At 62.7% G+C, this 56,897-nt stretch carries 53 protein-coding genes (1 of these 53 only partly in view); 25 read left to right on the top strand and 28 right to left on the bottom strand.

Annotation, left to right across the window (positions count from 1 at the left end):
* The 14 genes from HW466_RS23910 to HW466_RS23845 all read left to right on the top strand — a co-directional run.
* Window positions 1-201 (top strand): GDP-mannose 4,6-dehydratase (locus HW466_RS23910; protein WP_176316103.1); only part of this gene is annotated, 201 nt, incomplete at its 5' end.
* An 11-nt stretch (window positions 202-212) separates the two neighbouring features.
* Complete coding sequence (gene rfbA, locus HW466_RS23905) at window positions 213-1,106, top strand: glucose-1-phosphate thymidylyltransferase RfbA (protein WP_059807528.1); 894 nt, start codon at window positions 213-215, stop codon at window positions 1,104-1,106.
* A complete protein-coding gene (gene rfbC / locus HW466_RS23900; protein ID WP_059807525.1) occupies window positions 1,091-1,642 on the top strand; it encodes a dTDP-4-dehydrorhamnose 3,5-epimerase in 552 nt (183 codons plus the stop codon). The genes rfbA and rfbC overlap by 16 nt, the downstream gene beginning before the upstream one ends.
* The gene (rfbD, locus tag HW466_RS23895; protein ID WP_151003351.1) at window positions 1,635-2,534 is read left to right on the top strand and encodes a dTDP-4-dehydrorhamnose reductase; all 900 of its coding nucleotides are present in this window, start codon (window positions 1,635-1,637) and stop codon (window positions 2,532-2,534) included. The genes rfbC and rfbD overlap by 8 nt, the downstream gene beginning before the upstream one ends.
* Window positions 2,535-2,707: 173 nt before the next feature.
* Complete coding sequence (locus HW466_RS23890) at window positions 2,708-3,403, top strand: hypothetical protein (protein ID WP_155675231.1); 696 nt, start codon at window positions 2,708-2,710, stop codon at window positions 3,401-3,403.
* Window positions 3,404-3,489: 86 nt separating this feature from the next.
* Window positions 3,490-6,900: a glycosyltransferase family 4 protein gene (locus HW466_RS23885; RefSeq protein ID WP_059807516.1), complete on the top strand. Its 3,411-nt coding sequence runs from the start codon at window positions 3,490-3,492 to the stop codon at window positions 6,898-6,900.
* A 187-nt stretch (window positions 6,901-7,087) separates the two neighbouring features.
* On the top strand, window positions 7,088-7,900 hold the full coding sequence (locus tag HW466_RS23880) for an ABC transporter permease (RefSeq protein WP_059807514.1): 813 nt from the start codon (window positions 7,088-7,090) through the stop codon (window positions 7,898-7,900).
* 16 nt (window positions 7,901-7,916) lie between these two features.
* Window positions 7,917-9,302 carry an ABC transporter ATP-binding protein gene (locus HW466_RS23875; protein ID WP_059807511.1) on the top strand — a complete coding sequence of 462 codons (1,386 nt, stop codon included), beginning with the start codon at window positions 7,917-7,919 and terminating at the stop codon, window positions 9,300-9,302.
* A 31-nt stretch (window positions 9,303-9,333) separates the two neighbouring features.
* Window positions 9,334-9,939: an acyltransferase gene (locus tag HW466_RS23870; RefSeq protein ID WP_170296616.1), complete on the top strand. Its 606-nt coding sequence runs from the start codon at window positions 9,334-9,336 to the stop codon at window positions 9,937-9,939.
* Between the two features lie 256 nt (window positions 9,940-10,195).
* The gene (locus tag HW466_RS23865; RefSeq protein WP_081333570.1) at window positions 10,196-11,143 is read left to right on the top strand and encodes a class I SAM-dependent methyltransferase; all 948 of its coding nucleotides are present in this window, start codon (window positions 10,196-10,198) and stop codon (window positions 11,141-11,143) included.
* A 161-nt stretch (window positions 11,144-11,304) separates the two neighbouring features.
* Window positions 11,305-13,530 carry a glycosyltransferase gene (locus HW466_RS23860; protein WP_060338561.1) on the top strand — a complete coding sequence of 742 codons (2,226 nt, stop codon included), beginning with the start codon at window positions 11,305-11,307 and terminating at the stop codon, window positions 13,528-13,530.
* Window positions 13,527-14,639: a glycosyltransferase family 4 protein gene (locus HW466_RS23855; protein ID WP_059807497.1), complete on the top strand. Its 1,113-nt coding sequence runs from the start codon at window positions 13,527-13,529 to the stop codon at window positions 14,637-14,639. The genes HW466_RS23860 and HW466_RS23855 overlap by 4 nt, the downstream gene beginning before the upstream one ends.
* Before the next feature lie 70 nt (window positions 14,640-14,709).
* Window positions 14,710-16,773, top strand: a complete 2,064-nt coding sequence (locus tag HW466_RS23850) for an acyltransferase family protein (RefSeq protein WP_151003347.1) — start codon at window positions 14,710-14,712, stop codon at window positions 16,771-16,773.
* A gap of 88 nt (window positions 16,774-16,861) precedes the next feature.
* A complete protein-coding gene (locus HW466_RS23845) occupies window positions 16,862-18,016 on the top strand; it encodes an acyltransferase family protein (protein ID WP_151003344.1) in 1,155 nt (384 codons plus the stop codon).
* Window positions 18,017-18,074: 58 nt separating this feature from the next.
* Here HW466_RS23845 and HW466_RS23840 read toward each other — a convergent pair whose 3' ends face one another.
* From HW466_RS23840 to HW466_RS23830, 3 genes are all read right to left on the bottom strand, one after another.
* Complete coding sequence (locus HW466_RS23840) at window positions 18,075-18,974, bottom strand: Stf0 family sulfotransferase (protein ID WP_059807488.1); 900 nt, start codon at window positions 18,972-18,974, stop codon at window positions 18,075-18,077.
* Between the two features lie 50 nt (window positions 18,975-19,024).
* Complete coding sequence (locus tag HW466_RS23835; protein WP_275405507.1) at window positions 19,025-20,089, bottom strand: glycosyltransferase; 1,065 nt, start codon at window positions 20,087-20,089, stop codon at window positions 19,025-19,027.
* A gap of 121 nt (window positions 20,090-20,210) precedes the next feature.
* On the bottom strand, window positions 20,211-21,659 hold the full coding sequence (locus HW466_RS23830; RefSeq protein WP_151003340.1) for a mannose-1-phosphate guanylyltransferase/mannose-6-phosphate isomerase: 1,449 nt from the start codon (window positions 21,657-21,659) through the stop codon (window positions 20,211-20,213).
* A gap of 565 nt (window positions 21,660-22,224) precedes the next feature.
* Between HW466_RS23830 and HW466_RS23825 the strand changes: the two genes are divergently transcribed.
* From HW466_RS23825 to HW466_RS23810, 4 genes are read left to right on the top strand one after another with little or no spacing between them, the layout of a single operon-like run.
* Window positions 22,225-23,409: a glycosyltransferase family 4 protein gene (locus HW466_RS23825; protein WP_069229380.1), complete on the top strand. Its 1,185-nt coding sequence runs from the start codon at window positions 22,225-22,227 to the stop codon at window positions 23,407-23,409.
* A 51-nt stretch (window positions 23,410-23,460) separates the two neighbouring features.
* Complete coding sequence (locus tag HW466_RS23820) at window positions 23,461-24,423, top strand: NAD-dependent epimerase/dehydratase family protein (RefSeq protein WP_081081068.1); 963 nt, start codon at window positions 23,461-23,463, stop codon at window positions 24,421-24,423.
* Window positions 24,424-24,427: 4 nt separating this feature from the next.
* Window positions 24,428-25,438, top strand: coding sequence for an MraY family glycosyltransferase (locus HW466_RS23815; RefSeq protein ID WP_151003338.1), 1,011 nt, complete (start codon window positions 24,428-24,430; stop codon window positions 25,436-25,438).
* Between the two features lie 19 nt (window positions 25,439-25,457).
* Window positions 25,458-27,341, top strand: a complete 1,884-nt coding sequence (locus tag HW466_RS23810; RefSeq protein ID WP_059807471.1) for a polysaccharide biosynthesis protein — start codon at window positions 25,458-25,460, stop codon at window positions 27,339-27,341.
* A 76-nt stretch (window positions 27,342-27,417) separates the two neighbouring features.
* On the opposite strand, the gene HW466_RS23805 is transcribed toward HW466_RS23810, so the two are convergent.
* Genes HW466_RS23805 through HW466_RS23785 form a run of 5 tightly spaced genes read right to left on the bottom strand, consistent with a single transcriptional unit; the run spans window position 27,418 to window position 32,847 of the window.
* Window positions 27,418-28,524 carry an MraY family glycosyltransferase gene (locus HW466_RS23805; protein ID WP_059807469.1) on the bottom strand — a complete coding sequence of 369 codons (1,107 nt, stop codon included), beginning with the start codon at window positions 28,522-28,524 and terminating at the stop codon, window positions 27,418-27,420.
* Between the two features lie 27 nt (window positions 28,525-28,551).
* Window positions 28,552-29,574 (bottom strand): UDP-glucose 4-epimerase GalE, encoded by a 1,023-nt coding sequence (galE, locus tag HW466_RS23800; protein WP_151003335.1) that lies wholly within the window; start codon window positions 29,572-29,574, stop codon window positions 28,552-28,554.
* Window positions 29,575-29,589: 15 nt separating this feature from the next.
* Window positions 29,590-30,726: a glycosyltransferase family 4 protein gene (locus tag HW466_RS23795; protein ID WP_069229383.1), complete on the bottom strand. Its 1,137-nt coding sequence runs from the start codon at window positions 30,724-30,726 to the stop codon at window positions 29,590-29,592.
* Window positions 30,727-30,769: 43 nt separating this feature from the next.
* Complete coding sequence (locus HW466_RS23790) at window positions 30,770-31,594, bottom strand: glycosyltransferase (RefSeq protein ID WP_059448097.1); 825 nt, start codon at window positions 31,592-31,594, stop codon at window positions 30,770-30,772.
* Window positions 31,591-32,847, bottom strand: coding sequence for a lipopolysaccharide biosynthesis protein (locus tag HW466_RS23785; protein WP_059800395.1), 1,257 nt, complete (start codon window positions 32,845-32,847; stop codon window positions 31,591-31,593). The genes HW466_RS23790 and HW466_RS23785 overlap by 4 nt, the downstream gene beginning before the upstream one ends.
* Before the next feature lie 241 nt (window positions 32,848-33,088).
* Between HW466_RS23785 and HW466_RS23780 the strand changes: the two genes are divergently transcribed.
* The 4 genes from HW466_RS23780 (at window position 33,089) to waaA (ending at window position 38,063) form a co-directional block, all read left to right on the top strand.
* The gene (locus tag HW466_RS23780; protein WP_059448099.1) at window positions 33,089-34,483 is read left to right on the top strand and encodes a phosphomannomutase/phosphoglucomutase; all 1,395 of its coding nucleotides are present in this window, start codon (window positions 33,089-33,091) and stop codon (window positions 34,481-34,483) included.
* Window positions 34,484-34,737: 254 nt separating this feature from the next.
* Window positions 34,738-35,733 carry a lipopolysaccharide heptosyltransferase I gene (waaC, locus tag HW466_RS23775; protein ID WP_059543600.1) on the top strand — a complete coding sequence of 332 codons (996 nt, stop codon included), beginning with the start codon at window positions 34,738-34,740 and terminating at the stop codon, window positions 35,731-35,733.
* A gap of 43 nt (window positions 35,734-35,776) precedes the next feature.
* Window positions 35,777-36,661, top strand: coding sequence for a Kdo hydroxylase KdoO (kdoO, locus tag HW466_RS23770; protein ID WP_059448101.1), 885 nt, complete (start codon window positions 35,777-35,779; stop codon window positions 36,659-36,661).
* 37 nt (window positions 36,662-36,698) lie between these two features.
* Window positions 36,699-38,063 (top strand): lipid IV(A) 3-deoxy-D-manno-octulosonic acid transferase, encoded by a 1,365-nt coding sequence (gene waaA / locus HW466_RS23765; RefSeq protein WP_174905720.1) that lies wholly within the window; start codon window positions 36,699-36,701, stop codon window positions 38,061-38,063.
* A 410-nt stretch (window positions 38,064-38,473) separates the two neighbouring features.
* Here waaA and HW466_RS23760 read toward each other — a convergent pair whose 3' ends face one another.
* The 20 genes from HW466_RS23760 to hemN form a co-directional block, all read right to left on the bottom strand.
* On the bottom strand, window positions 38,474-38,740 hold the full coding sequence (locus tag HW466_RS23760) for a hypothetical protein (protein ID WP_151006612.1): 267 nt from the start codon (window positions 38,738-38,740) through the stop codon (window positions 38,474-38,476).
* A gap of 9 nt (window positions 38,741-38,749) precedes the next feature.
* Window positions 38,750-39,019: a hypothetical protein gene (locus HW466_RS23755; RefSeq protein ID WP_151006613.1), complete on the bottom strand. Its 270-nt coding sequence runs from the start codon at window positions 39,017-39,019 to the stop codon at window positions 38,750-38,752.
* Window positions 39,000-39,518 carry a DUF2778 domain-containing protein gene (locus tag HW466_RS23750; protein WP_081071201.1) on the bottom strand — a complete coding sequence of 173 codons (519 nt, stop codon included), beginning with the start codon at window positions 39,516-39,518 and terminating at the stop codon, window positions 39,000-39,002. Before HW466_RS23750 ends, HW466_RS23755 begins: the two co-directional genes overlap by 20 nt.
* A 13-nt stretch (window positions 39,519-39,531) precedes the next feature.
* Entirely contained in the window at window positions 39,532-40,017 is a 486-nt protein-coding gene (locus HW466_RS23745) for an Hcp family type VI secretion system effector (protein WP_059507070.1), read from the bottom strand.
* Between the two features lie 140 nt (window positions 40,018-40,157).
* Entirely contained in the window at window positions 40,158-40,805 is a 648-nt protein-coding gene (gene ureG / locus HW466_RS23740) for an urease accessory protein UreG (RefSeq protein ID WP_059847699.1), read from the bottom strand.
* A gap of 14 nt (window positions 40,806-40,819) precedes the next feature.
* Entirely contained in the window at window positions 40,820-41,500 is a 681-nt protein-coding gene (locus tag HW466_RS23735; RefSeq protein ID WP_059543603.1) for an urease accessory protein UreF, read from the bottom strand.
* Window positions 41,487-42,083, bottom strand: a complete 597-nt coding sequence (gene ureE / locus HW466_RS23730; protein ID WP_151005731.1) for an urease accessory protein UreE — start codon at window positions 42,081-42,083, stop codon at window positions 41,487-41,489. Before ureE ends, HW466_RS23735 begins: the two co-directional genes overlap by 14 nt.
* An 18-nt stretch (window positions 42,084-42,101) precedes the next feature.
* A complete protein-coding gene (ureC, locus tag HW466_RS23725; protein WP_151005729.1) occupies window positions 42,102-43,808 on the bottom strand; it encodes an urease subunit alpha in 1,707 nt (568 codons plus the stop codon).
* Window positions 43,809-43,836: 28 nt separating this feature from the next.
* Complete coding sequence (locus HW466_RS23720; protein ID WP_059507075.1) at window positions 43,837-44,142, bottom strand: urease subunit beta; 306 nt, start codon at window positions 44,140-44,142, stop codon at window positions 43,837-43,839.
* Window positions 44,143-44,155: 13 nt separating this feature from the next.
* Window positions 44,156-44,458 (bottom strand): urease subunit gamma, encoded by a 303-nt coding sequence (gene ureA / locus HW466_RS23715; protein WP_006048588.1) that lies wholly within the window; start codon window positions 44,456-44,458, stop codon window positions 44,156-44,158.
* A 236-nt stretch (window positions 44,459-44,694) separates the two neighbouring features.
* Window positions 44,695-45,570: an urease accessory protein UreD gene (locus tag HW466_RS23710; RefSeq protein ID WP_059543747.1), complete on the bottom strand. Its 876-nt coding sequence runs from the start codon at window positions 45,568-45,570 to the stop codon at window positions 44,695-44,697.
* A 176-nt stretch (window positions 45,571-45,746) separates the two neighbouring features.
* On the bottom strand, window positions 45,747-46,439 hold the full coding sequence (gene urtE / locus HW466_RS23705) for an urea ABC transporter ATP-binding subunit UrtE (RefSeq protein WP_059800325.1): 693 nt from the start codon (window positions 46,437-46,439) through the stop codon (window positions 45,747-45,749).
* Between the two features lie 4 nt (window positions 46,440-46,443).
* Window positions 46,444-47,301 carry an urea ABC transporter ATP-binding protein UrtD gene (gene urtD, locus HW466_RS23700; RefSeq protein ID WP_059507077.1) on the bottom strand — a complete coding sequence of 286 codons (858 nt, stop codon included), beginning with the start codon at window positions 47,299-47,301 and terminating at the stop codon, window positions 46,444-46,446.
* Window positions 47,298-48,485: an urea ABC transporter permease subunit UrtC gene (gene urtC, locus HW466_RS23695; protein ID WP_060346006.1), complete on the bottom strand. Its 1,188-nt coding sequence runs from the start codon at window positions 48,483-48,485 to the stop codon at window positions 47,298-47,300. The genes urtD and urtC overlap by 4 nt, the downstream gene beginning before the upstream one ends.
* A 1-nt stretch (window position 48,486) precedes the next feature.
* The gene (urtB, locus tag HW466_RS23690; protein ID WP_151005860.1) at window positions 48,487-50,106 is read right to left on the bottom strand and encodes an urea ABC transporter permease subunit UrtB; all 1,620 of its coding nucleotides are present in this window, start codon (window positions 50,104-50,106) and stop codon (window positions 48,487-48,489) included.
* 126 nt (window positions 50,107-50,232) lie between these two features.
* Window positions 50,233-51,540 (bottom strand): urea ABC transporter substrate-binding protein, encoded by a 1,308-nt coding sequence (gene urtA / locus HW466_RS23685; RefSeq protein ID WP_059448240.1) that lies wholly within the window; start codon window positions 51,538-51,540, stop codon window positions 50,233-50,235.
* Window positions 51,541-52,091: 551 nt separating this feature from the next.
* A complete protein-coding gene (locus HW466_RS23680) occupies window positions 52,092-52,415 on the bottom strand; it encodes a rhodanese-like domain-containing protein (RefSeq protein ID WP_006758748.1) in 324 nt (107 codons plus the stop codon).
* Window positions 52,416-52,429: 14 nt separating this feature from the next.
* A complete protein-coding gene (locus HW466_RS23675) occupies window positions 52,430-53,086 on the bottom strand; it encodes a protein-L-isoaspartate O-methyltransferase family protein (RefSeq protein ID WP_059507080.1) in 657 nt (218 codons plus the stop codon).
* A gap of 104 nt (window positions 53,087-53,190) precedes the next feature.
* Window positions 53,191-53,448, bottom strand: a complete 258-nt coding sequence (locus HW466_RS23670; protein ID WP_059448113.1) for a hypothetical protein — start codon at window positions 53,446-53,448, stop codon at window positions 53,191-53,193.
* A gap of 72 nt (window positions 53,449-53,520) precedes the next feature.
* The gene (gene hemN / locus HW466_RS23665) at window positions 53,521-54,912 is read right to left on the bottom strand and encodes an oxygen-independent coproporphyrinogen III oxidase (RefSeq protein WP_151005862.1); all 1,392 of its coding nucleotides are present in this window, start codon (window positions 54,910-54,912) and stop codon (window positions 53,521-53,523) included.
* Window positions 54,913-55,082: 170 nt separating this feature from the next.
* Between hemN and HW466_RS23660 the strand changes: the two genes are divergently transcribed.
* The 3 genes from HW466_RS23660 to HW466_RS23650 all read left to right on the top strand — a co-directional run.
* The gene (locus HW466_RS23660) at window positions 55,083-55,400 is read left to right on the top strand and encodes a YkgJ family cysteine cluster protein (RefSeq protein ID WP_059448115.1); all 318 of its coding nucleotides are present in this window, start codon (window positions 55,083-55,085) and stop codon (window positions 55,398-55,400) included.
* Between the two features lie 141 nt (window positions 55,401-55,541).
* Window positions 55,542-56,123 (top strand): DUF1439 domain-containing protein, encoded by a 582-nt coding sequence (locus HW466_RS23655; protein WP_059448116.1) that lies wholly within the window; start codon window positions 55,542-55,544, stop codon window positions 56,121-56,123.
* Window positions 56,124-56,201: 78 nt separating this feature from the next.
* On the top strand, window positions 56,202-56,897 hold the 5' portion of the coding sequence (locus HW466_RS23650; RefSeq protein WP_059448117.1) for an undecaprenyl-diphosphate phosphatase. Its footprint extends 135 nt past the window's final position; only the first 696 of its 831 coding nucleotides appear in the window; the start codon lies at window positions 56,202-56,204; its stop codon lies off the right edge, out of view.

Raw genomic sequence — 56,897 nt, 5'->3', positions numbered from 1 at the left:
GACCGTCCGGGCCACGATCGCCGTTATGCAATCGATGCACGCAAGCTCGAGCGCGAACTCGGCTGGAAGCCGGCCGAAACGTTCGAAACCGGCCTCGCGAAAACGGTGCGCTGGTATCTCGACAACCAGGTGTGGGTCGATGAGGTAGCCTCGGGCGAATACCTCAAGTGGGTCGAAACCAACTACGCGGAACGCGCTTGAGGAGTCGATCGATGGCACGTAAGGGCATCATTCTCGCTGGCGGCTCCGGCACACGGCTCTATCCGATCACGCACGTCGTATCGAAGCAGCTCCTGCCGGTGTACGACAAGCCGATGATCTACTACCCGCTCTCGACGCTGATGGTCGCGGGCATTCGCGACGTCCTGATCATTTCGACGCCGCAGGACACCCCGCGCTTCGAGTCGATGCTCGGCGACGGCAGCCAGTGGGGGATGAACATCCAGTATGCGGTGCAACCGTCACCCGACGGTCTTGCGCAGGCGTTCATCATCGGTCGCGAATTCGTCGGCAACGATCCGTCGGCGCTCATCCTCGGCGACAACATTTTTTACGGGCACGATCTTGCAAAGCAACTCGAGCGCGCATATGCACTGGAGGACGGTGCGACCGTGTTCGCGTATCACGTGCAGGATCCCGAACGTTATGGCGTCGTTGAATTCGACGCGTCGTTCCGCGCGCTGTCGATCGAGGAGAAGCCTGCGAAGCCGCGTTCGAACTATGCGGTCACGGGGCTGTATTTCTACGACAACCGCGTGTGCGACATCGCGGCCGATATCAAGCCGTCGCCGCGCGGCGAGCTCGAAATCACCGACGTCAATTCCCGCTATCTCGAGGACGGCGCGTTGAACGTCGAGATCATGGGCCGCGGTTATGCATGGCTCGACACGGGCACTCACGATTCGTTGATCGAGGCGGCAAGTTTCATCGCGACATTGCAGAAGCGGCAAGGGCTCGTCGTCGCTTGTCCCGAAGAAATCGCGTATCGGCGGCAGTGGATCGACGCGGAACAGGTGCTGAAACTGGCGCAACCGTTGTCGAAGAACGCGTATGGGCAGTACCTCCGAAACCTTCTCACGCACCAGGTCGCATGGCAATCCAAGTAACGGCAACGGCACTGCCAGAAGTCAAGGTCATCGAACCGAAGGTGTTCGGCGATGCGCGCGGGTATTTCTACGAGAGTTTCAACGCGCGCGAGTTTGCTGCGCAGGTGGCACCGGGAGTCCAGTTCGTGCAGGACAATCACTCACGGTCATCGAAAGGTGTGTTACGCGGGCTGCACTATCAGATTGAGCACGCGCAGGGCAAGCTCGTGCGTGTGGTCGAAGGAGAGGTGTTCGATGTCGCTGTCGACATTCGACGCGCTTCCCCGAACTTCGGAAAGTGGGTCGGGGTAACGCTGTCGCAGGATAATCACCGGCAGCTATGGGTGCCCCCAGGATTTGCACACGGTTTCGTCGTGCTTTCGGAGGCAGCGCAGTTCCTGTACAAGACGACTGACTACTGGTTCCCGGAACATGAGCGCTGCATCGCGTGGAACGATCGCGAAATCGGGATCGAATGGCCGTTCGAGGGCCAACCGGTGCTGGCGGCGAAAGATGCGGCGGGCAAATCCTTGAGCGAGGCCGAAGTCTATGCGTGAGGATCGCCCCGGTCTTGCCCCGACGATTCTCGTGACGGGCGTCAACGGCCAAGTGGGATTCGAACTGTTGCGTACGCTGCAGGGGCTCGGACGCGTAGTAGCGTGTGACCGAACGATGCTCGATTTGTCCGATCTGGATCAAGTGCGGGCAGTGGTGCGTGATTTGAAGCCGGCGATCGTTGTGAATCCTGCGGCTTATACCGCCGTTGACAAGGCGGAATCGGACATCGATACCGCACGGCGCCTGAATACCGATGTGCCGCGCGTGTTTGCCGAGGAGGCATTGCGGCTGAATGCACTGCTCGTTCATTACTCGACAGATTATGTGTTCGATGGCATGAAGGAGGGCGCCTATGTCGAAACGGACGAGGCCAATCCGCAAAATGTGTATGGCCTAACGAAGCTTGAGGGCGAGCGAGCCATTGCAGCGACAGGTTGTGATCACTTGATACTACGTACGAGCTGGGTTTATGGGCGTCGCGGGAAGAACTTCCTGCTCACGATGCTCAAGCTCGCCGCCGAGCGATCCGAGCTACGAATCGTGGCCGATCAACTCGGGGCTCCCACCTGGTCGAATTCGATCGCTGCTGCGACCGCGCATATTTTGGCGCAGTATCTGGCACCGAACATTGGCAACAGGCGGGCGCTGCACTCGGGTGTCTACCATCTCGCGGCGGGCGGGGAAACATCGTGGCATGGTTTCGCGCAGGAGATTTTCCGAGTGACGCTAGGCGACAACGCGCCACGTGTGCTGCCGATCGCCGCGAGCGAATACCCGGTGCCAGCGCGGCGCCCCAAAAACTCGCGCCTGTCCGGGGCAAAACTGGCCAGTACGTTCGGCGTACGGATGCCGGCATGGGATGAAGCGCTGCGATTATGTCTGGATTCCTGAATGGCGATGATCTCATTGCGGTTGGGCCGGGCAACCGCTGCGATAAACTCGTTGGCCCCTGCATGTTGCCTCGCCGATCCGCCGGTAAGTGCGCCGCAGTTGCGTGCGATCGTCCCCGGGGGGCGGAGGCGGCGGCATTGTCGATCGGAGACAATGCCTGACGAATCGATTCAATGGATGGTGCTGTAGCGATGGACTCAACGTCACAAAATTTTGCTCCTGGTGAGCCGGTTCAGTCCGCTGATGCTCTCGCCACGCTGCAGGCCCGCGTAGAGGCGCTCGAGGCCCAACTCGTCGAAGCGCGGGCGCAAGCGCGCGAGGCGACGATGCATGCGCGTCGGAACAGCTATCAGGCCACTGCCGCTCAGGCGCAGGCGGATGCGGCAGAGCGTCAACTGACTGCAATTTTGTCCAGTTCGTCCTGGCGCATTACCGCTCCGGTCCGCGCTGTCGGGCAGGTCGCGAAATCAGCCATCCGGTTCGCGCGTGATCCATCGTGGCCGGTATTGAAGCGACGCAGCATTTCGCTTCTTCGCGAAACTGCTCGCCGAAGCGCAGTGGCGCGCGCGATGGTGTTTTGGGTGCGCGATCGCCATCCGCGAATTTGGGCGCGGCTTGCGCCGCTCGCGGCTCCTCGCTTTGCCGGGGCACAATCCATTTCGGTTACGCGCTGGAAGGAGGGAAGCCTGTCTCGCCGGAACTACGCGGAGCTGGTTGCGGCGCGCACGTCGCAATGTGATCAAGCCACGATCGATGGCTTTCTCGACGCGGATGTGAAAGGCGTCGACTCCGGGAAGCTTGCAGGACGCCTTGTCGAGATCTGTGCTGCTACCATGCCAGGCCGTAACGGCAGGACGGCTGCGCGTTGACAGCGACGGAACCGGATAGCAGTTCTTACATCATGCACAACGGAGTAACACGCGCAGTGGGTTCATCAAACACCGTATCACGAACCATGGCCAACATCGAGGGTAAGTCGCTCCCTGCGCAGTCACGGAGAACGGGTGCGATCCATCAGTTTCACTCCGGAAGCGCGGTTGCGGATGCCGTGACCAACAGTATGTTCATGATCCAGGCGCTGCTGCATGAGCTAGGTTTTGAATCCGAGATCTTTGCCGAACACGTTGCGCCGGAATTGACGGGCAAGATCCGCTATTTCAGGGAATACATCGGGTCCGAAGAAGACGTGATGCTGTTGCATCATTCGATGGGGCATGATCAGGACGAGTGGGTCACGAATCTGCCGTGCACAACCATTCTGATCTATCACAACATTACGCCCGAATCGTTTTTCGACGAACGCTCCCCGTTCAGACACTACTCGGCCAAGGGCCGTGCCCAACTCGGTGCATTTCGTGAGCACTTCGCGGCTGCAATCGCGGTGTCTGATCTCAACGCGCGTGAGCTGAGCGAGCGCGGCTACGAAAGGGTTACGACGATTCCGCTCCTGATCGATGCGGCAAAGATCCGCTCGGCGCAATGGAACGATGTGCTCGTTCAGGAGCAGTCACAGGTGATGACGGTCTTGTTTGTCGGCCGAATCTCGCCGAACAAGGCGCATCGCGATCTCGTGGAAGCGGCGGCTCAACTGAGAGCAATGATGCCCCGGCCGTTCCAGTTCGTGTTTGTCGGCGGGTACGGAGAAGAGGAGCCGTACTATCTCGAACTGCAGCAATTGATCAATGAGCTTGAACTGAGCGAAATCGTTCGCTTTGCGGGGAAAGTTCCTGACGAGGATCTCTACGGCTGGTACCGGGCGGCAAGTGTATTCCTGTGTCTCAGCGATCATGAGGGTTTCGGCGTTCCGCTAATCGAGGCGATGACTTTCGATGTGCCGGTGATCGCGTATGCGAGTAGCAATATCGAGTCGACGCTAGGCGGTGCCGGACTGCTCATTCACGACAAGCACCCGCAAGCCGTAGCGGCGCTGTTGCGCGCCGTATCGGAAGATCGCGCGTTGCGTCGCGCGATAGTTGTCGAACAGCGCAAACGAGTCCGACAATTCGAACGCCCAGCGCTGCTGGAACAGTTACAGCAGTTCCTGCGTCAGCAAGGTATAGAGATTCCCCAGCCGATCGACACGCGCACTCGTATCGATGGGGAGTGTCCGCCGCACTATCAGGTCGAGGGACCATTCGAGACGTCATACAGCCTCGCTCTGACCAATCGCGAATTGGCTTTTGCACTTGACCGTGCAAATCGCGGTGAGGTGAGCTTGTTTGCGACCGAGGGGCCGGGCGACTATGTGCCTGACGATCGAAAAATCAGCTCGATTCGCGGACTCCCCGAGCTCGTGGCGCGCGGCGGAAAGCGTAGCGGTGCCGACGTTGTTGTCCGCGATCTCTATCCGCCGCGCGTTCATGACATGGACGGCCTGTACAATTTCCTTCATTTTGCATGGGAGGAATCGGAGCTGCCCGCTGCCTGGATCGGTGCATTCAACGCGCATCTCGACGGAGTGGCGGCAATCTCGACGTTCGTGGCGAAGGTCATGCGAGACAACGGCTATGCAGGGATGATTGCTCCGGTTGGCAACGGCGTCGATCATGTCGCCCGTGCCGAGCGGATCGAATATCGCGGCTCGCTCGGAAAGGGTTTTCGTTTTCTGCACATATCGTCATGCTTTCCGCGCAAGGGTGTCGACGTGCTGCTCGATGCATTCGCCAAGGCATTCACCGCGCGCGACGATGTCTCACTGGTCATCAAAACGTTTCCCAATCCGCACAACACGGTTTCTGCCCAAATCCAGGCGTTGCGCCGGCGCTATCCCGAGTGTCCGGAGATTGTGCTCATCGAGGAAGATCTGGACGCAGGCGCGATCGTGGACCTTTACCACCGGTGCCACGCATTCGTGGCGCCGTCCCGGGGAGAGGGCTTCGGCTTGCCGATGGGCGAGGCAATGTGGTTCGGGCTGCCCGTGATCACGACGGCGTTCGGTGGGCAGGCCGACTTCTGCACGGACGAGACTGCGTGGCTGGTCGACTTTACGTTCGAACGTGCCAAAACGCACCTCGGGTTGTTCGACTCCGTCTGGGCCGAACCTGATGTCGACAGCCTCGTCACGCAACTGAAGGCGGTTCGCGAAGCGACGGCGGAAGCGCGCGCCGAAAAAGCAGAGCGCGGTCGTGCGTTGCTCGAATCGCGCTTTACGTGGGACCGATGCGCAGAGCGACTGATCGGGCTGGAAGCGTCGGTCCGGCGTTTGGAGCCCGCATCCGCTCGACGGACTCGGCTCGCATGGATTTCGTCGTGGAACACGAAATGCGGCATCGCGACCTATTCTTCATTCCTGGTCGGTAGTCTCGATCCGGCATGGTTCGATGTCAGGATTTTCGCATCACGCGATCCTGCCGTTGTCATCGATGATGGTCCAGAAGTCACGCGGTGCTGGACGGATCAGCGCGGCCGTATCGATGAGTTGCTCGCTGAGCTCGATCGATGCCGGCCTGACGCGATCATGCTGCAGCACAACTTTGGCTTCTTCAGCATGCCTTCAACGGCGCGAATCGTCGAGTATGCGAACGCACACGACATCCCGATCGTGATTACGTTCCACTCGACCAAGGATGTCGATACGCCGGACTATCGAGCCTCGTTGTCGGAGATCGCCGACGCGCTGCGTGGCGCCGACCGCCTGCTTGTGCATAGTGTCGACGACCTGAATCGGCTCCGGATATTGGGCCTCGTCGACAATGCAACGCTATTTCCCCATGGCGTTCATGCGCGCGAGTCGTCCGACCGACTCGCGTCTCGAACGGCGCTGAACATTCCAGTCGAGGCTCCGGTCATTGCTACGTATGGCTTCCTACTTCCGCACAAAGGGTTGGAGGAAGTCATCGAAGCGTTTTCGATGATATCGAAAGAGCTGCCGCAGGCGCGCCTGTTGATGGTCAACGCGCTGTATCCGGTTCGCGATTCGGAGTTGACCGCCGATCGATGCAGAAATCTGATCAAGACGTTCAACCTCGAAGACCGCGTGCAGATGATTACCGACTTCCTGCCTGATCGCGAGAGCTTTGCATATCTGGATGCGGCCGATCTTGTCGTGTTTGCGTATCAGGACACGGCCGAATCGGCGAGCGGTGCCGTGCGGTACGGACTCGCAGCCAATCGACCCGTTGCCTGTACACCGATTCCGATCTTCGACGATCTCGGAGAACTCGTGCATCGGTTTTCCGGTACCGATGCGCGCGCGATTTCTGCTGATCTGGCCACGTTGCTCGGCGATGCCTCGCTGTTGAGCAGCAAGGCCGACGCTCAGGCGGCGTGGATTCAGGCTCGGTCATGGGACGAGATGTCGTCGCGGTTGGGCGGCATTGTCCGTGGGCTCGTCGGAGAGCGGTCATCTGTCAGGCGAGACGGCTGATAAAATGATGGGTTTGCCGAGCGGAAGTAGCGCACGGCGCGTGTGTCACTACCGTCGACTGCCGCCCCGTCGGCGCAGTGCAAGAGAACTGAATGGCGCCTGAGTTCGTCGCGCAGCACATCGACCAGGCGCGTGTCATTCGAGTCCGCCGTCCAAGGGACGCAAATTAATTGGGTAACGAAAACCGATGCAGGACAAAGCACATCACTCCGTCGGGAGTTCACTGAGGTTGGCGTGGATGCTTGCGAAGCGAGACCTGAAGAACCGCTACGCCAGCTCGTACGCAGGTACGGCGTGGAACGTCGGCGTACCGCTTCTCTACTCCCTCATCAACGTGGTCGTGTTCTCGATCCTGATGCGGGGGCGAATGGGGGCGCAGTACGGTGACATTCCGTTTGCGCTTTTCTATTTCGTACCATTCTCGCTGTGGACCGTCTTTACCGAAGTGACAGGGCGCAGCACCGGTATCTTGCGGGAATACAGCTATCTCATCAGCAAGATCGCATTTCCGGTCTGGGTCTTGCCGTTGATTCCGCTCACGTCGGCGCTCATCAGCCAGGGCATCATTTTCGTTTTCGTGATCGGCCTGTTGATCATCAAGGGCGTCGTGCCGGGAACCATGATTTGGATGTTTCCCGTTATCTGGGCGCTTTCGCTTGCGATTTCGATCGGCTTTGCCTATGGCATTTCCGCCATTTCGGTCTATGTCCCCGACATGGTGCCGATCGTGCCGCTGTGTACGAATATCATTTTCTGGCTCACGCCGATTCTCTATCCGGCGACGATGGTAGAGGCGTCGCGCATGATCTGGATGCGTAATATCGTCATGACGCTCAACCCTTTCTACTACATGGTGGAGGCGTCTCGGCAGGCCGTGTTCCCAGGAATTCCATTCAATTGGGAATACATTGGCATCCTGATTGTCGTGGCAGCGGCTACCGTTGCGATCGGTGCATACATTTTTCGCAAGCTGAAGCCCGGCTTCGCAGACGTCCTTTAAGGATCAGAGTTAGTTCATGACGACACAAGATCCCTCCAACGTTATCGAGCTGAGCAATATCAGCAAGATCTACCGTTCGTATTCCTCGCCGCGACATCGCCTGCTCGAGTTGATGTCGGCGGGGAAGAAGCAATATTTTCGCGAAACCCGTGCGCTGGACGACGTTTCCTTCTCACTTGAGAAAGGCGATCGATTCGGCGTGGTGGGGGAAAACGGCAGTGGCAAAAGTACGCTTCTGAAGATCCTGGCAGGCGTACTCAATCCGAGTTCCGGTCTGGTGAACGTCTCCGGGCGCGTATCGGCGTTGCTCGAATTGGGGGCCGGGTTCAATCCGGAGCTGTCCGGTCGAGAAAACATCGTTCAGTTCTGCATGCTGCATGGCATGCTACAGGAGCAGGCCATTGCGGCTCAGCCCGAAATAATCAGGTTCAGCGAACTTGGCGATGCTGTCGATCATCCCGTCAAGACATACAGCAGCGGTATGGCGGTGCGGCTCGGGTTTGCCTGCGCGGTCTACGTGCAGCCGGACATTCTGATCGTTGACGAGGCGCTGAGTGTCGGGGATGCGTACTTTCAGAACAAGTGCCTGCACAAGATTCGCACGATGCTTGATGAAGGAACGACGTTCATTTACGTGACGCACGCTGCGGACTCGGTGCGCGCACTGTGCAATCGGGGCCTCTGGCTCGAGAAAGGGCGCGTTCGACTGCTTGGCAGTTCGAAGCAGGTCGGTGCTGCCTACCAGAGCGAAGTGTTCAGCAGGATGGTGCGAGCCGGCATCGACGTTACCGAGGTCGACGACGAAGATGAAGTTACGACGGAAACGCAAGTCGCGGCCGGCGAAGCAGTGACGACGCATACACGCGTGCGCCCTGACAAGGCCCGGACTCGCGCATTTTCCTCGCGGGTCGAACCGTTGCGTACCGGGACCGGCGAGATCCGGATCGACGATATCAGCGTGATCGATCCTGAGGGCAATGAGTGCGATACGGTCGATATCGAGAAGAAGATTCGCGTTCGCGTTTTCTTTCATGTCGTATCGCCTCCTCCCGAACGCAGTTCGCTTGCGCTCGGCATCACCGATTCATCGGGACGACAAATCCTGCATTTCAGTTCTGCCGTCCGAGACGTGTTCCCGTCGGAGGCCGCGCCGCATATTCAGCATATGCTGGAGTTCACCTTCGCGAACCCCTTGTGTCCCGGTGAATACGGATTGATCGCAGGGGTTGGCGTGACTACGGAGCATCCCGAGAATCGTGGGCAGAGTCTCGTCACGAACGTGATCGATTACTGCGTGGGTGGCGCACGGTTCGCAGTGCGCTTCCCCGATGAAGTCGTGAAGCGGGATCTGTGGGGTGTTGTGCACGTGGACTACGATGTTTCGATGCATTCGCTCGATTGAGCGACCACGTCGTTCTCAATCGGATATGCACATGTTTCAGCGCCTTAGAGCAAGAATTCGGGAGCGACTGATTGAAGCCGTGACCGATCGCGTGGTTTCGCGTCTTGCCGAATCGTCGGAGTTCACGACCCGGGTTGCTCGGTGCGTGGCGACGGAGCATGCGACCCAAACGCCGCAATCCGTTCCATGGGAGTCGGATTCTGTCGTCGAGCGACTCGCCGAGCGAATGACGCCTGGCATCGCTCAGCGGCTCGTCATGACACCGGTCGTGTTCGGGGGGGGATGGGATCGCATCTCGCTCGGAGAGGGCGTGCAGTTGGTGAACACGCTGATGAACGTGTCGTCGGGGCACATCGTCATTGGTGACCAGACGTTCTTCGGTCATAACGTCAGTCTGATTACCGGCACGCATCCGTTGACTGAGCAGATGTCCGCGCGGCACGACTATCCGCGGGAGGGGCGCGATATCGTGATTGGGCGAGGGGTCTGGATTGCATCCAATGCGGTCGTCATGGGCCCCTGTACGATCGGCGACCACGCAGTGATTGCGGCGGGCGCGATCGTGACGTGTGACGAAGTCGAGGCGGGATGGCTGTACGGTGGGGTACCCGCGCGCAAGATCCGGAAGTTGATTTGAGTATACGCACGCAGTTCCATGGCGTCCTCGATGCTGCAGACTTTTCGCACCGTCAAAGGGAAGTCGAGGATGGAAACTCCGTGAGCACCGCGCTTAGATCGCGGCAGAGAATCATTGAGCGCATTTTGAGAGTTGATTGAATATGAAGGCTGAAATTAGAAAGGTGGTGCGAGTCGTCGCGAATTGGCCGGTAGTGGGCCGACTCGTACGCATCGTTGTGGCCGCGATTCGGCTCCCTGAGTTCCGAGCGGACGTCATGCGTCGTCAGGATGTGTATGAAAGAGATCAGTTGCCGATGCTCTTGCGCACGTTGTCGGAACTGAACGATCGTCAGCGATTGATTGATAACGACCAAGACAATCTCGTGCGATCGGTGCCCGTCGCATTGCGACGGCTTCACGGGGACGTCAAGCAATTGAAGGCCGTGCTCGAACAGCGCGAGGCGTCAGACCACGCGGCATGGGTGAAGCAGCGCGAACATGCGGACGGCCGTCTGTCGGAAGTCGAGGCACTTACACGTCGCCTGGAGGAGCGCTTGGGCGGCTTGGACGACTCTGTCCGGTATCTGCTTGGTCGTGTCGAATTCGTTCGCCGGGAATTGATGTTCGAAATGCGCTATGGCGCTTCGTCGCCGGGCGAGAACGAAGACACGCTGAAGGCGAAAACGGAAATCATCGCGAAGGAAAAGGTGGCTGCGGCAGCCAGCAACGGCCAATTGAGACTTAACCTCGGTTGCGGACACATTGCGCTGGACGGCTATCTGAACGTCGACCGCCGAGCATTGCCCGGTGTCGATATCGTCTCGGAGGTCGATGAGCTGCCGTTCAAGAACGGCGAGTTGACTGAAATCTTCTCCGCGCACTTGCTTGAGCATTTTCCCCAGGAGCAGATGGCTCGCGAGCTGCTGCCCTACTGGTTCAGCCTTCTGAAACCGGGCGGCGAATTCCATGCGGTCGTCCCCGATGCACAAGCGATGATGAAGAACTACATCGACGGTGACTACCCGTACGCGTATCTGCGCGAAGTCACGTTCGGTGGCCAGGACTACGACGGTGACTTCCACTTCAACATGTTCACCCCTGAATCCCTGTCGGCCACTCTGAAGGAGGCCGGGTTTGTCGATATTTCGGTGATCGAGACCGGCCGACGCAACGGAAACTGCTACGAATTCGAGATCGTGGCGAAACGCGCGACGTCGGCCTGACGCAACGCATGCGATCGAGCGCAGTCGTCGCCCGCCTTCGTTCTGTCAGGCCCTCGGTGGTCGTGGCGAAACGGCAAGCATTGGGAGCCGTCGAATGGGCGACCGACGCGGCTCCATCGAGTATCACCATCAAACACAGTACCGAAAGATCGAGGTAACCCATGTTGAGCTTTTCGATTGTCATAAATACGCTCAATCGTGCCGCATTGCTCCAGAAGACGTTGGAGAGTTTTCGCTGGATCCGGTACGCTGGTGACTTCGAAGTCATCGTAGTTAACGGGCCGTCGACTGACGGGTCGGCGGAAGTGATTTCGTCCTGGTCATCGTTCATCCGCGCTGGTACGTGCCCGGTCGCGAATCTATCGGTGTCGCGAAACGTCGGCATCTGCATGGCGGAAGGTGACGTTGTTGCCTTCATCGATGACGATGCAATCCCGGAGCCGGAATGGCTAACGCAGCTCGCGGCTGCATATGACTCTCCGGAGATTGGCGGTGCGGGGGGGCTCGTGTTCGATCAAACGGGTTACACGTTCCAGTATGAGTATAGTACTGCCAATCGCCTGGGGAATTCGAACTGGGCCGCCAAGAAGAGTGCCGAGCATCTGTGTTTCCCTGGATCTTATGAGTTTCCGTACCTTCAAGGGACAAACGCATCGTTTCGTCGGTCAGCCCTGATGGAAGTGGGCGGCTTCGACGAGGAGATCGAGTACTACCTCGACGAAACGGAGCTGTGCTGCCGACTGGTCGATGCCGGATATGTCATTCGTCAGTTGCCGAACGCATACGTGCATCACAAATTTGCACCGAGCCATGTTCGCGATGATCACAAGATCACGCGTTACCGATATCCGGTGATCAAGAACAAGATCTATTTCTCGTTGAAGCACGCGCGCAAATATTTGCCGCTGGACGAGATTTTCGACGATAACCGGAAGTTTTCGCAAGGGCACGAAAACGATATTCGCTTTCATATAGACGGCGGCCGTCTCGACAAGTCGGAACTCGATAAATTCAAGGAAGAGAATGCCCGGGCGTGGAACACGGGCGTTGAACATGGGCTGCACGGGCACGCGGAATTGATCACCGCAGAAAAGAAGGCGCGTGTCGCCGGTGAGTTCAAGAAATTCGAGACATTTGGCGATCCCAGTCAAGACGCAATTGTGCTTATCGCGCGCGATTATCCGCCGGCACAAACGGGCGGAATCGCTACCTTTAACAAGGATCTCGCGGAAGGGCTTGGCTCGCAGGGCCGAATTGTCCACGTGATTACACAGAGCCCGGATTTCAATCGCGTCGATTTCGAAAATGGTGCATGGATTCACCGTATCGTGACGAAAGAGATGGCGCGTTCCAGCGAGGCCGTCGAGCGGAATATTCCAGCCCACATCTGGAACTGGTCGGCAACAGCGCTGGAGGAAGTCGAGCGCATTGCATCGCATCGCAAGATCGGTGTGGTCGAAGCGCCGATCTGGGACTGCGAAGGATGCGCATTCCTGTTCGATGGTCGTTGGCCAGTCGTGACGAGTCTGCACACGACACTGCATTTCTGGATTGAGACGCATCCTGAGTATGCTGCAGATGCCGCATGGATGAAGTCGTTCGGCAAGCCTATGCTAGAGCTGGAACAGGAGATGATGACGCGCGCGGATGCGGTGCGCGCCAATAGTAGAGCGATCGTGACCGAGATCGAGGCTGCTTACGGATTCAAATTCGATCAACAGAAAACGATCGTCGTGCCGCACGGCCTCGCGGCAAATGTGACCGCGTCGAACGGGAAGCGCACGTCGAACTCCGATGATGTCACGTTGCTGTTTGTTGGCCGACTCGAGCCGCGCAAAGGAATCGACGTATTGTTGGAGGCGCTCCCGGACGTGTTCGCGGAAATGCCGAACGTGAAGGTGCGTGTGATTGGTGATGACACGTTGCCTGGGCCGACCGGACGTCCTATCAAGGACGCTTTTATCGACTCGGAGGCTGGGCGCAAGTGGGGTGACCGTTTGTCGTTCGAAGGCCGTGTGCCGGATGATGTGGTGCGCGCAGCTTATGCGGAATGTGACGTCTTTGTCGCCCCGAGCCGGTTCGAATCGTTTGGCCTCGTGTTCCTGGAGGCCATGCGCGAAGGAAAGCCTGTCATTGGTTGCGCAGCGGGCGGGATGCCGGAAGTGGTTTCGCACGAAGTAACTGGGTTGCTGGTGACGCCTGGCGACGCGAAGTCGCTGGCGCAAGCAATTCGGCGACTTGTCGACTCGTCCGAATTGCGTGAGCGCATGGGGAATGCCGGAAGACGCCTGTTCGCGGAGCGGTTCACGGCGAAGCGGATGGCATCCGAGAGCGGCGCGCTTTATTCGCTTGCGATCAACAACCATCTCAATGCGGTTGCGCAATGAAAGTCTCATACGTGAACGGAATTTGCGTAAAGAACGACGCGATTTCCAACAGCATCCGTGACGAAGTACGTGCGCTGCGCAAGAGCGGTGTCGATGACGTTCGCTTGTACGCATACGCATGCGAGTATGACGACATTCCGTCGACGGTCGTATCCGAGGTCAGGGATATTGCGTTCGATCCACACTTTCTCGCGAGCGATGTCGTCATCTTTCACTTCGGCATCTACTATCCGCTATTCGATCTGTTGTCGATCGTTCCGGCGCGCGCGCGACGTCTGGTCGTGTTTCATAACGTCACGCCGCGAGAGTTCGTCAAACCGGAAAGTCGTGCACTGATCGATCAGTCCTTTTCGCAAATGTCGAATATTGCGTGGGCTGATCACGTTATCTGCGTTAGCGACACGAATCTCGAGGTGCTTCGCAAGGCTGGTATCGATACGCCTGCCACCGTGTTGCCTCTCGCTATTCACTCGATGTCGCATCCTCCATCGAGAAAACCGAGCGTTGTGGACAACATCGTGCGCATCGCATTCATCGGCAGGTTTGTGAAGTCGAAGGGGCCACATGAGTTGCTGATGGCGCTCAGCAACGTGTTGGCATCGAATCCGACATGTGCGGTAAAGCTGGATATGGTTGGTAATCTGCTGTTTTCCGACCCCGAGCTACTGGCACAGATCGAGACGATCATTGCCACGTTGGCGCGTCAATATGGTCGACGCGTCGAGATCAAAATTCATGGCAATGCTTCAGAAGAGCAGAAGCATGAAATTCTGCAGGATGCGGATTTGTTCGTCCTGCCGACCTATCATGAAGGATTCGGTGTACCGATTGTCGAGGCGATCTCCAACGGATGCTACGTCATCGCCTACGACAATTCCAACGTTCCGTCGGTAACGAACGGCTTCGGTCGACTCGTCAACACGGGCTGCATCGACAGTCTCTCCGCGGAACTTGCTCAGGCAGTGGAGAAAGTGGTGTCGGCTGCTTGGCGTGGTTCCGGTGATGAGAGTTATCAGACGTTTGTCACACACGCGACTCGGTACGCGGAGGAGTTTTCTCCGGGCAGGGTAGCAAGGAATTTCGTCAATCTTGTAAGCAAGATCCAATAATTCAAGGCGGCCTGCCTGGGATGACGCCCAGGCGGTGATGAAGGGCGTCTAATTTTCAAGATAACTAGCAATGGCGAGTGCGAAGACAGCCTATTTTCCATATATCGACGGCCTGCGTGCGTTGGCGGTGTTGTCCGTCATGCTGTTCCATCTGAACGCACATTGGCTTCCTGGTGGGTTTTCGGGAGTCGATATCTTTTTCGTGATCTCCGGATTCGTGGTCAGTTCCTCGGTCGCGAATCTCGGTTCGGTCTCGATTGGGCGATTTTTGCTGCTGTTCTACGCACGGCGGATGCGACGAATCTTGCCCGCATTGATTGTCGTGTTGCTTGTGACGGGGCTGGTTTCAGCACTGTTCATCCCGTCGTCGTACCTAAGTGATAAGAGTCAAAAGACCGGGCTCTACGCGTTCTTCGGCCTGAGCAATTTCATTTTGGGCTCGGTCGGCAACGACTACTTTTCTCCGACCGCTGAATTCAATCCGTACACGCATACCTGGTCGCTTGGCGTTGAAGAGCAATTCTATCTCGCCTTTCCATTTTTATTCTGGGCCTGGCTTGCCCGAAAAAACTGGCGGCATCTGTCTGTCATTCTGATTGCTGCGGGATTAGGTGCATCGCTGGTATGGGGGCACTGGCTCGGGCAGGCAAACCAAACGCAGGCGTTTTACTTTATTTTCGGTCGATTTTGGGAATTGGCCGCCGGCGTTTTGCTGTACCAATGTTTCATACTCTCTGGGTTCGTCACGGACGAATCGAGTCGAGCGCCTGCTACCGTGGGCACCAAGATCGGGGCATGGGTGTCATTGGCGATCGTGATGGTTGGGCTCGTGACTTCGAAGTCGGATCACTATCCATTCCCGGGTGCGATCATTCCAGTGGTCGGCACGGTCGGCTTGCTGGGATTCTTGTATCGTCGCGAGCATGCAGGCTTCATCTCGACGGTCCTTGAGAGTGGTCCGGCTCGCTTCGTCGGACGGATTTCCTATTCGCTCTATTTGTGGCACTGGCCGATTTACGTGGTCCTGCGCTGGACGGCCGGGCTTGAGTCCGTGCTCACGATCGTTTGCGCCATCGTGCTGACGTTTGCACTTGCGATGGCCTCGTACCGTTTCATTGAGGAACCGTTCCGCCACGGATTGTCGGCAACGCGAATTCCACGGCTCGTCATCGTCGGATGCGGACTTTGCTTGATGATCGGCGGCGCGGGCCTGTCGTCTATGATGGCTGAAGCTCAGCCCAAATTTTCCTTGAGCACGGTGACGAGACACGGAGACGATTGGTATCCGTACGGGACAGATACGAATCCTGCTTTCCCCGGTTGTCATACCGACGTTGCGCCTCAGGACGTGCAGGGCGGACAGCTCTGGGTTTATGCGCGGAAGAACTGTGATCTTCCTGCGAAGAGTGCGCATCGGATCTTCGTGATTGGCGATTCTCACGCGATGGCCTATTCGGGCATGTTCAAGCAGTTCGTCGTGCAGACGGGTGTCACGGTTTACGCTTACAACAACGCCGGTTGCCCGTTTCTTAGTTTGCAGCCGTGGCGCGAGGATGGAAACCCGGTTTGCCATCAATACGGCGATTCGGCATTGAAGGACATGTTGACGAAGCTGCAGCCCGGTGACGTAGTTTTCTTGCCTTCGTTGCGTTTGCCCCGAATGATCGATCAGTGGGCGTACTTTGGCGACGAAACTGCACGGAATCAGTTGTTTGGTGACGAGGCAGTGAAAGGTCGAAATCGGTCAGTCGAAGAGGCCATTCCGATACTGCAAGAGATAGAGAGGCATGGTGGAAAAGTTGTGCTGGAAGCGCCAAAGCCGATCTTCCGCATGGTTCCATATCGTTGCTCGGATTGGTTCAATCGACACAATCCAATTTGCGAGCGCGGTCCGTTGATCGACCGCAGCGAAATCGACGAGATGCGAGCGCCGATTCTTCAATCGTATGCACAGATGGAAGCGAAGGTGCCGAATGTATATACGTGGGATCCGTTGCCGACGCTGTGTTCGGATAGAACGTGCTCGGCGTATGACGGCAAGAAACCGCTGTTCTTCGACGGCGATCACATCAGCGGATATGGCAATTTGCGTGTGCTGCCCAGCTTCGAATCACTTATGTTGAAGTTGTTGTAATAAGATCGAGGCGGCGAATTTGGGTCACGCATATTGCAGATACATGCAATATGCGTGACGTAGCGACAAAGGGCGATCGACGAAAACCATGGCCGCTGTTTCTGAGCACCGAGTTGAAATCTCTCGCGTGGCCGAGCTCAACGGACTACGCGGAATTGCCATTCTTGCAGTGGTCTGGCATCACTTGAGCTTTGTTCTTGTTCCGGCGCCGCCAAGCCTATTTGGTATGCCCACTGAAGCGATACTGTGGAATGGATGGATGGGTGTCAACCTGTTCTTCATCCTTTCCGGTTTCGTGCTTTATTTGCCGTATGCGGCAGACAAACGGCGCTTCACCCGGCGCGAAGAGATCGTTCACTTCTACAGGCATCGTTTTCTTCGCCTGATGCCGCTTTATTTTTTTGTCGTGGTGGCGACGTTTGCTCTGAGCGGTCAATTTGCCAATGCAAACGAACATGCGATCCACGAGATCGTACGGTGTCTGACTTTTACGTTTCCGTTTTTCCCGGATACATTCTCGCCATTTTCGAACTGGGCGCTCTGGTCCGTCGGAGCGGAAGTCATGTTCAGTCTGATATTTCCACTCCTGGTCGCGATTGCGGAGCGGGTCGGGTTGACGCGACTGCTCGGCCTTACAATTTTTCTCTCGTTGTGCGTCAGGTTGCTCCGGAGAATTTACTACCCGGTGTTTTTCGGACCAGATTGGGTCATCGATGCGCTTCTCATCGGTCGACTCGATGAGTTTGTTATTGGCATGTGGCTCGCGCGTTCTTATGTGGACGGACGATGGCTGAGTGGTTGCCGTATTCTGCCCCTCGCTGCGACTGCATTGCTTGCCGTGGCGTCCTGGGGTTTTGCCGGATGCTTCGACAAGCGGATTCCCGCCGAATGGACGGCCCTCCTGAACAACGTACTCGACATCGCGTTGGCGTTGTTCGTGGTTACCGCACTGAGCCATGGGTCACTGTTTGCAAGACTTCTGCGTTCCCGCCTACTGCAGGTCCTCGGCATGGGATGCTACAGCGTCTATCTTTGGCATCTGCCGATATTGCGCGCGTTGCAGATCGATGTCGGCGGAGCAGGTGCGGTACGTATCGCGTGCTTTATTGGGGCGACGGTATTTCTTTCCGCGATGACGTATCGTTTCGTGGAGTTCAGGAGTGTCGATTCATGGCGGCAACTCTTTCTTGCCGAGCCACCCATGGACCGGACGCGGTCGATGGTCAATGGTGCGAGAGGGTGAGCATAGACAGGTATCGTGTCTACCGCGGAATAACCACGCACCAGCAGATATTTCGTTTTTAAGAGTCATCGGTGCGCCAACGCTGGTTGCCGAAGAAATCGACCCAGCGATCTAGGCCGGCGCCGAGCTTCGCTCGGTTATCGCGACGTCCGATATCGAGAAAATCTTCCGTAAATCGTTCACGGATGTCTCGATACACGTCACTCATCCGGTCGGATATCTTGTTCAGCCCCCCATTGCGGCTCAAATGGGCGCTGGCTATCGCGTCGGCAGGAACGCCGAGATGATCGGCCAATTCCGTGAAGAACTGGGACGGCGAAGCTATCAGCGATTCGTACGTCATACGCAGCGGCCGAATGCCTGTCTTATCGAAATAGGCTTCCCAGTTAGCCTCATGCGACAAAAGCATCATCAGCTTCGTCAGAATCGCGAAGAAGTCGTATCGAACTTTCGGTGTAGATGTATCCGAGTCACTGCATGTCGGCATGTGCCATACACCCGTTTCATCCGCAATGTAGAGGGATACGGCTTGCTTGATCGAATTTTCTCGCCGGATATAAATCCATCTGTGATTGGGTAAAATATCGTCCAACGTCGCGTAGCCGTGAACGCTGGTTGCCAACCAGTCATCGAGATGCGCACGATGATCGTGCATGATTTTCGAGCCGAAAATACCATTGACACTTCGATCGAGTATCAGCGTTTCAAAATCTTCTTCGAATCGTTCCCCGGGCGTGATGCCAAATGGCGACTGTTCGGAGTAGGGGTACTGGAAATACTCGGTCGGCCGCCCAAGGTGAGCACTGGTCAACGCATTAGACAAGACCGTGCTGCCACAGCGGGGAGTAAACGCAATCGTAAAGGTTCGATTTATGCCGGCGTGTTCCAGCCGGCTCAGGAGCGTCGTTTTATCAATGCGCTGCGACATCGTTTGCGTGCTTGCAAGAGAAATGATCATCACAAGGCGACTCGGCCGCAGCGGAATTTCCGTCGTCGCCTGTCGCGCCGTTACCGGGACAATCGATGGTAAAGATCGACGTAGCGATCGATCATCTGTCCGGCAGTCAGATTTTGCTCGAATCGCTCGCGTGCATGTTTACCAAGAGTTGCAGCTAAGTCGGAATCGTTCCACAGCGTGGTCATTGCAGCGCGCAGGGCTGCGGGATTGCTTGGAGGAACAACGAGTCCTGTCCTGCCAGCGATATTCACGTACGAGGTGCCAGTGCCAATCTCGGTGGAAATCAATGCCTTGCCGAACATTGCGCCTTCGACGAGCGAGATACCGAATGCCTCTGCTCGGAGGTGCGACGGAAACGTGAGTCCGTGGCACATGCTCAGAAGGGCAACCTTGTCTTCGTCAGATACGGCGCCAACAAATACTGCGCGGTCGCCGAGCCCAAGCCGCGCGGCATGGGCCTTGAGTTCACCTTCGACAGGCCCGGCTCCGACAATCACCACTTTCATCGACGTATTGACGAGCGCGTCCAGCAGGATGTGCAGACCCTTGTAGTAGCGCAAATTGCCAACAAACAGGAAAAATTTCGATCCTACGCGGTTGCGCCAGTAGGCGACTCGTTCGGGGTCGATCGCAGGGTAGAGAGTTTCATCGAGGCCAATAGGAATAACGTCAACCTTGTCCTTGAATTGACGCAATACGGGGCTTGTCTCAAGGTAGTTGGGCGACGTCGCAACAATCCGATCGACGTCACGCAGAAAGCGTCCCTGCAGGGGTTTGTAAGCCTGGAGCAGAACCTTCTGCCGTGTGATGTCAGCGTGATATGTGACGACCGATGGTTTCCGGCAACGCGTGGCGAAATGCACGACATCCATGAAAGGCCACGGAAAGTGGTAATGGATGACATCGGCTCGTCGAGCCAGTTCGGCAAAGCGCTGGAATGCCGCAATCGAGAAAGGAGACGAGGCAATCTGGATGTTCACCTTGGCTCGATGGTGAACATGGTCGCCAAAGTCCACAGAAGTCGTGTCCGTGCTAACGGTCAGGACTTCACTGGTGATTCCCTGCTTACTGGCGCCCGAGCATACCTGGCCGATTAGTTCTTCTACCCCTCCCATCGAGTCGGGGCGGTAGGTTTTGTAGAAATGTAAAACGTGCATATCGCGTCAGGTCACCACAGGAGCGCAAACGGCAGGGGGCGACTTCATATCGCCCCCTTGGGCATTGCACCATTTGGTGTCAGGTTGCAGGCGCCCGTCCGTAGACGTCCTCGAAGCGGACGATATCGTCTTCTCCGAGATATTCGCCGCACTGCACTTCGATGAGTACGAGATCGACGACCCCCGGGTTAATCAGACGATGCTTGTGCCCGGCCGGAATGTATGTCGACTCGTTAGGTTGCAGCGAAATAACGCGTTCACCATTGACGACATCTGCACATCCGCGCACAACGATCCAGTGCTCGCTGCGATGGTGATGCATCTGCAACGACAGCGACGCGCCGGGTTTGACGACGATGCGCTTCATCTTGAAGCGGTCGCCCTCTTCGAGCACTGTATACGTGCCCCACGGTCGATGAACCGTCCGATGAATCCGATAGGCGTCGTGGTTGGACTGCTTCAGTTGGGAGACAATCTGTTTGACGTCTTGTGCGCGGTCGCGCCGGGCGATCAGCAGTGCGTCCGGCGTGTCCACGACCACTAGATCCTCGACGCCCACGGCGCCGATCAAGCGGTCTTCGGAGCGGAAATAGCAGTTCGACGTGTCGTGCAGAAGGGCGGCACCGTCGATCCGGTTTCCTCGATCGTCTGGTTGGCTCAGGTCGCTGATAGCAAGCCAGGATCCAATGTCGCTCCACCCGATGTCGCACGGCACGACCGCTGCCTTGTTCGTGCGCTCCATCACGGCGTAGTCGATAGAGATGTCCTTTGCTGTCTCGAACGCGGTGCGCGTGAGTTCCACGACGTAATCCTCGTCGGTCGACGCCCAGCTTCCGTCGGGAATGGCCTCCCGGACCGGTTCGGCAACGTCGGGCGCCAGCGTTTCCATTTCGTCGAGCATCGTCTGGGCAGCGAAACAGAAAATGCCCGCGTTCCACGCGTGCTGACCGTCGCTTGCCAGCCTTGCGGCCACTTCGGCGTTTGGTTTTTCGACGAAGCTGACGATGTCGCGCGCGCTGGTGTTTTCATGTGCGCCGCGTTCGTATTGGATATAGCCGAAGCCTGTTTCAGCGCGGGTCGGCTTGACGCCGAACGCCACGACCTTGCCGGTGCCTGCTGCGTCCGATGCCTGTTGGACCGCCGCATTGAAGGCTGCGAGATCGTTGATCAGATGGTCCGCCGGCATCACGAGCATGATCGCCTCCGGACCATGGCGCTCACGCACGACCAACGCTGCTGCCTCGATCGCCGCCGCCGTGTTGCGCGACACCGGTTCGAGTACGAACCCCATCTTGACGGCTTCGTGGCGAACTTCAGCGCATTCGTCCTTGGTCAGGAAGTATGTATCGCGATTCGTGACGAAGACGATTTCCTCGACCCCAGGGATGCCGCACGCGCGGAGGTAGGTCTTTTGCAGGAGTGATTGACCGTCCGCCAGCTTGAGCAGAGGTTTTGGAAACGCTTCACGCGAGACCGGCCAAAGACGGGTGCCCGCGCCACCGCAGATAATGATGGGAACTATGCTCATGTGAACTTAAGCGGCAGAAATCTATGGTGCAATGAGCGATTCTAGCCGAGATTCTTGTGCTCCCCGCTCCATCCAGGACAATAGGTTACAAATTTTGTTGCCCGCCAACAGCGGCGAGCCTGGTCCGGCCCCCCCAGTGAGCCACACCGAATCGCCTTGTCGGCTTCGGCGTCAGCGTTTGACCAGGACGTGCACCCTCGCGATCATTGACTCCATTTGACGAACAATCGCGCCGTTTCAAGCCTGAACCGGCACGGTGCGTAAGCCCAGGTGTCACCGCGCGATGACTCGGGCCCGGCGTGGCGCGGGAGGTAAGGGTGGTGAGGCGCGTAGGCCGATCGTCGGGCGCGCGTTTCAGGACAGTCGAATGGTAAGCTATCGCCCCCCGTCCGTGGCTCGGGTACCTTGATATGGCATCCGTATTGCAGATGCTCTGGTTCCCTCGCGGCAGAATCCATTGTGGGCTGCGGTGCGACGAGGATCTCGCGATCGAGGAGCGCGGCCGGTAGTCCAAGTGCCGCCCCAGACAGAACCCAAACAGTCTTACCAATCGTTAGTGGACCGCATGAAGCTCGTTTTTGATCTCAATTCGCTGCGGCCTCCGAGAAGCGGTGTCGGCTACTACACCCAGCATTTGCTGGAAGGACTGCGAACGCAACGGGACGTCGAAGCTCTGGCAGGATGGATCGGCGCGAAGGTATACGAGGGCGGTCGTCTCGACGAATTGGTGTGCGACCACGCCGCGCTAAGAAAGGCGGCTCGGATCACTCGCGGGCCGCTGGCATCAGCGATTCGTGCGGGACGGAATGTCCCTGGCGCCTATGAAATGCGCACATTGCTCAGAGGATTGGCTTCGGCGCGGCCGCGTGATGACTTCGCCGCGCGTGGCTACATCTACCACGAGACGAATTTCATCGCGTCCCGGTATCGCGGACCGACCGTAGTGACGATTCACGATCTATCGCATTGCCGGTATCCGGAATTTCATCCCAAAGTCGCCATTAAATACTTGGACGACGGAATCCCCCGGACTCTGGAGCAGGCGCAGGCCGTGATTGCAGTGAGCCACTACACGAAGCAGGCGATTCACGAGATATACGGTCTGCCGGACGACAAGGTGACCGCGATCCATCTTGGTGTGGAGTCCTGTTTTAAGCCTCGGGGCGAGGATGAATGCGGGCCAGCGCTATCACGTTTTGGATTGCGCTACCGGGGCTTCGTCCTGTCGGTGTGCACGCTTCAGCCGCGGAAAAACCTTCACCGTCTTGTTGAGGCGTTCTCGCGCCTGCCGGTTGCGTTCCGTCAAGCGTTCCCTCTTGTGTTGATTGGTGCCGACGGTTGGATGAATTCTGCGTTGATGCGCGAAATTGAGCCACTGGCAAAGGCGGGTCAATTGGTCGCGCCCGGCTATGTGTCGCGTAGCGATCTCGTGCAGTTGTTTGCATCGGCGGCGATATTTGCTTACCCATCGCTTTACGAAGGATTCGGTCTACCGGTCGCGGAAGCGATGGCGAGCGGTGTGCCAGTGCTGACGTCGAACGTCACTTCGTTGCCCGAGGTTGCCGGCGGAGCGGCATGGGAAGTCGATCCATATGCTGTCGACGCCATTGCGGACGGTCTCGAGCGCATGTTGGACGGCGAGTCTCTGCGTAGCGAGCTGGTCGCCAAGGGGTTGTGCCGGGCGGCCGAATTTACGTGGTCCGCAACGGTCGAGAAAACTTGCGCCGTATACCGCTCGGTGTCGGCGTGAAACTGCAATGGTGCGACATCCGGTCGTGCCGTTCGTTGGAAGGTATGCAAGATGCGAATTGCGATTAGCGGTGCAAACGGATTCGTGGGTCGCGCCGTCAGCTCACGCGCACACTCACAAGGCAATCATGTGATCGGAATCGTACGTCGGCCCGGAGTGTGCGAACCGTACGTTCACGAATGTGTGATTGACGACGACAACTTTGCCAGTGTCGCGAATGGTTCCCGCCAACTGGACCCTTGCGACGTCGTTATTCATTTGGCCGCTCGCGTTCATGTAATGCGCGATCGAGCGGCCGATCCGCTTGCTGCCTTCAGAGCGGTAAACGTCGACGGTTCCCTGAACATCGCAAGAGCAGCGTTGCGAGCTGGCGCTCGCCGCTTGGTGTTGGTAAGCAGTATCAAGGCCCTTGGAGAGGGCGAACCGGGACGGCCATGGCGCGAGAACGACGAGCCTATGCCGACAGATCCGTATGGCATATCAAAACTCGAGTCCGAACTGGAGGTCCGCAAATTCGGGAAAGCGCAAGGTCTCGAAGTCGTCGTTGTGCGACCGCCACTGGTCTACGGCAGAGGCGTCGGTGCGAATTTTCTGGGGCTGATGAAAGCGATCGACAAGGGAATTCCACTTCCGCTCGCAAGCGTCACCGCTCGTCGCAGCCTCGTTTATATCGAAAATCTGGCCGATAGTCTGCTGCGGTGCGCAAGCGATCCACGCGCTGCCGGCGAATGCTTTCACGTCGCTGACGACGACGCCCTTTCGATCGTCGAGCTATTGCGCTCGCTAGGCAATGGACTCGACCGGCCAGCGAAGCTGTTTCCGGTGCCGGTCGCGGTGTTGCAGGCACTTGGCAAGCTGGCAGGTCGGGCGGCTGTGGTCGACCGCCTCACATCTAATTTGCGGCTCGATACCACCCACATGAGACGGACATTGAATTGGCAGCCTCCGTATACGGCCCAGCAGGGACTCGAAGCGACCGCCGCGTGGTATCGTTCCCGCGATATCCAAAAATAAACACATGCTTCTCCCAACTTCCTCCTGGATCACTGCGGTTTTGGTGGCCTTGGCGACCACATTTGCTTCGACGGCCATCCTGCGTCTGCTGCTCGTGACCGGCCTCGCGTGGCGTCTCGCCACCGACATTCCGAACGACCGTTCGCTTCATACTTTGCCGACGCCTCGCGTCGGCGGCTGGGGCATCGTCCCGGCGTGCGTCATTGCGCTGCTGGTGCTGGCGCCGCAGCTGTGGCTGATCGCTGCCGCGGCAGCCGGTCTCGCCGCGGTGTCCCAGGTCGACGATCGGCGTGGGCTGCCGGCTCGCGTGCGGTTCTCCGCGCATCTCGCGGCGGTCGTGGTGCTGATCGCCGTTTATCCGGCCGACGCACCCGTGTGGCTGCTGGCCGGCGTGGGCTTCGTCATGGTCTGGCTGACGAACCTGTACAACTTCATGGATGGCGCGGATGGCCTCGCTGGCGGCATGGCGCTGTTCGGCTTCGGGGCATACGCGATCGCGGTGCTGGGCGGCGCGACACCGTCGCCCGATCTCGCCGTTGCGGGCGCCGCGGTTGCCGGCGCGGCGCTCGGCTTCCTGCTGCTCAACTTCCACCCGGCCAAGCTGTTCCTCGGCGACGCCGGGTCGATTCCGCTCGGCTTTCTAGCCGGTGCGCTGGGCTATTGGGGGTGGCGTACGGGCGTCTGGCCTATCTGGTTCCCGGCATTGGTGTTCGCGCCCTTCATCGCCGATGCATCTGTAACACTTTTGAGACGTCTGTTACGTGGCGAAAAGTTCTGGCAAGCGCACCGGGAGCATTATTATCAAAGGATGGTTCGAGCGGGCCTAGGTCACCGCCGGACCGCTCTTTATTGGTACCTCATCATGCTCGCAGGCATAATCGTCGCCTTGTGGGCAAAGGGCCGCCCGGAACTGCAGCAGTGGCTGTCGTTCTTCGCCTGGTACGGCGTCCTGGCATGCATCGGACTGGCCATTGACAGGCGCTGGCGCCGGTTTCAGTCGGCCGCTGAAAAATAACTCTTGAGGTTTCCTGCCGATGTTGCGATCCAAAGCATCATGGCTTTCGCTGAGCGCTTTCCTGTTCGACCTGACGGCGGTCAGCGCCGCGTGGTTGTTCGCTTATCTCGTCCGGTTCAACGGGAGTGTTCCGCCCGATTTCATGGGCGGCGCGCTCATGGCGCTAGTCTGGGTGCTGCCGGTCTACGCGTTGATGTTCCACGTATTCGGCCTCTACCGCGGTCTGTGGGTATTTGCGAGCCTTCCGGACCTGGTTCGGATCTCCAAGGCGGTGATCGGCGGCGGCGTGATCGTGATGATCGGAGCCGTGATGTTCCAGCCGGCGCCAATCATTCCGCGCTCGGTGCTGCTCGTTTCGCCACTGATGCTGTTCCTTGCGATGGGCGGCGCCCGCGCGCTGTACCGCGCGACGAAGGAATTTTACCTGTATGGCGGACTGGTCGGGCAGGGCAAGCCGGTGCTCGTGCTAGGTGCCGGCACGGCGGGCGCGAGTCTCGCGCGCGAACTGTCGCGTTCGGGAGAATGGCGTCTGGTCGGCTTGCTCGACGACGACGTCACCAAGCAAGGCCGCGAAATCTACGGCTACAAGGTGCTCGGCTCGTTCAACGACCTGAAGCACTGGACCGATGCGATGAAGGTCGAGTACGCGATCATCGCGATTCCATCGGCATCCGTCGAAACGCAGCGCCGTGTCGCGACACTGTGCGTGCGCGCCGGCGTCAAGGCAATGGTGTTACCGTCGCTGACTGCGTTGATGCCAGGGCAGGGATTCCTGTCGCAGGTTCGGAACATCGACCTGGAGGACCTGCTCGGCCGCGATGCGGTGACGATCGACACGCCACACGTCGAGGCGCTACTGCGCGGCCGCGTCGTGATGGTGACCGGCGCGGGAGGCTCGATCGGTTCCGAGCTGTGTCGGCAGATTCTCCGGTTCAAGCCGGCGCAACTGGTGGCTTTCGATCTCTCCGAGTACGCAATGTACCGGCTCGCCGAGGAGTTGCGCGAGCGTTTTCCGGACCAGCCTGTCGTGCCGATCATCGGCGACGCGAAGGATTCGCTGCTGCTCGACCAGGTGATGTCGCGCTATGCACCGCATATTGTTTTCCATGCGGCCGCGTACAAGCACGTGCCCCTGATGGAGGAGCACAACGCGTGGCAGGCACTGCGCAACAACGTGCTGGGCACCTACCGCGTCGCACGCTCGGCGATCCGCCACAACGTACGCCATTTCGTGCTGATCTCGACCGACAAGGCAGTCAATCCGACCAACGTGATGGGTGCCAGCAAGCGGCTCGCCGAGATGGCGTGCCAGGCGTTGCAGCAGACGAGCGAGCGCACGCAGTTCGAGACCGTGCGTTTCGGTAACGTGCTCGGCAGCGCGGGCAGCGTGATCCCGAAGTTCCAGCAGCAGATCGCGAAAGGTGGCCCGGTGACGGTCACGCATCCCGAGATCACGCGGTTCTTCATGACGATTCCGGAAGCGTCGCAACTTGTGCTGCAGGCGTCGAGCATGGGCCGCGGCGGCGAGATCTTCATTCTCGATATGGGCGAGCCCGTCAAGATCGTCGACCTCGCGCGCGACCTGATTCGCCTGTACGGTTTCTCGGAAGGGCAGATCCGGATCGACTTTACGGGGCTGCGGCCCGGCGAGAAGCTCTACGAGGAACTGCTCGCGGATGACGAGACAACCACCCGCACGCCTCATCCGAAGCTGCGGATCGCGCGTGCGCGGGAAGTGCCGGATCATCTTCTCGACGAACTCTTGCCTTGGCTGATGCAGCATCGCGTGCTGAGTGACGACGAGGTGCGACGCGATTTGAGGCGTTGGGTGCCGGAATATCAGACGACCGTCGCGCCGATGCTGCAGAGCGTGCCCGCGGTGCGTGCAGTGTCGAATGAATGACGGCGGTTCCGGTCAAGTGGAATAAAAAAGCGCCCGAGGGCGCTTTTTTATTATCCGGCGCCGGCGTGGCGGCGCTTCAGTGGCTGCGCCGTTGCTTCCTCACCACCATCCACCGCGGCGCCCGGAACCTGACGATGCTGATGTAAAGCCACACATAGGTCAGCGCGAACAGCACGACGAACACGAACAAATGCACCGTGTGCCGCCAGAACAGCGTCGCCGGAATCACCGCGACGAGGCACAGTAGCCACAGATACGGCGAAGTGAGCGAATTCCGCCGCGTGAGGTCATGCGCGTGCTTCGTTCCGACCGCCCATCGCATCAGCCGCTTGTACACGAGCATGTGCAGGTGCACGCCGTCCGGAATCCCCGGCGACATCCCGCGAATGAACTTCTTCCGGTAGATCGAGAAGCAGGTCTCGAAGATCGGATACATAAAGAGCAGCACCGGATACCACGCCGACACTTCGTGATTGCGCATCACCAGCATGATCGCGAGCTCGGCGAGCATGAACCCGATGAAATACGCGCCGCCGTCGCCGAGGAAGATCAGGCCGGCCGGAAAATTCCACAGGAAGAAGCCGAGCACGGCGCCCATCATGATGATCGACGCGGACATCACGACCGCGTCGTTGACGTGGAATGCGACGTAGGCAAGCGACGCGAACATCATGAAGCTGACCATCGACGCCAGGCCGTTGAACCCGTCGATGATGTTGATCGCATTGGCCAGCGCCGCGACCGCGAGCACCGTGATGAACGCCGAGATGGCCACATACCCGAGCAGGAAATCGAGCGGCGGCACGCTGATCCGCTTGACCGCGATGCCCAGCAGCCAGAACGCCAGCGCGGCGGCGCCCATCGTGCATAGCAGCCGTGCGCGCGGCGACACGCGCTTGGTCAGGTCCTCGACGAGCCCGGAGAGGAATGCCGGCATCCCGCATGCGACGATGCCGAGAATGCTGCCGGCGACCGTCGGATAGCGCCGCGACACGAGCAGCGCGGCAATGACGACGCCGGCGAGGATCCCGATGCCCCCGACGCGCGGCACCGGCCGCACGTGGAATTTCTGCACGCCCGCCAGATCGCTGTCGATCGAGAATTTCTCGTGCAGATGCGCATAGCGCACGATGAACAACGTGACGAGCAGGGAGACGATGAAGCCGGACGCGAAGCTGAGCATGGGATCGCTCGAAAAATGGACAGCGGATTATACAAAACCGCGGGGGTTCCCCTCCTGCCATTTCCAGTGGTCCGCGCACATCTCGTCGATTCCGAGCGTCGCGCGCCAGCCGATGATGTCGGCGGCAGCCTGCGGATTCGCGTAGCACTCGGCGATGTCGCCGGGGCGGCGGGCGACGAGTTCGTACGGCACCGGGCGGCCCGAAGCCTTCTCGAACGCGCGCACGACCTCGAGCACGCTGTAGCCCTGGCCCGTGCCGAGGTTCACGACGAAGCTCGCATCGCGCTTCGCGAGCGCGTCGAGCGCGGCGATGTGCCCCTTCGCGAGATCGACGACGTGGATGTAGTCGCGCACGCCGGTGCCGTCCGGCGTCGGGTAGTCGGAGCCGAACACGCGCAGCTTCTCGAGCTTGCCGACCGCGACCTGCGCGACGTACGGCATCAGGTTGTTCGGGATGCCGGCCGGATCCTCGCCGATCAGCCCGCTCGAATGCGCGCCGACCGGGTTGAAGTAGCGCAGCGTCGCGATGCGCCACGACGGGTCCGATACCTCGAGATCGCGCAGGATCTGCTCGGCGATCAGCTTCGACTGGCCGTACGGGTTGGTCGCGGACAACGGGAACGATTCGTCGATCGGCGAGCGCTCCGGCACGCCGTACACGGTCGCCGACGAGCTGAACACGAACTGCCGCAGGTTGCGCTCGCGCATCACTTTCAATACGGTCAGCAGGCCGCCAAGGTTGTTCTGGTAATACTCGAGCGGTTTCTCGACCGATTCGCCAACGGCCTTGAGTGCCGCAAAGTGGATCGTAGCGGTGATCGGGTGCGCGTCGAACACCTCGGCGAGTGCGGCCTCGTCGCAAACGTCGACCTGATGGAATGCCGGAGTCTTGCCGGTGATGCGTTCAATCCGGCGCACGGACTCGACTTTACTGTTGACCAGGTTGTCGACGATCACGACGTCATAGCCGTTCTCGAGCAGTTCGACTGTCGTGTGCGAGCCGATGTAGCCCGCACCGCCGGTGACGAGGATGGTGCCTTTAGCGCTCATTGCTCATGTGCTCCTTCAAAATGTGATGCCGGTGAACGTATGGATGGTACGCCTGTAACGTTCGACGACCTGCTGCTCGTCGAATTCAGCGGCCACCTTGCCGCGGCCGCGCGCACCCATCGCATCGCGCCCGGCGCTCCCGAGTTCGATCATGCGGATCAGCTGCTCGGCGAGGCTCGCGCTGTCGCGCACGCGGCACAGGAAGCCGGTTTCGCCGTCGGCCACGACGTCGCGGCAGCCCGGCACGTCGGTCGCGACGATCGGGCGGCCCATCGCGGACGCCTCCATCAGCGTACGCGGCACGCCCTCGCGGTACGACGGCAGCACGACGCAGTCGGCCGCCGCGATGTGCGGGCGCACGTCGTGCGCCTCGCCGAGATACTCGACGACGCCTTCGCCGACCCACGCGTCGACGTCCGCGCGACCGATCGCGCTCGGATTGTCGACGCCGAGCGGCCCGAGCAGCTGGAAACGCGCGTCCGGGTAGCGGGCCCGCACGACGCGCGCGGCCTCGACGTATTCGCGCACGCCCTTGTCCCACAGCAGCCGGCCGATCAGGATGAACACCGGGCCGCGCCCGGCGGGCAGCGGCACCGGCGCGAACTGTTCGAGATCGACGCCTTCGCCGTGCAGCAGCCGCGCGCGGTCGGGATGCGCGAGCAACCGCTCGTCGGTGAAGGTCGCGAGATCGTCGCGGTTCAGGAACCAGACTTCACGCGGAAAGCGGAACGCGAACCGGTACAGGCGCTTCGCGACACTGGCCGCGCGGCTTTTCTGGATGAACACGTAGCCGAGGCCCGTGGTCACCGCGATCGACGGCACGCGCGCGAGCCACGCCGCGATCGACCCGTAGATGTTCGGCTTGATCGTGTAATGGAACACGAGATCGGGCTTGAGCGCGCGGTAATGGCGTACCAGCGCGGCAAGCGTGCCGAGATCCTCGCGCGGGCTCGTGCCCTTCGACGCCACGGCGAGCGCGACGTAGCGGCAGCCCATCTGCTCGAGCAGCGGCACCGTGCGGTCGTGCGGCGCGATCACGACGACCTCGGCGCCGCGCGCGACGAGTGCGCGGATCAGCCCGTGGCGGTACGTGTAGATCGCCCAGGCCGTGTTGCAGACGAGCGCGATGCGCAGCGAGGAAGTAGCGGACATGAAAAAAAAGAAAAAATAAAGCGTCGAAAATGCCGGATGCGCGCTACGCGGACCGGCGCGCCGCGAACAGCGTCCGCTTGATCCGCTGCAGCGTGCGGTACGGCGTGACGAAATGCAGCAGGTTCTTGGCGAGGCCGGCCCAGTCGTACGGGTTCAGAACGTTGAAGTGCCGCAGCAGCAGCGATAGCGTCGATATCAGCTGGCGGCGGCGCTTGGTCGCGCTGATCCCGCCCTCGTTGAGCTCGTAGTAGAGGCCGAGCTCGGGCAGGTTCGCGCAATCGTAGCGTTGCATTAACCGTAAAAAAAGATCGAGATCCTCGGCCGCGCGGTACTTCGCCCGATAGTTGCCGACTTCGCGCACCGCGTCGATGCGCAACATGACCGACGGATGCACGAGCGGCGAGCGCAGGAAGCGCATGCGGCGCAGTGTGCGCGGATCGGCGGGCGGCGTCAGCATGAAGCGCGGCTCCCCGGCGCGCGACACGACCTGGGTCCACATGCCGACGCAGGCCACGCGCGGGTGGGCGTCGAGATACGCGCGCTGCTTCGCGAGGCGCTGCGGCGCGGCGAGGTCGCCGGCGTCGATGCGGGCCGCATAGCGGAAACCGCGTGCCGCGAGCGCGTCGATGCCGGCCTCGAGCGCGCGCTCGATGCCGCCGTTGCGCGGCATGCGCAGCACCTCGATCGCGAGGCCGGGCAGGTCGGGCGCCACGATCGGCGGCGTGCTGCCGTCGTCGACGATCAGCACGTGCACCGGCGCGTCCTCTCGAAACGATGCGAGGGTACGGACGACGTCGTCGTGGCCGTTGTAGGCCGGCATCAGCACGGCCACGTCGTCGAGCGGGGGCGGGCAATCGGGAGACGTCATGGGCGCAGCTTGAAACGAATGTAATAAAAATTGACGGCGGCGGCGGCAACGTAGCCGGCCGCCAGCCCGACGAGCGCGCCGTACAGGCCGAGCCGGGGGATGGCGAACACGTTGACGAGCGCGGCGATCGCGAGCGCGAGCACCCATTTCGCCAGCAACACGAATTTTGCTTGATATTTGAGAACGATAAGATTGCCTATCGCCTCGATGCCGGCCGGCACGGACAGCCAGACGGCCCAGCGGAAGATGTCGACCGACGCCTCGTAGCCGCGGCCGAACACCTTGCCGACGATGAGCGGCGCGGCCGCGTCCAGCACCAGTGCGCCGGCCGTCATCAGGCCGGCGGTCATCGCGATCAGCCGCACGATGTTGCGGCGCAACCGCGCGACGTCCTGCACGCGGTACACGAACGCGGGCGCGATGGTCTGCGCGAGCATCAGCGCGAGCGTGATCCAGTTCTCGTTGAGCTGCTGGGCCGCCGAATAGCGGCCGAGGTCGGCGAACGACACGTGGCGCTCGAGCATCAGGCGGTCGAGCTTCAGGAACAGATACATGCAGATCAGGCCAAGCCAGAACACGGTGCCGGCGGTGGCAAAGTGCCCGAACAGCGGTTTGTCGAACGTCCAGCCGAGCGTGCCGCCGTTACGATGGCGGTAGTAGAGCAGCAGCACGAAACCGATCGCGGCGGCTTCCAGCGCCCACAGCCATGCGAAGCGGGCGGGGCCGGCGGCCGCGCGCACCAGCAGCCAGACGGCGAGCGCCTTGGCCAGCGCGGTGAACATGCTGGTCACGAGTTGCGGCTTGCTGTAGGTCATGCTCTGCAGCCACGCGTTGATCACGCCGACGAACGGCTCGCGGAACACCATCGTGACCGCGAGGCCCGCGAGCATCGCGCCGACGAGCGGATCGAACGCGCCGGCGCCGATCGCAATCCAGGTCGCGACGAGCGCGGCGGCGGACACGCCGATGCGCAGCGCGAATGCGCTGCCGAGCACCGCGCCGAGTTGCGCGGGCGGGCGCTGGACGATGGTCGGAACAAGGATTTCGGCGCCGCACACCCAGGTGAGCGGTGCCAGTACGAGGAGAAGCGTATTCGCATACTGCCATTTGCCGAACACGTCCGGCCCGAAATAACGGGCCAGAAGACCGCTGATCGCGATCGCGACGCCGATCTGCGTGAGCCGTTCGAGCCCCAGCCAGACGAGGTTCGCGACGGCTTTCGCGACGTCCGGGTTGCCGAATCGCTTCAGCATGCGGGGCAGCCGCATGCGCGCGAGGCGGCCGGCAGGGCGCCCGCAGGCGGCAGGGTGGCGGCGGCGGAACGGCTAGGCATTAAAATGGACGGAATCCGCGTCATCAAAACCCGCGATTATAAGTGGGATCGGGGCCGCGCCAGCCGTCCCGTTCCTTGCAACGCCGGGCCGGCATGTATGATGCCGGGCACGCGCGAAGGCGGCCAGATTATTTTCCATGCACGCAACCGAGAGAGAATCGATGATCTCCCAATCCATCTTCAAGGCATATGACATTCGCGGTGTGGTCGGCAAGACGCTCGACGCCGACACGGCGCGCGGGATCGGCCGGGCATTCGGCAGCGAAGTGCGCGCTCAGGGTGGCGACGCGGTCGTCGTCGCGCGCGACGGCCGCCTGTCGGGTCCCGAGCTCGTCGGCGCACTCGCCGAGGGCCTGCGTGCGGCGGGCGTCGACGTCGTCGACGTCGGCATGGTGCCCACGCCGGTCGGCTATTTCGCGGCGAGCGTGCCGCTTGCGCTGAAGGGCGGCGAGCGTCGCGTCGATTCGTGCATCGTCGTCACCGGCAGCCACAACCCGCCCGACTACAACGGCTTCAAGATGGTGCTGCGCGGCGCGGCGATCTACGGCGAGCAGATCCAGGCGCTGTACCGCCGCATCGTCGACGAGCGCTTCGAGACGGGCAGCGGCTCGTACGAGGCATTCGACGTCGCCGACCAGTACATCGAGCGCATCGTCGGCGACGTGAAGCTCGCGCGCCCGCTGAAGCTCGTCGTCGATGCCGGCAACGGCGTCGCGGGCCCGCTCGCGACGCGCCTGTTCAAGGCGCTCGGCTGCGAACTCGTCGAGCGCTTCACCGACATCGACGGCACGTTCCCGAACCACCACCCCGATCCCGCGCATCCGGAAAACCTGCAGGACGTGATCCAGGCGCTCAAGGACACCGACGCCGAGCTCGGCTTCGCATTCGACGGCGACGGCGACCGCCTGGGCGTCGTCACGAAGGACGGCCAGATCATCTACCCGGATCGCCAGCTGATGCTGTTCGCGGAGGAAGTGCTGTCGCGCAACCCGGGCGCGCAGATCATCTACGACGTGAAGTGCACGCGCCATCTCGCGCAGTGGGTGAAGGCGAAGGGCGGCCAGCCGCTGATGTGGAAGACGGGCCATTCGCTCGTGAAGGCGAAGCTGCGCGAGACGGGCGCACCGCTCGCGGGCGAGATGAGCGGCCACGTGTTCTTCAAGGATCGCTGGTACGGTTTCGACGACGGTCTCTACACGGGCGCGCGCCTGCTCGAGATCCTCGCGAAGACGGCCGATCCGAGCGCGCTGCTGAACGCGCTGCCGGACGCGATGAGCACGCCCGAACTGCAGCTCTGGCTCGACGAAGGCGAGAACTTCCGCCTGATCGAGAAGCTGCAGAAGGAAGCAAAATTCGAAGGTGCGGACGAGGTCGTGACGATCGACGGCCTGCGCGTCGAATACCCGGACGGCTTCGGCCTCGCGCGTTCGTCGAACACGACGCCGGTCGTCGTGATGCGGTTCGAATCCGAGACCGAGGAAGGGCTCAAGCGCATCCAGGACGACTTCCGCCGCGTGCTGACGGCCGCGAAGCCGGACGTCAAGCTGCCGTTCTGAGCGCCGCGAATCCGGCGCTTCGCGCCAGGCCCCCGACGGAGGCGGGAACACTCGGGACGGCCCGGCGTTTGCTCGAGAACCCGGCGGCCTGCGGGCCGCCGCCGGCGCGGCGATGATCGAAGGATCGTCGCGCCATCCCCGAAAAGCGGTGCACGCCGACGGCGTGCGGCCGCTTTTTGCCTGTGTGCTCTCCCGGGCGCGATAAAATCGCGTCTTTATGCCTGTCGCCGGCCGTCCGCCGGCGTTTTTTCAGCGTGCAAAAGATCCTGATCGTGCGCGTGTCGTCGCTGGGCGACGTCGTGCACAACATGCCGGTGATCGCCGATATCCGGCGTCGCCATCCCGACGCGCAGATCGACTGGCTCGTCGAGGAGAGCTTCGTCGACCTCGTGCGGCTCGTCGACGGCGTGCGCGACGTCCTGCCGTTCTCGCTGCGCCGCTGGCGCAAGAAGCCGTTCTCGGGTGCGACGTGGCGCGAGATCCGCGCGTTCCGCAAGCGCCTCGCGGCCGAGCAGTACGACCTCGTGATCGACTGCCAGGGACTCATCAAGACGGCCTGGGTCGCGAGCTGGGCGCGCGGCCCGCTCGCGGGCCTCGGCAACCGCACCGACGGCGCGGGTTACGAATGGCCGGTGCGCTTCTTCTATCGCAAGCGTGTGCCGATCGAGCCGCGCACGCACGTGGTCGAGCGTTCGCGCCAGCTGGTCGCGGCCGCGCTGGGCGACCCGGTGCCGACGCCGGCCGATCCGGTCGACTTCGGCCTCGATACGCGCGCGGCGGCGCTCGCGGTCGCGGCGCTCGGCCTGAACCTGCCGGTGCCGTACGTCGTCTTCGTGCATGCGACGTCGCGCGCCGACAAGCAGTGGCCGGACGCCGCCTGGATCGAGCTCGGCCAGGCGCTCGTGCGGCGCGGTGCGTCGCTCGTGCTGCCGTGGGGCAACGATGCGGAGCGCGCGACCAGCGAGCGGCTCGCGAAGGAATTCGGCGCGGCGGCAATCGTGCCGCCGAAACTGTCGCTGCCCGCCGTCGTCGGTCTGATCGACGGCGCGGCCGCGACGGTCGGGGTTGATACAGGTCTGGTTCACATCGCGGCCGCGCTGAAGCGTCCGACGGTCGAACTGTACAATTTCGCAACGGCCTGGCGTACCGGCGGCTACTGGTCGCCGAACGTCGTCAATCTCGGCACGGCGGGGCAGCCGCCGTCGATCTCGCAGGTGAAGGCGGCGCTCGCGGGCTTCGGTCTGCTGTGACGCCCGTCACGCCTGCCCTGCCAGTCACGCACGCGAACCGATCATGAGCGAATCCCAGATCATCGAAGTCCCGTCCGCCGACTGGAGCGGACACAACCTGTCGACGCCGCGCGAGCAACTGCTCGCCGCGGTCGAGGAAGGCAAGGTGCTGTATTTCCCGAACCTGCGCTTCGCGATCGAAGGCGGCGAGGAAGCGCTGCTCGATCCGGCGCTCGCCGATCCGAAACGCAAGAACATCAGCCTCGCGCCGAATGGCGGCGCGCTCGCCGGCGTGCTCGGCGACAGCGTCACGCAGTCGGCCGTGCGCGCACTGGTCGCGCGTTTCCAGCAGCAGGCCGGCACGCTCGTCGACGGCCTCTTTCCCGAATACCGCGGCAAGCTGCGCGTCGCGCCGACGAGCCTGCGGCTGATGCAGGTCGAAACGCGCCAGACTTCATGGCGCAAGGACGACAGCCGGCTGCACGTCGATGCGTTCCCGTCGCGGCCGAACTACGGCGAGCGGATTCTGCGCGTGTTCACGAACGTGAACCCGGCCGGGCAGCCGCGCGTGTGGCGCGTGGGCGAACCGTTCGAGGACGTCGCGAAGCGTTTCCTGCCGAAGATCCGGCCGCAGTTCCCCGGCTCCGCATGGCTGCTCAACCTGCTGCACGTGACGAAGTCGCCGCGCAGCGCGTACGACCATCTGATGCTGAACCTGCACGACGGGATGAAGGCCGACCTCGACTACCAGAAGACGTGCCCACAGCAAACGATGCCGTTTCCGCCGGGCAGCGTGTGGATATGTTTCTCGGATCAGACTTCGCACGCTGTGATGTCCGGCCAGTTCATGCTCGAGCAGACCTTCTTCCTGCCGGTCGACGCGATGGTGCGCCGCGACTGCGCGCCGCTCGGCATTCTCGAGCGCCTGACCGGCAGGACGCTGGTTTGAGCGCGCGCCTGTTTCCACGCAAGCCGGGGGCCGGCCCATGCTGAGGGCGATCTATCGCGCGCTGTGGTGGCTGGTCGCGCCGATCGCCGTGATCCGGCTGTTCGTGCGTTCGCGCAAGGAACGCGGCTATCGCGAGCACATCGGCGAGCGCTTTGGTCACGTCGCGGGCCGTTCGCCGGACGATCGCGCGCCGCTGATCTGGGTGCATGCGGTATCGGTGGGCGAGACGCGTGCCGCGCAGCCGCTGATCGACGCGTTGATGCGCGCGCGCCCCGACGCTCGGATCCTGCTTACCCACATGACGCCCAGCGGCCGCGCGACAGGCGAGCAGATCTTCGGCGATCGCGTACTGCGCTGCTATCTGCCGTACGACATGCCGGGCGCAGTGCGGCGCTTCCTGCACGCATGGCGGCCGACGCTCGGGCTCGTGATGGAAACCGAAGTGTGGCCGACGCTGATCGACGAATGCCGCCGCGCGGACGTGCCGCTCGTGCTGACCAATGCGCGGATGTCCGCGCGTTCGCATCGGCGCGCCGCGAAATTCGGCGCGGCGACGCGCGACGTGTTCGGCGGATTCTCGCGCGTGCTCGCGCAGAGCCCGGCCGACGCAGAGCGTCTGACGTCGCTCGGCGCGCGCAACGTGACGGTGCTCGGCAACCTGAAGTTCGACATGACGACGCCGCCGGAGCTGGCCGCGCGCGGCCATGCGTGGCGTGACGCGATCGGCGCGCGGCCCGTGTGGGTCGCGGCAAGCACGCGCGAGAACGAGGAGGCGCTGGTGCTGCAGGCGTTCGCCGCGATGAAGACGCCCGGTGCGCTGCTGATTCTCGTGCCGCGTCATCCGCAGCGTTTCGCGGAAGTCGAGGCGCTGGTCGCGCGCAACGGCTTCAAGTGCGTGCGGCGTTCGGTGTGGGGCGCCGATGCGGCCGCGCTTGCGGCGGGGCGCGCGGCCGTCGCCGAACCGCTGGCGGACGACGTGACGGTGCTGCTCGGCGACTCGATGGGCGAGCTCGGCGCGTATTACGCGGCGAGCGACGTCGCGTTCATCGGCGGCAGTTTGCTGCCACTCGGCGGACAGAACCTGATCGAAGCCTGCGCGGTTGGCGTGCCGGTGCTGATCGGCCCGCACGTGTTCAACTTCACGCAGGCGACCGCCGACGCGGTCGCGGCCGGCGCGGCGATGCAGGTCGCGGATCCGCTCGATCTCGCGCACGTGCTCGACGCGCTGTTCGCCGACAACGCGCGGCGCATCGCGATGGGCGCGGCCGGTGCGGCGTTCGCGGCGCGCCATCGCGGTGCGACCGCGCGCTCGGTGGATGTGCTCGCGGCGCTGCTGCCGCCGGTGGAGCGGGGCGGGCGTGCGATGCGGGACGGGCGGGACGCTCAGGGTGACGACGTGTAGCGATTTGCGTTCGAGCGCGTCGCGCTCGAATGCGCTGCAGCGGGTTGAAGGTCGACGGCTGTGTCCCACGAACCTCGAGACGAGTAAGGGCGCGGCGTTGGTTCTGGTGCGGTCATCCTTGGTCGCTATTTTCCAACATGCTATTTTCGGTGGTGTCGCCACAGCCGCGTGATCGCTACATAAGCGAGCATGGCCACGATCACTTCGATAGTTGCCCACACCACAAAATACAAATCTTCGGGAGCGCGAATGCCCAGTGTCTGCGATGTATCAGCCATGCGCGCATCTGGCTTTCTGTCCATTCATAGGGATATGGGCGAACATACCGAAGTGACAGGGGCAAACAGGCCAAAAAACAGCGCGACCTTGAATAGCCTGCGGACAGGAGGGGGCGTTTTCGGCTCTATTTCTTAACTTGTTTTTTTGCCGCGATAGTATCGCCCCAATCTCATGATCGCCATATACGCAAATGTTGCCACGATAATGTTGGTCAGCAGAACGAGCGGAATATATAAATCATCGGGATCGCGAATGCCGAGTCGATTTGCAACGCGTAGCCAGGCGAGTGCTTGGCTTTCTGGCATCGGTACAGGATATGTGTGGACGAACGGTACGGAGAGGCAGAACAGACCGACGAACAGTGCGACCTTGAACAACCGAAGCTTACGGAAAATCATTCTGAGTCACTATCTCTCGATCTGCTGTTTCCTGCGACAGTATCGCCACATCCGCGTGATCGCTATATAAGCGAGCACGGCCACGGTCAGTTCGATACTGACCCACACCGCGAAATACAAATCTTCGGGATCGTGAATACCGAGCCATTCTGACGCATGCCACCATGTGCGCGCTTCGGCTGGCGTCCACTCATTAGATAGTGGAATATAACGAACTGAAACAAGTAATAGACCAATAAATAGAAAAACTTTCAGTAGTTTACGGGCAAACGTTGCCATGCGTAATAACCTCAATTGCTCCGTATGCATTAAGCCCAGAGCTCCCGGCTGGGAGCGGAGTGGTGTGCAGCAGGGCCGAACGAATTCTCAGGAAGTCGACCCGGCTCGGCAGGGTAATGCAGCCCAGTGATACACCGTCGCCACCTGCCGGATGCAACCGGAACTGACCGCGCTGAACGCCATTAATCCACGTTTTATCGTCAATCATCCCATCATCGCGATACAGTGCGAACCATTCACTGTGATCGGTCGCATTTCCCTTGAAGGTGTTCCACTGATCTTTTATCCAAGCGTAGGCTTGGGAGCGCAGGCCTCCAGTAGGACGTGTGACGATCCAGTATTTACCGGCAGGAATCGGGCCGTTGTCGGGTACCGCCGTACAGCCCCCTCGATTCCGATAGATGCCGTTGCCAGAAAACGCATCGAACGTACCCAGGCCATCGATGGTAAGGGGCGACAAAAAGTCGTTATTCACCAGAAATCTACCGGTATAAGCCATTGACCACCTCCGCTTATCCGATGTCATTCCATGAATCCGTGTATTTGACATTGCCGTCGAGATAATGCCAGGTGATGCGCTCATACATCATCGAGACAGCTTCCAGGTGATTGAGCGCGGACACCTGCGACAGTCGGGTATTCGCCATGCCGGGGTTGATGCCGCAGACTTTGACGCCTTCGAGCAGCATCACGAAATACGCTTCTTCCCTTCCTGCATCGTTGATGCGATACCACTTGATTTCGGCCGATTGCAGCGTCTGCCCTGTCGCCACGGCCTTGTAGAGATACGGTGTCGCCGCGTCGAATTCCTTTTCGAACGCAACCGGTGAATGTGTACGCTTGCCGGTGATCTTGCCGTTGGCGCCATCGACCGGCAGATTCACACCGTGGCCGAAACTGATGATTTCAATGCTGCCTTCACGGTCCTGGACGGTTGACGAGCCTCTGATCTCTGCGCCGCCATCATCCTTGAGCCACATATGCGCGGGAATCGGCATTTCGAAATCCTTACAGGTAAATGTAAGGAACCGATCCTAGCCCAGGGGCAACCGAATGCACAATGTCGCCAAGGGACCTTTCGGCAGCGCACGCGCCTCTGCGCCCGCAATGGCCTTGCAGTGCCTGCCCGGACAGTTATTCAAACCGTCAACAATCCCTTCTTCTCGATGAACGCGATCACGTCCGCGACGCCTTCAAGCGCCTTCAGGTTCGTCATCACGTAAGGCCGCTCGCCGCGCATCTTCTTCGTGTCGGACGCCATCACGTCGAGGTTCGCGCCGACGAGCGGCGCGAGGTCCGTCTTGTTGATCACGAGCAGGTCGGACTTCGTGATGCCGGGGCCGCCCTTGCGCGGAATCTTCTCGCCGCCCGCGACGTCGATCACGTAGATCGTCAGGTCCGACAGCTCGGGGCTGAACGTGGCCGCGAGATTGTCGCCGCCCGATTCGATGAACACGATGTCGGCGTCGGGGAAGCGCGACAGCATCCGGTCGACGGCCTCGAGGTTGATCGACGCATCCTCCCGGATCGCGGTGTGCGGGCAGCCGCCCGTCTCGACGCCCATGATGCGTTCCTCGGGCAGTGCGCCCGCGACCGTCAGCAGGCGCTGGTCTTCCTTCGTATAGATGTCGTTCGTGATCGCGACGAGGTCGTAGCGCTCGCGCATCGCCTTGCACAGCATTTCGAGCAGCGTGGTCTTGCCGGAGCCGACCGGGCCGCCGATGCCGACACGCAGCGGCGGCAGTTTCTTCGTGCGGCGGGTGGGGGAGAGAGCAGGTGCATTCATGGCGTGGATCTTGTTCAGGAGCGGAATAACCGCGAATACTGGGATTCGTGCCGCGCCGACAGGATGCCGAGCTGCGGCGCGAACGTGTTGATGGCGTCGGGCGGCGTGGCGAGCGCGCGGCGCACGGCGGCGTCGATCGCGCCGCGCAGCGCGACGATGATGCGCTGGCCGGCGAGCTGGCCGAGCGGCACCGCTTTCAGCGCGGCGGACGTCTGGTTCTCGACCCAGCCGAATGCGTAGGCGGCGAGCGTCGCGTCGGCGCCCGCGTCTTGCGCGGCCGCCGCATAGGCGAACGCCGTCGGCAGCGCGATCGGTGACAGCGACGCGAGCGTCGCGCGGCGCTCGGCATCGCCCCATTCGAGCGACGCGCAAAGTTGCGCGAGCGACCAGCCCATCTGTTCGGTTTCGCGACGCAGTTCCGACGATTCGCGGCTCGCGACGAACCACGCGTTCTCGCGCACGAGCGCATCGGCGTCGTGCGCGTGCCAGCGCGCGAGCTGGTGCGCGAGGAACGGCAGCTCGCCGTGCGCGAGCACGTCGGTCAGTCCGCTCGCGATCCAGTCGCGCGCGGTGTCGGCGTCGCGGATCAGGTTCGCGTCGAGCGCGGCTTCGAGTCCCTGCGAATAGCTGAACGCGCCGATCGGCAGCGCCGGCGACGCGAGATGCAGCAGCGCGACGAGTTCAGTGGTGGTCATGCCCGTGGTGGCCGTGCGAGCAGCCCGGACCATGCTGATGATCGTGATCGTGCGAGTGCGAGTGGCCGTGATGTTCGCCGAATACCTGCTGCGCGAGCGCGTAATCCTCCGCGAACGTCGCGTCGTGCCCGTGCTTGTGACCACCGCCGTATGCACCGGCTTCCGGCTGGAACGGTGCGCTGGTTTCTTCGACTTGCGTGCCGAGCCGGCGCAGCATGTCCGCAAGCACCGGATCGGCTTCGAGCTTCAGATAGCCGTCGCCGATCTCGACCGGCGTGTGACGGTTGCCGAGGTGATACGCGGCGCGCATCAGCGTGAGCGCATCGGCGGCACGCACGAGCAGCACGGTCTCGTGCGCCGCGGCGACGCGCACGAGTGCGCCGTCGTCGGCGACGAGCACGTCGCCGTCGCGCAGCACGGTGCCGCGCGGCAGCAGGACCGCGACGTCCTCGCCGGTGTCGAGCGTCGCCGCGAGGCGGCTCTTGCAGCGGGCGTCATACGCGAGCGTGAGCGCCGGCGCACGCGCGACGAGCGACGCAGCGAGCTTCACGTTCGGGGCAATGCGTTTGTCGAGGGTGCGCATGGAACGAAAAACCGGAAATCAGAACAGGAAATAGCGCTGCGCCATCGGCAGCACCGTGGCCGGCTCGCACGTGAGCAACTGGCCGTCGGCGATCACGTCGTAGGTCTCGGGATCGACGTTGATCGATGGACGCCATGCGTTGTGGATCATGTCGGCCTTCGTCACGTTGCGGCAGTTGCGCACCGGCACGACGCGCTTTGCGAGGCCGTAGCGTTCGGCGATGCCCGCATCGGCCGCCATCTGCGACACGAAGGTCAGCGACGTGCGGGCGAGCGCGCCGCCGCGCGTGGCGAACATCTCGCGGTAGTGGACGGGCTGCGGCGTCGGGATCGACGCGTTCGGATCGCCCATCTGCGCGATGGCGATCATCCCGCCCTTCAGGATCATCGACGGCTTGATCCCGAAGAACGCGGGCTCCCACAGCACGAGGTCGGCCCACTTGCCCGGCTCGATCGAACCGACTTCGTGTGCGATGCCATGCGTGATCGCCGGGTTGATCGTGTACTTCGCGACGTAGCGTTTCGCGCGAAAGTTGTCGTTGCGCGTGCCGTCTTCCGGCAGTGCGCCGCGCTGCACCTTCATCTTGTGCGCGGTCTGCCAGGTGCGGATGATCACTTCGCCGACGCGGCCCATCGCCTGCGAGTCGGACGACAGCATCGACAGCGCGCCGAGATCGTGCAGGATGTCCTCGGCCGCGATGGTCTCGCGGCGGATCCGCGATTCGGCGAACGCGAGATCCTCGGCGATTGACGGATCGAGGTGGTGGCACACCATCAGCATGTCGAGGTGTTCGTCGAGCGTGTTGATCGTGTACGGGCGTGTCGGATTGGTCGACGACGGCAACACGTTCGCCTCGCCGCACACCTTCAGGATGTCGGGTGCGTGGCCGCCGCCCGCGCCTTCGGTGTGGTACGTGTGGATCGTGCGGCCCTTGAACGCGGCGACCGTCGATTCGACGAAGCCGCCTTCGTTCAGCGTGTCGGTGTGGATCGCCACCTGCGTGTCGGTGTCGTCGGCGACCGACAGGCAGTTGTCGATCGCGGCGGGCGTCGTGCCCCAGTCTTCATGCAGCTTCAGGCCGATCGCGCCGGCCGCGATCTGCTCGACGAGCGGCTGCGGCAGGCTCGCGTTGCCCTTGCCGAGGAAGCCGAGGTTGATCGGCCAGCCGTCGGCGGCCTGCAGCATCCGCTCCATGTGCCACGGGCCCGGCGTGCAGGTCGTCGCGTTGGTGCCGGTGGCCGGTCCGGTGCCGCCGCCGAGCATCGTCGTGACGCCCGACGCGAGCGCCTCGTCGATCTGCTGCGGGCTGATGAAGTGGATGTGCGTGTCGATGCCGCCGGCCGTCACGATCAGCCCTTCGCCGGCGATCACTTCGGTCGCCGCACCGATCGCGATCGTCACGCCCGGCTGGATGTCGGGATTGCCGGCCTTGCCGATCGCGGCGATGCGGCCATGCTTGATCGCGATGTCGGCCTTCACGATGCCCCAGTGATCGAGGATCACGGCGTTCGTGATGATCGTGTCGGGCACGTCGGCGGCGACCCGCTGCGACTGGCCCATCCCGTCGCGGATCACCTTCCCGCCGCCGAATTTCACTTCCTCGCCGTAGGTCGTGAAGTCGCGTTCGATCTCGATCAGCAGTTCGGTATCGGCGAGCCGCACGCGGTCGCCCGTCGTCGGCCCGAACATTTCCGCGTATGCGCGGCGGCTCAAGCGTAATGTCATGTGCTGTTCCTGAAGAGCGGGGCGCCGCTTACAGCGGCCCCATCACCTTGCCCTGAAAACCGTAGACGGCGCGCTCGCCGGCCAGCTCGACGAGCTCGACGGTGCGCGTCTGGCCCGGCTCGAAGCGCACGGCCGTGCCGGCCGCGATGTTGAGCCGGAAGCCGCGCGCCACCGCGCGGTCGAACGACAGCGCGTCGTTGACTTCGAAGAAGTGGTAATGCGAGCCGACTTGCACCGGGCGGTCGCCGGTGTTCGCGACGACGAGCGAGACCGTCGCGCGGCCCGCGTTCAGTTCGTGCTCGCCGTCGTCGGTGAGGATTTCGCCGGGGATCATGCGTGCTACCTCGTCACGGAATCGGGTGGTGGACGGTGACGAGCTTGGTGCCGTCCGGGAAGGTCGCCTCGACCTGGATGTCGGGGATCATCTCCGGCACACCTTCCATCACGTCGTCGCGCGTGAGCAGCGTCGTGCCGTAGTGCATCACCTCGGCGACGGTCTTGCCGTCGCGCGCGGCTTCCATCAGCGCGGCGGTGATGAACGCGACCGCTTCCGGATAGTTGAGCTTCAGCCCGCGCGCGCGGCGGCGTTCGGCCAACAGCGCCGCCGTGAAGATCAGCAGCTTGTCCTTTTCTCGGGGAGTCAGTTTCATGAAGGCAGTCGTTCAGGAAAACGTAATTTTTATCGGTGCGCGGGGTTTCCGGCCGAGGCGCGGGTCATCGTAGCACCGCGCCGTTTCTTGTGCGTCGTGTAGCCGTTATGTAAGCAGCAAGGTGCGTGCCATGCCGGAGGAACGGGCATCGATGCGCGATCGTGGTGCGCGATGCATGGATCATGGGCAACGCGGGCGGCGCCGCCGCGCCGAAACGGTGCGTGCGCGCCGCGCGCTCAGGTCTGCCAGAGGCGCAGCGGCCGCGCGTCGACGCCGTGCACGAGCGGTCGCAGGTAAAGCCAGCAGTCGGTGAAGTGACGCTGCAGCGTTTCCATCGACGTCGATACCGCGCGCACCAGCACGACGCCCGGCGTCACGCAGGTCGCGCCCGCACGCAGTGTGTCGTCGAACGGCATCCGCGCGGCGAGGGCCTCCGCGAGCGCGGCATCGCACGCGGCACCGGCCGCCCACAGGGTGCCGTACACGGGAAAGCCGGCGAGGCCCTGCAGCGCGTCGCGCAGCGGATCGTGCGCGTCGAGCAGCGCGCGCTCGGTCCATAGCGGCCGTCCGTCGGCATCGACCAATGCCGAACCCGATGCGATGCGCCCCGCCGACCACGTTTCGCCGGCCGCCTGACGGCCGAGCTGCGTCGTATCCCAGCCAATCGCGCTCGCGCCGGCGCCGAGCCTTACCGTGAAGTCGAGCGAGGCGTGCGCCGCGTCGAAGAACAGGTTGTTCTGCGGCAGCCAGTCGAGCTTTGCGTGCTCGCCGACCGTGATGCCGATGCGCTGCGTCGCGTCGAGGCCGTTCGACTTGTACCACTTGGTCGCGCCGGGCGTCGTCAGCACCGCGTGCGTGCCGCCGCCGAGCGTGATGTCGATGTCGAGGCGGTCGCCGCCCGCGACGCCGCCCGGCGGGTGAACGATGACGGCGTGGCAGATCGCGTCGCCTTCCGGATACAGCGGCCGCTGCACGCGCAGCGGGCCGTCGTGCAGCCGGTGGACGAGCGTCGTGCGCGCGCCGTGCCGTTCGAAGCCGAGTTCGAGACGGCCGCGCCACGACTTGGCGACGGCGGGGCGGGACAGCGGAGCGTGGGAATCGAGGGCAGACATCGACGGGAAGCAGCAGAGGGGCGCGGTGATCATGGATGCTACCGCAACACGGCACGCTCGGGGTGTGCGGGGTGCCGAACGTAGCGACAGCGACGGCAGCCGCGATGCCGGAGTTCGTCCGGCATGCGTCGATCGACGGCGCCGTGCGGCGACGTCATCGCGTGCCGTATGCGCCGCTACACCGCGATCAGCTCGCGCACGCCGTTCGTCTCCATGTCGTGTGCGTCGCCGCCCGCTATGACCTCGCCGCGGCTCATCACCCAGTAACGGTCCGCGATCGAGCGCGCGAAGTCGTAATACTGCTCGACGAGCAGCACGGTCATCCTCGATTCGTCGACGAGCTGGCGCAGCGTGCGGCCGATGTCCTGGATGATCGACGGCTGGATGCCCTCGGTGGGCTCGTCGAGGATCAGCAACTGCGGCTCGCTCATCAGCGCGCGGCCGATCGCGAGCTGCTGCTGCTGGCCGCCCGACAGGTCGCCGCCGCGCCGTGCGCGCATGTCCTTCAGCACCGGGAACAGGTCATAGATGCGGTCGGGCACTTTCGACGGCGCCTTGCGGCTTGCCGCGCCGACGAGCAGGTTCTCCTCGACGGTGAGGCGCGGAAAGATGTCGCGGCCCTGCGGCACGTACGCGAGGCCGGCCGCGACGCGCGCATACGGCGGCAACGTGCCGAGCGCCGTGCCGCGCCACGACACGCTGCCGCTCTTCGCGGCGACGACACCCATCAGGCAACGCAGCAACGTGCTCTTGCCGACGCCGTTGCGGCCGAGCAGCACGGTGAGCTTGCCTTCGTCGGCGGCCAGCGTGACGTTGCGCAGGATGTGGCTGCCGCCGTAGTACTGGTTCAGTGCATCGATCTTCAGCATGGGATTACCGTCCGAGGTAAGACTCGATCACCGCGTCGTCGCGCTTGACCTGGTCGAGCGTGCCTTGCGCGAGCACCGCGCCTTCGGCCATCACCGTCACGCGGCCGGTGTCGCCGGCGAGCGCCGCGACGAACTCCATGTCGTGCTCGACGACCATCATCGAGCAGGTGCCGCGCAGCGTGTTCAGCAGCTTCGCGAGTTCCATCGTTTCGTGATCCGTCATCCCGGCCGCCGGCTCGTCGAGCAGCAGCAGCGCCGGGCGCTGCATCAGCAGCATGCCGATCTCGAGCCGCTGTTTCTGCCCGTGCGACAGCTCGCCGGCCGCGCGATAAGCGTCGCTTTCGAGGCCGATGAGCGCGAGCGTCTCCTCGATCTTCGCCTGCGCGGCGCGGTCGAGCCGCGCGCGCAGCGACGCGAGCCAGCCCTTGTCGGTCTGCATCGCCAGTTCGAGGTTTTCCCATACCGGGTGCTGCTCGAACACGGTCGGCTTCTGGAACTTGCGGCCGATGCCCGCGCGTGCGATCTCGGGTTCGCTCATCCGCGCGAGATCGATGGTCTGGCCGAGAAACACCTTGCCCGCATCGGGGCGCGTCTTGCCGGTGATCACGTCCATCATCGTCGTCTTGCCCGCGCCGTTCGGGCCGATCACGCAGCGCAGCTCGCCCGCGTCGATCGCGAGCGACAGCTTGTTCAGCGCGCGAAAGCCGTCGAAGCTCACCTCGATGTCCTCGAGGTAGAGGATCGTGCCGTGCGACGTGTCGATGCCGGGTGGCACCACGCGGCTCATCGATGCGGTGCCGCTGACGGTCAGCAGCTCGTCCTCGGCCGGCGGCGTGAACTGGTAGAGGGCCGTGCCGTTCATGCGCGTTTTCCTTTTGCGAGCAGCGTGTCGACGAGGCCCATGATGCCGCGCGGCAACAGCAGCGGCACGAGCACGAAGATCAGGCCGAGAAAGAACAGCCAGTATTCGGCGAAGTACGCGGTAAAGAGGCTTTTCGCACCGTTCACCGCGAACGCGCCGACGATCGGCCCGATCAGCGTGCCGCGCCCGCCCACCGCGACCCAGATCGCCATCTCGATCGAGTTGCCGGGCGACATCTCGCCAGGGTTGATGATGCCGACCTGCGGCACGTACAACGCGCCCGCGATCGCGCACAGCACGGCCGACAGCGTCCATACGAACAGCTTGTACGCGAGCGGGCTGTAGCCGAGGAACATCAGCCGCGTCTCGCCGTCGCGCACCGCGGTGACCACGCGCCCGAGCTTGCTGGTGACGATCGCGCGCGCGGCGATGAACGCGAGCACGAGCGTCGCGAAGGTCAGCAGCAACAGCACGGTGCGCGTGCCGGGCGACGTGATCGGAAATCCGGCGATGCGCTTGAAATCGGTGAAGCCGTTGTTGCCGCCGAAGCCCGTCTCGTTGCGAAAGAACAGCAGCATCGCGGCGAACGTCAGCGCCTGCGTGATGATCGACAGGTACACGCCCTTCACGCGCGAGCGGAACGTGAAGAAACCGAACACCCACGCGAGCACGGCCGGCACGAGCACGACCAGCGCGAGCGCCCAGGCGAGATGCTGCGTGCCGCTCCAGTACCAGGGCAGTTGATGCCAGTCGAGAAACACCATGAAGTCGGGCAGGTCGCTGCCGTACTTGCCGTCGCGGCCGATCTCGCGCATCAGGTACATGCCGATCGCATAACCGCCGAGCGCGAAGAAGAGGCCATGGCCGAGACTCAGGATTCCGCAATAACCCCAGACGAGATCGAGCGCGAGCGCGGCGATGGCGTAGCACATCAGCTTGCCGGCGAGCGTCATCGCATACGCGGACAGATGGAACGCGCTCGCTTCGGGCGCAACCAGCGCGGCGAGCGGCACGCCGATGCCGATCGCAACGCACAGCGCGACGAGCGCGAGCCACGCGCGGCGCGACAGCAGCGCGGGGCGGGGCGGCAGGCCGAGCGCGAAACCGTCTGCCGCACGTGCGGCGGCCGCGGGCTTCGGCGCGTCGGCGACCGGGTTCGGCAACGAATCGGTGATTGAAGTCATGTCAGGCCTCCGCGCTGCGTCCCTTCGGGGCGAACATGCCCTGCGGACGTTTCTGGATGAACAGCACGATCATCACGAGCACCGCGATCTTCGCGAGCACGGCGCCCCAGAACGGCTCGATCGCCTTGCTGACGAGGCCGAGCCCGAAGCCGCCGAGCACGGTGCCGGCAATCTGGCCGACACCGCCGAGCACGACCGCCATGAATGAATCGATGATGTAGTTTTGCCCGAGGTCCGGGCCCACGTTGCCGATCTGCGACAGCGCGCAGCCGCCCAGGCCCGCGATGCCCGCGCCGAACGCGAACGCATACGCGTCGACGCGCGCGGTCTTCACGCCGACACAGGCGGCCATCCGGCGGTTCTGCGTGACCGCGCGCACGAACAGGCCGAGCCGCGTCTTCGTCAGCACGCCCCACGCGACACATACGACCGCGAGCGCGAACGCGAGGATCGCGAGCCGGTTGTACGGCAGGATCAGATTCTGCATCACGGTCACGCCGCCGCTCATCCACGACGGGTTCACGACCTGCACGTTCTGCGCGCCGAACAGCATGCGCGTCGCCTGGATCAGGATCAGGCTCACGCCGAAGGTCGCAAGCAGCGTTTCGAGCGGGCGGCCATACAGGTGCCGCAGCACGAGCCGCTCGAGCACGATGCCGACCAATGCGGCCGCCGCGAACGACACCGGCACGGCGATCAGCGGATACCAGTCGAACGCCGCCGGCACGTAGCGCTGGGTCAGCGTCTGCACGACATAGGTTGCGTACGCACCGATCATCAGGAATTCGCCGTGCGCCATGTTGATCACGCCGATCAGCCCGTACGTGATCGCGAGGCCGAGCGCCGCGAGCAGCAGCACGCTGCCGAGCGACAGGCCCGCGAACACGGTGCCGGCGATCTCGCCGCGGCGCTGCAGCGCGTGCAATGCGTCGAGTCCCTGTTGCGCGGCTTCGCGCACGCGCGCATCGGGCTCGGCGAAGCTGCCGTCGGCATTCGTTGCGACGAGCGGGCGCAACTGTTCGATCATGTCGAGGTCGCGGCGCGCGGCCACCACTTGCACGGCTTCGAGGCGCTTTGCCGGATCGGCATCGTGCAGCGCGGCGATCGCCCATAGCGCGTCGAGGCGGCGCTTCAATGCCGGATCGGTTTCCTTCGCGCGTGCGCGATCGATCATCGGCTTGAGTGCCGGGTCGGGCGACTTCAGCAGCGCGTCGATCGCGTCGCGGCGTGCGGCGACGTCGGGCGACGCGAGCGCGAGGCCCGACAGCGCGCCGGCGATCTTCGTGCGCAGCAGATTGTTCAGCATCACGGGCTGAGCATCCCCGGCCGGCGTCGCGGCCTGCGTGAGCGCATCGTGCGCGGTGTCGCCGGTCTGGATCAGCAGGCGTCCGTCGCCGGTCGCGAGTGCGTCGCCGCTCGACAGCGCATTGAGCAACGCGACGGCGCGCGGGTCGGCATCGGCGGCGAGATGGTCGATCGCGGCCGCCTTGGCGTCGAAGTCGTCGCCGGCGAGCGCGGCGGTATCGGCCGCCGTCAGCGCGAATGCGGCACGCGGCAGCGTAGCCGCCAGCGCGGCACAGGCGACGATCGCGACGGCGGCGCGGCGAAAGCGTGTAGGCATCGGGAAATCCTGTGGGGCGTGGGAAAGCGAATGCATGCGGCAGTGGGGGCCGGTGCGTGACCGAACGCGTGCCGCAAGCCTGCGCTTCACGGAGCGCCACGCCGGTGCGCGGCGCTCCTCGTCGCGTCAGGCCAGCGCCGCGCGCTGCCGGCGCAGGAACGCCGGGATCGAGCTGACGATGTCCGGCTTGCCCTGGTTGCCGGCGATGAACGGGCTCCACGGCTGCGCGCGCACGGCCGTCTTCGTCTTCCACACGACGTTGAACTGCCCGTCGCCGCGGATCTCGCCGATCATCACCGGTTTGTGCAGGTGGTGATTGCCGTCCATCGAGAGCGTGAAGCCCGACGGCGCGGCGACCGTCTGGCCGATCATCGCGACGCGCACCTTGTCGACATCGGTGCTCTTCGCCTTCTCGACCGCCTGCTTCCACATGTGGATGCCGACATAGGTTGCTTCCATCGGATCGTTGGTCACGCGCTTCGCGCCGCCCGGCAGGTTGTTCGCCTTCACCCACGCGGCGAACTGGTCCTTGAACTTCGTGTTCGTCGGATTCTTCACCGACATGAAGTAGTTCCACGCGGCGAGGTGGCCGACGAGCGGCTTCGTGTCGATCCCGCGCAGTTCTTCCTCGCCGACCGAGAATGCGACCACCGGCACGTCCGTCGCCTTGATCCCCTGGTTGCCGAGCTCCTTGTAGAACGGCACGTTCGAGTCGCCGTTGATCGTCGAGATGACGGTCGTCTTGCCGCCCTGCGCGAAGTTCTTGATGTTCGCGACGATCGTCTGGTAATCGCTGTGGCCGAACGGCGTGTAGACCTCCTGAATGTCGGCTTCCTTTACGCCCTTCGACTTGAGGAACGCGCGCAGGATCTTGTTGGTCGTGCGCGGATACACGTAGTCGGTGCCGAGCAGGAAGAAGCGCTTCGCGCCGCCGCCTTCCGCGCTCATCAGGTACTCGACGGCGGGGATCGCCTGCTGGTTCGGAGCTGCGCCCGTGTAGAACACGTTGCGCGACATTTCCTCGCCTTCATATTGCACCGGGTAGTAGAGCAGGCCGTTCAGTTCCTCGAACACCGGCAGCACCGACTTGCGCGACACCGACGTCCAGCAGCCGAACACGCACGCGACCTTGTCCTGCGTGAGCAGCTGGCGCGCTTTCTCCGCGAACAGCGGCCAGTTCGACGCGGGGTCGACGACCACGGGCTCGAGCTTGCGACCCATCACACCGCCGCTCTTGTTGATGTCGGCGATCGTCATCAGCGCCGTATCCTTCAGCGACGTTTCGGAGATGGCCATCGTGCCCGACAGCGAATGCAGGATGCCGACCTTGATCGGACCCGTGCCCGCATCGGCCGCATGCGCGAACGGGCTCTTGCCCGCCAGCGCGAGTGCACCGGCCATCGAACCGAACTTCAGCAGACTGCGACGTTTCATCGAGTTCCCCTTGACGTGTTGGATTGGCGTGCGCCGTGACGGCGCCGGCATCGAACTAACGCAAGGCATGTGCCAGTCGCGCGGATGCACGCCGGGCGTGCCTGTGAGCGGCGGCGCGACGCGTTTGCGTGGTGCGCGTGACGCGTCGTGCAGCATCCGCGACCCGTTGCGGTGCAGTCGCGCGGGCGCAAATGGTGCATGGCGTGCGCCCGTGTGCGAGCGCGAACGTCACTGGCTGACGGAAATGCGGAATCGATCGATGCGCGTGCATCCAGCCGCATCGTGGCGGCGCCGCCGTGCACAAGGGGAGTGAAGTGCGAAGGGAACGACGAAGCGATTCCGTCGACGGCGGCGATGCCCGGATGCTCGCTCTCGCTCGCTATCGAACCGGCGCGGACGGTCGACGCGCCGAAGCAATCGGAGGAGGAGGAAAGAGAATGGAGAAGCAGAAACGCAAACGGGCGCGCCATGCGCGCCCGTTCGGCGGAGCGGGGCGATCGGCTGCGGCGCAGCCGGTCGCCTTGGCGGCGCGCGATGCACCGCCGGGAACGTCAGTAACGCGGCACGGACGGATCGACGTCGCGCGACCACGCGTCGATCCCGCCTTGCAGGTTGTACAGCTTCGTGAAGCCGCGCGATTCGAGGAACATCGCGACCTGCGCGCTGCGCATTCCGTGATGGCACACGCAGACGATTTCCGCTTCGTCGTCGAGCTCCTCGCTGCGCGCGGGGATCTGCTGCATCGGGATCGACACGCTGCCGGCGATCTGCGCGGTCGAGATTTCCCACGGCTCGCGCACGTCGAGCACGACCGGCGCGGGACGCGCCGGATCGCGCAGCCATTCCGCGAGCATCGCGGGTGTCAGGATCTGCATGGAGGCTCCGCCGCTCAGAACTTGAAGCGCGACGGCTCGATCGCGTTGACGAGGTGATCGACGTAGGTTTCGAACACGTCGGCGACACGGTACTGCTTGTCGTCGATGCGCGTGATGATCTGCGCCTTCATCACCGGACGGCCGCCGACGAACGCCGACAGGCGGCCGCCGACCTTCAGCTGCTCGAGCATCTGCTGCGGCACGACCGGCAGGCCGCCCGCGACGCAGATCACGTCGTACGGCGCCTTGTCGGGCCAGCCGAGCGAGCCGTCGCCGAGCACGACTTCCGCGTTCGTCACGCCGTCGTTGCGCAGGTTGTCTGCCGCGAACCTGGCGATGGCCGGATCGATATCGACGGCCGTCACGTGCTGCGCGCGATGCGCGAACAGCGCGGTCAGATAACCCGAACCCGCGCCGACGACGAGCACGTTCTCGTGCTTCTTGACCGCCAGTTCCTGCAGCACGCGCGCTTCGACGCGCGGGAACAGCATCTTGCTGCTGCCGCCGGGCAGCGGCAGCTCGAGGTCGGCGAACGCGAGAGCGCGGTGTTCGGGCAACACGTAGTTTTCGCGCTTGACGATCGACAGCAGGCCCAGGACGTCCAGATCCAGCACATCCCACGGCCGGATCTGTTGTTCGATCATGTTGAAACGCGCGTTTTCGATATTCATGGTGTGGTCACGCAGCCAGGTCGGCCATCAGCGGGGATAGAGAAACTTCGTGATTGTACCAAACGGGGCGCCGGCAAAGCCTTCAGACGGCCTGCAACAGACCTTTACCCCTTGCTCTTCTTGATCTGTGCCTCGAATGCGAGGTCGAGCTTGCTGGCCTTGCGCGGTTTTTTGGGGCCAAATTCGTCGACGAACCTGACGAATTCGTCGAGCGGCAGCGGCTCGCTGCGCTTCTCGGCGGTGCCGCCGGAGCGGTCGACCAGATAGAACAGGCCGCCCGCCATCGCGACGGCCGCGAACTGCGGGTTGCCGGAACGGGTCTTCAGGCGTTCGACCGCGTTGGTTGCTTTGGTGGTGCGCATCGTGCGGATTCTTGCAGGGGCGTTGAACCCCTTACTTTATCAAACCGGCCGCCCGCATGTGGCCGTGCGGCTTCAGACGGTGCGCGAGTAGCTTTGCCGCGGCGTCCGGCCGAGATAGGCGTCGAACGTCATCGCGATGTTGCGCACGACCATCCGGCCGGGCGGATGGATCGTCAGCCGATCGCCGCCGATGGTCAGCAGCCCGTCCTGCTCGAACGCGCGCAGCGCGTCGAGCTCGCGCGCGAAATGATCGGCGAAGCGCACGCCGTGCGCGGCCTCGATATGCGAGAACGGCAGTTCGAGGTTGCACATCAGCTGGGTGATCACGTCGCGGCGCAGCCGGTCGTCGGGCGTGAGCCGCACGCCGCGCGCGATCGGCAGCCGCCCGGCGTCCAGCGCGGCGCCGTACGCCGGCAGGTCCTTCGCGTTCTGCGCATAGACGTCGCCGACCTTCCCGATCGACGACACGCCGAAGCCGACCAGATCCGTATCCGCGCGCGTGCTGTAGCCCTGGAAGTTGCGCTGCAGCGTGCCGTTGCGCTGCGCGCGCACGAGTTCGTCGGTCGGGCGCGCGAAGTGATCCATTCCGATGTACACGTAGCCGGCCTGCGTCAGCATGTCGATCGCGAGGCCGAGCAGCGCGACGCGCGTCGCGGGCGCCGGCAGCGTCGCGTCGTCGATCTGCCGCTGCATCTTGAACAGGTGCGGCATGTGCGCGTAGCCGAATACGGAGAGGCGGTCGGGCGCGAGTTCGATGATCGTCTCGAGCGTGCGCGCGAACACGGCGACCGTCTGGTGCGGCAGCCCGTAGATCAGGTCGACGCTGACCGAATGGAAGCCCGTCGTGCGTGCGGCCGACAGCAGGTCGGCCGTCATCTCGAGCGGCTGGACGCGATTGATCGCCTGCTGCACGACCGGATCGAAATCCTGCACGCCGAGGCTCAGCCGGTTGAAACCGATGTTGCGCAGGTGGACGAGCGTCGCGGGCGTGACCGTGCGCGGGTCGATCTCGATCGAGAATTCCGCGTCGGTGTCCGGCGCCAGCGCGAAATGTTCGCGGGTGGCCACCATCAGCTCCGCCGTTTCGTCGTCGGACAGGAAGGTCGGCGTGCCGCCGCCCCAATGCAGCTGCGTGACCGGGCGCGCGGGATCGAACAGCGCGGCCTGCAGCGCCAGTTCGCGCTTCAGTTGATCGAGATACGGGCGCGCGCGGCGGCGGTTGTTGGTCGCGATCTTGTTGCAGCCGCAATAGAAGCAGGCCGTATTGCAGAACGGAATGTGGAAGTACAGCGACAGGTCGCTCGACGACGCGCCCGGATCGCCGGCCGCGCGAACATAGTCGGCCGGGTCGAAATCGTCGCGGAACTGCAGCGCGGTAGGGTAGGACGTATAGCGCGGCCCGTTCGTGCCGTACTTGGCGAGCAAATCGGGACGGAACAGTGAGTCGGCAGAACCGGAACGCATGATGGTCTCGCGCTTTTTAGATGCTTTCGAGTATATAAACGCGCGTTCCGCCTGCATTGTGTAATAACGTCGCAGCCGACGGTGGCACAATGCGCGGTGGGCGGCCGCGCGCTGCGTCCGGTTGCCGCACCGTTTTTCGTTGTTCGTGAGAGAGTCGAGTGTCCGTCGAAATGCCTGTCCGTCCGGCGCCCGCCGATGTCCCGCCGCCGCATGCGTGCCGCGAGCGGTGCGGCGCGTGTTGCATCGCGCCGTCGATTTCGTCGCCGATTCCGGGGATGCCCGACGGCAAGCCGGCCGGCGTGCGCTGCGTGCAGCTCGGCGACGACCTGCGCTGCCGGATCTTCGGCCGGCCCGAGCGGCCCGCGTGCTGTTCGGGGCTGCAGCCGTCGGACGAGATGTGCGGTGCGTCGCGCGACGACGCGCTCGCGTGGCTGACGCGCCTCGAGGTCGCGACGCAGCCGTCGCCCGGTGCCAGCGCCGCCCGCTGACGCATTGCCCGCGCTGCCGTTCATCGGCCCGCCCATGGAACCGGCCACGCGCGCCGAAGCACTAACGTCGGTCCCCGGCCTTGCTGGCGGCCGGGCCGGTAAGCCGGCCGCCGCTGCCCCCGATACAGGAGATTGTTCAGCATGACCGCATCTTGCACGCCCGGCCGGCGCCGCTTTCTCGCCGCCTGCGCCGGCGCCATCGGCGTGTCGGTATCGCTCGCCGCCTGCGCGTCGACGTTCCCGTTCATCCCCGATCACTACACGTTCTCGCGCGGCGACGTGCAGAAAGCCGTCGCGCGCAAGTTTCCGTACCAGAAGACGGTCGCGCAGGTCGTCGACGTGTCGCTCGCCAACCCGGCCGTCAACCTGCTGCCCGACCAGAACCGTGTCGCCGTGCAGCTCGACGCGCATTTCGCGAGTCCGTTCCTGCGCGAACCGGTGAGCGGCAAGTTCACCGTGTCGGGCCAGCTGGCTTACGACGCGCCCAGCCGTTCGGTCGTGCTGAAGGCGCCGGCCGTCGACAGCCTCGTACTCGACGGCAACGCGCAGATGTACGCGCAACAGGTCGGTGCGGCCGCGGGCCTGCTCGCAACGCAGTTGCTGACCAACTATCCGATCTACACGTTCAAGCCCGAGCAGCTGCAATTTGCCGGCGTGAACTACGAACCCGGTACAATTACGATCCTTACAAACGGCATACGCGTCGCGATCGTCGAAAAGTGACGGCGCACCGCGCGCGGCCGGGCGGGCCGCGGCGGTGACGCGGCCCTTTCTTTCGACTACTTCGGAGTTGGGCCACGGATGGACTGGATCCTGATCTGCAAGGCATTGATCCTCGGCGTCGTCGAGGGGCTGACGGAATTCCTGCCGGTGTCGAGCACCGGCCACCTGATCGTCGCGGGCAGCTTCCTGAATTTCAACGATGCGCACGCGAAGACCTTCGATGTCGTGATCCAGTTCGGCGCGATCCTCGCGGTCTGCTGGGAATACCGGCAACGAATCGCGTCCGTCGTGTCCGGGCTGCCGAGCCGGCCCGACGCGCAGCGCTTCACGCTGAACGTCGTGATCGCGACGATTCCCGCGATCGCGCTCGGCCTGCTGTTCGAGAAGAAGATCAAGGCCGTGTTGTTCTCGCCGGTGCCGGTCGCGTTCGCGCTCGTCGTCGGCGGCGCGATCATCCTGTGGGCCGAGGCACGGCAGCGCGAACGCAGCGAGCCGCCGCGCGTGCAGTCGATCGATGCGCTCACGCCGCTCGACGCGCTGAAGGTCGGCATCGCGCAGTGTTTCGCGCTGGTGCCGGGCATGTCGCGCTCGGGCTCGACGATCATCGGCGGGATGCTGTTCGGCCTCGAGCGGCGCGTCGCGACCGAATTCTCGTTCTTCCTCGCAATTCCGATCATCTTCGGCGCGACGCTCTACGAAACCGTCAAGGACTGGCAGGCGTTCACCGTCGATTCGCTCGGCTTGTTCGCGCTCGGGCTCGTTGCCGCGTTCGTC

This window comes from Burkholderia territorii (assembly GCF_902833055.1).
GTDB classification, from domain to species: Bacteria; Pseudomonadota; Gammaproteobacteria; order Burkholderiales; family Burkholderiaceae; genus Burkholderia; species Burkholderia territorii.
Note: the sequence above shows the minus strand (reverse complement) of the source record. Positions and strands in the feature narration are given on the sequence as shown.

Bases quoted from the DNA above. Each gene is read 5' to 3' on its own strand.
- ureE (WP_151005731.1), bottom strand. From the start codon at position 42,083: ATGCGCACCCTCGACAAACGCATTGCCCCGAACGTGAAGCTCGCTGCG.
- urtC (WP_060346006.1), bottom strand. From the start codon at position 48,485: ATGACTTCAATCACCGATTCGTTGCCGAACCCGGTCGCCGACGCGCCG.
- HW466_RS23780 (WP_059448099.1), top strand. From the start codon at position 33,089: ATGATCTCCCAATCCATCTTCAAGGCATATGACATTCGCGGTGTGGTC.
- HW466_RS23835 (WP_275405507.1), bottom strand. From the start codon at position 20,089: ATGGGAGGGGTAGAAGAACTAATCGGCCAGGTATGCTCGGGCGCCAGT.
- HW466_RS23825 (WP_069229380.1), top strand. From the start codon at position 22,225: ATGAAGCTCGTTTTTGATCTCAATTCGCTGCGGCCTCCGAGAAGCGGT.
- HW466_RS23735 (WP_059543603.1), bottom strand. From the start codon at position 41,500: ATGACCACCACTGAACTCGTCGCGCTGCTGCATCTCGCGTCGCCGGCG.
- HW466_RS23785 (WP_059800395.1), bottom strand. From the start codon at position 32,847: ATGCTGAAGCGATTCGGCAACCCGGACGTCGCGAAAGCCGTCGCGAAC.
- hemN (WP_151005862.1), bottom strand. From the start codon at position 54,912: ATGCGTTCCGGTTCTGCCGACTCACTGTTCCGTCCCGATTTGCTCGCC.
- HW466_RS23750 (WP_081071201.1), bottom strand. From the start codon at position 39,518: ATGGCTTATACCGGTAGATTTCTGGTGAATAACGACTTTTTGTCGCCC.
- ureG (WP_059847699.1), bottom strand. From the start codon at position 40,805: ATGAATGCACCTGCTCTCTCCCCCACCCGCCGCACGAAGAAACTGCCG.
- HW466_RS23790 (WP_059448097.1), bottom strand. From the start codon at position 31,594: ATGACGTCTCCCGATTGCCCGCCCCCGCTCGACGACGTGGCCGTGCTG.
- HW466_RS23675 (WP_059507080.1), bottom strand. From the start codon at position 53,086: ATGAATATCGAAAACGCGCGTTTCAACATGATCGAACAACAGATCCGG.
- HW466_RS23850 (WP_151003347.1), top strand. From the start codon at position 14,710: ATGGCGAGTGCGAAGACAGCCTATTTTCCATATATCGACGGCCTGCGT.
- HW466_RS23720 (WP_059507075.1), bottom strand. From the start codon at position 44,142: ATGATCCCCGGCGAAATCCTCACCGACGACGGCGAGCACGAACTGAAC.
- kdoO (WP_059448101.1), top strand. From the start codon at position 35,777: ATGAGCGAATCCCAGATCATCGAAGTCCCGTCCGCCGACTGGAGCGGA.
- HW466_RS23755 (WP_151006613.1), bottom strand. From the start codon at position 39,019: ATGGCAACGTTTGCCCGTAAACTACTGAAAGTTTTTCTATTTATTGGT.
- HW466_RS23865 (WP_081333570.1), top strand. From the start codon at position 10,196: ATGCGTCGTCAGGATGTGTATGAAAGAGATCAGTTGCCGATGCTCTTG.
- rfbC (WP_059807525.1), top strand. From the start codon at position 1,091: ATGGCAATCCAAGTAACGGCAACGGCACTGCCAGAAGTCAAGGTCATC.
- HW466_RS23810 (WP_059807471.1), top strand. From the start codon at position 25,458: ATGTTGCGATCCAAAGCATCATGGCTTTCGCTGAGCGCTTTCCTGTTC.
- HW466_RS23655 (WP_059448116.1), top strand. From the start codon at position 55,542: ATGACCGCATCTTGCACGCCCGGCCGGCGCCGCTTTCTCGCCGCCTGC.
- urtD (WP_059507077.1), bottom strand. From the start codon at position 47,301: ATGAACGGCACGGCCCTCTACCAGTTCACGCCGCCGGCCGAGGACGAG.
- HW466_RS23670 (WP_059448113.1), bottom strand. From the start codon at position 53,448: ATGCGCACCACCAAAGCAACCAACGCGGTCGAACGCCTGAAGACCCGT.
- HW466_RS23830 (WP_151003340.1), bottom strand. From the start codon at position 21,659: ATGAGCATAGTTCCCATCATTATCTGCGGTGGCGCGGGCACCCGTCTT.
- urtA (WP_059448240.1), bottom strand. From the start codon at position 51,540: ATGAAACGTCGCAGTCTGCTGAAGTTCGGTTCGATGGCCGGTGCACTC.
- HW466_RS23890 (WP_155675231.1), top strand. From the start codon at position 2,708: ATGGATGGTGCTGTAGCGATGGACTCAACGTCACAAAATTTTGCTCCT.
- urtB (WP_151005860.1), bottom strand. From the start codon at position 50,106: ATGCCTACACGCTTTCGCCGCGCCGCCGTCGCGATCGTCGCCTGTGCC.
- HW466_RS23710 (WP_059543747.1), bottom strand. From the start codon at position 45,570: ATGTCTGCCCTCGATTCCCACGCTCCGCTGTCCCGCCCCGCCGTCGCC.
- HW466_RS23660 (WP_059448115.1), top strand. From the start codon at position 55,083: ATGCCTGTCCGTCCGGCGCCCGCCGATGTCCCGCCGCCGCATGCGTGC.
- rfbA (WP_059807528.1), top strand. From the start codon at position 213: ATGGCACGTAAGGGCATCATTCTCGCTGGCGGCTCCGGCACACGGCTC.
- galE (WP_151003335.1), bottom strand. From the start codon at position 29,574: ATGAGCGCTAAAGGCACCATCCTCGTCACCGGCGGTGCGGGCTACATC.
- HW466_RS23805 (WP_059807469.1), bottom strand. From the start codon at position 28,524: ATGCTCAGCTTCGCGTCCGGCTTCATCGTCTCCCTGCTCGTCACGTTG.
- HW466_RS23860 (WP_060338561.1), top strand. From the start codon at position 11,305: ATGTTGAGCTTTTCGATTGTCATAAATACGCTCAATCGTGCCGCATTG.
- urtE (WP_059800325.1), bottom strand. From the start codon at position 46,439: ATGCTGAAGATCGATGCACTGAACCAGTACTACGGCGGCAGCCACATC.
- HW466_RS23680 (WP_006758748.1), bottom strand. From the start codon at position 52,415: ATGCAGATCCTGACACCCGCGATGCTCGCGGAATGGCTGCGCGATCCG.
- HW466_RS23885 (WP_059807516.1), top strand. From the start codon at position 3,490: ATGGCCAACATCGAGGGTAAGTCGCTCCCTGCGCAGTCACGGAGAACG.
- HW466_RS23875 (WP_059807511.1), top strand. From the start codon at position 7,917: ATGACGACACAAGATCCCTCCAACGTTATCGAGCTGAGCAATATCAGC.
- HW466_RS23795 (WP_069229383.1), bottom strand. From the start codon at position 30,726: ATGTCCGCTACTTCCTCGCTGCGCATCGCGCTCGTCTGCAACACGGCC.
- HW466_RS23840 (WP_059807488.1), bottom strand. From the start codon at position 18,974: ATGATCATTTCTCTTGCAAGCACGCAAACGATGTCGCAGCGCATTGAT.
- HW466_RS23815 (WP_151003338.1), top strand. From the start codon at position 24,428: ATGCTTCTCCCAACTTCCTCCTGGATCACTGCGGTTTTGGTGGCCTTG.
- waaA (WP_174905720.1), top strand. From the start codon at position 36,699: ATGCTGAGGGCGATCTATCGCGCGCTGTGGTGGCTGGTCGCGCCGATC.
- HW466_RS23745 (WP_059507070.1), bottom strand. From the start codon at position 40,017: ATGCCGATTCCCGCGCATATGTGGCTCAAGGATGATGGCGGCGCAGAG.
- HW466_RS23845 (WP_151003344.1), top strand. From the start codon at position 16,862: ATGGCCGCTGTTTCTGAGCACCGAGTTGAAATCTCTCGCGTGGCCGAG.
- HW466_RS23870 (WP_170296616.1), top strand. From the start codon at position 9,334: ATGTTTCAGCGCCTTAGAGCAAGAATTCGGGAGCGACTGATTGAAGCC.
- ureA (WP_006048588.1), bottom strand. From the start codon at position 44,458: ATGAAACTGACTCCCCGAGAAAAGGACAAGCTGCTGATCTTCACGGCG.
- HW466_RS23855 (WP_059807497.1), top strand. From the start codon at position 13,527: ATGAAAGTCTCATACGTGAACGGAATTTGCGTAAAGAACGACGCGATT.
- ureC (WP_151005729.1), bottom strand. From the start codon at position 43,808: ATGACATTACGCTTGAGCCGCCGCGCATACGCGGAAATGTTCGGGCCG.
- HW466_RS23820 (WP_081081068.1), top strand. From the start codon at position 23,461: ATGCGAATTGCGATTAGCGGTGCAAACGGATTCGTGGGTCGCGCCGTC.
- HW466_RS23880 (WP_059807514.1), top strand. From the start codon at position 7,088: ATGCAGGACAAAGCACATCACTCCGTCGGGAGTTCACTGAGGTTGGCG.
- HW466_RS23760 (WP_151006612.1), bottom strand. From the start codon at position 38,740: ATGATTTTCCGTAAGCTTCGGTTGTTCAAGGTCGCACTGTTCGTCGGT.
- rfbD (WP_151003351.1), top strand. From the start codon at position 1,635: ATGCGTGAGGATCGCCCCGGTCTTGCCCCGACGATTCTCGTGACGGGC.